The sequence below is a fragment of the Frankia sp. AgPm24 genome, from assembly GCF_023243055.1.
Lineage (GTDB): Bacteria > Actinomycetota > Actinomycetes > Frankiales > Frankiaceae > Frankia > Frankia umida.
Genome location: NZ_JALKFW010000220.1, coordinates 31,054 through 77,281, shown reverse-complemented (window position 1 = coordinate 77,281; position 46,228 = coordinate 31,054). Strand labels below are relative to the sequence as shown.

Genomic DNA, 46,228 nt, shown 5'->3' with positions numbered 1-46,228 from the left:
CACACCTGTTTCCGGGTGTGGATGGGTGGGGTGTGGGCTGTCGGCTTGTCTGCCGCCGGCCCTTTTTCTTTTGTGGGCGGGGTCGGAGGAGTGGGCGCGGAGTGGTAGCGCTGTCCTCTGCGGCCTCCGCGGCGACAGACAGGTGGGTCGGCGGAACGTTCACAGGTCCGCAGGTAGCGGTCCGAGGCGGCCGTGCTCGGGTGCCGAGGGGTAGGCGGTCGGGTGCCGAGGACTGTTCGGTGTGGGAACACCGGCATCCTCGAACAACCCTCGGCATCGGCAGTCGCGAACCTCCGCCGCTTACCGCACGGCGCTGCCGTGGGGAGCGGATCGCAGCGGATCGGAGTCGAGCGGGCGGGCCGGTGTGAGACGCAGTTGCGCTGCGCGGTCGGTTGGATCGCGGGGACGCGGATGGGGATGACGGGGATGACCGTGATGGGGACCGGCTTGACCGTCCCCGTACTGTAGATCCGGTCGTCGTCCGGTGGAAGGAAGCCGTGGGCCTGGTGGGCTCCGCGGCGCGGGTACGACGGGTGCGCGGGTGATCGCGCGGGTAGATGTCTGGGGTGTGCGGTACCTGCGGTGGTGCGGGCGGCAGACCAGTGGTGGCGGGTAAACGAAGGGGAACAACCGTTCATGGCAAGGGACGAAGCAGCTGATGGGGGCGACCGGAGACGGTCCGCCGGGGCCAGCGGGTCCGGGCGACCGGACGGAGGTCAGCGCCGCGGCGGCTGGTCCGGCCGGGACGGTGGGAGTTCCGGGCGGCCTGCGCGCGGCGGCGCCGCGGGCGCATCAGGCCGCGGTGGCGACGCCGTGCGTGGGGCCGGTGCTCGTGGAGCGGGCAGCTGGTCGGGTGCCCCCCGCGCTGGCGGGCGAGCGGATGCGGCGGGCGGGGCTGGTCGGGCACGTCCCGCGCAGGTTCGCCGGTTCGAGTCGACAGCCCGTGGTGGCCCGGCTCGCTCAGGCTCGGGCGGCGCCCCCTCGGGCGCTGGTAACCCGGATCGTCCTGCCTGGACGGACCGCGGTGCCCGAGGTGACCGCGGGGACCGCAGCGGCGGAGGTCGTCCAGAGGCCACCGGTGCGGGTCGTCCGAGCGCAGGCGGAGCTGGGCGCCCACAGACCGATCGGGGCAGATGGCAGGGTCCGCCCAACGGCGGCCAGGCCCGACCCGACCGGCCCGCACGCTTTGACCGGGCCGAGCGGGCCGACCGGCCCGACCGGCCCGAGCGGGCCCGGGGCCCGGTGGATCGCCGTGACCGTGGGGCGGGCGACACGCGCGTCCCGCATGATCGTGCCGCTGGCGTGAGCCCGGGCAGGCCGGCGGCGGCCGGTGGTCGCACCAAGCTGGCCGCGGAGGCGGCGTGGCGCGCGCGTCGCACGGACCGGGTTCAGCCGGCGGCGTCGGCTGGGAGATCGTTCTCGGGGGACGGCGACCGACGCGGTACGCGTGGTGGTCAGGATGGTCGCTTCTCGACGTCCGCACGGGACGAGCGCGGCGCGCGACCGGCCGCGGATCGGCGTCCACCAGGTGCGGATCGTGACCGCTCCGAGTCGACCAACCGGTGGCAGCGGCCATCGGGGCCGTCCGCGGGTGGGAGCCACCGGGCCGAGCAGGCGGAGGTCCGCACATCACGTCCGCCGCGTCGCGACGATGGCGCTCGCTCGGACCGCGGCGAAGGTTCGGCTCGGCCCCCGTGGTCGGTGCGCCCGGAGCGGACCTCGTCTCGGCCCGACCGGTCCACGGACCGGCCGGAGCGCTCAACGGCGCGTCCCGACCGTGGCTATGACCGGCCAGACCGCACGGCGCCTCGCTCGGATCGCCCGGCACGCCCGGAGTGGTCGCCGCGCCCGGAGCGGTCCTCCGGGCCCGCGCGGGAGGCAGCTCCGCGTCGCGACGGATGGTCCGAACGGGCGGGCTCGGGACGTCCCCACGGCGATGCTCGGACGTCTCGCCCCGAGCCCTCGGCCCGGCCTGACAGTTCGTCGCGTCCGGATCGGCCCTTCCGGTCCGACAGGCCGGCTCGTCCGGACAGCGCCGCTCGACCTGATCGGTCGGCGCGTTCGGATCGCCCGTCCCGGCCGGTTCGGCCGGATCGTGGGGATCGCCCGTCCCGGCCGGATCGTGGGGATCGGCCGGGTCGGCCGGAGCGGCCCGAGGGGGGTAGCCGGCGGCCGCGGGTGGTCACGCCGCCGCTGCCGGAGGAGGCCCGTGCGGACCTGCTCGACCAGGACGTCCGACGGTCGTTGCGTGGTCTGCCGTCCAGTCTGGCGGACACGATCGCCCGGCATCTCGTCGCGACGGCTCTGCTGCTCGACGACGATCCGGCCACGGCGCTCAACCATGCCCGGGCAGCGGCCGACCGGGTGCCGCGACTCGCGGCAGTCCGGGAAGCCGTCGGTATCGCGGCCTACCACGCGGGGGAGTACGCCACCGCCCTGCTCGAACTGCGGGCGGCCAGGCGGATCGATGGCTCGGCCCACAACCTGCCGCTCATGGCGGACAGCGAACGAGGTCTTGGCCGGGCTGACCGGGCGATCGCCTATCTTCGCGATCCCCAGGCCGAAAGCCTCGACCCGGCGGCCCGCGCGGAGCTGCTGATCGTGGTTTCCGGCGCCCGTCGTGACCTCGGTCAGCCGGACGCCGCCGTGCTGCTGCTGCGGGATCTGGCCAACGTCAGGGGCACGCCGCCGCCGTGGGCCCCCCGCCTCTGGTACGCCTACGCCGAGGCGCTGCTCGCGGCCGGACGGGACGAGGAGGCGGCCCGCTGGTTCACGTCCACCGCGGCCATCGACGAGGGCGAGACCGACGCGGCCGCCCGGGCGTACTTCATCACCACCGGTGAGCTTTTGCCGCAGGACGAGGACCTCGACGGGGAGCTCGACGCCGAAGACGCGCAGGCGAGCCTGCTCGAGGATCTCGCCGCGTCGGACGACGAAGGCTTCGAGGACGACGACGACGAGGACGGTGAGGACGGCGGGTCGGTAGCGGTCGACGCACCGCAGGCGCCGGCCGCCGGCACGCGGGAGACGCCGCAGGCGGGGACCTCAGGAGACGAGCGGGCGTAGCAGCAGGCCGGTGCGGGGCTTGGGGGTGAACAGGGTCGACTTGCGCGGCATCCGTTCACCCGCCTGCGCCACGGCGGTGACGTCCTCGACCGGGGTCGGGTTGAGCAGCAGGGCGGTGCCGCCGGACGCGGACGCGGCCGCGATCGCCGCGGGCACGTCATGGTGGTAGTCGACGACATCCACCGTGTCGGGCAGACCCCACACGTCCACGATCAGGGCGAGGTGGGCGATGGTCACGTCGAGGCGTCGGAAGGCCTCGGAACGGTCGGCGGGCAGGCTGCGCGCGAGCAGCGCCGGGTCGGGTGCGGTGAGCAGGTGGGACGTGGCGCCGTCGGTGAGCACGAAGGCGGGCCCGTGCCGTCCGGCCGCGGCCAGTTCCGCGAGCAGCCAGTCCCCGTCGGCGGTGGCACCGCTGGCGGCGGGCGGTGCGGTGAGTGGACGGACGGTGAAGGCCGCGCTGGCGCGGCGGACGGCTTCGGCCAGGGGCAGCGCACCGATCGAACGGTGGATCGCGTGTACCCGCGGGCCGGAGACGGTGGCATCCACGAGGAACGCGAGCCCGAAGTCCCAGGGGCCGGGACCGTCGCCGGCGGCGTGCCGCTGCGCCTGGTACTGCCGGTAGGTGGCGTAGCGGTGGTGACCGTCGGCGATGACGGCTCGCCGGGGTAGCAGGTCCGCGGCGACGGCGTCGAGGGTCGCCGGGTCGTCCACCAGCCACAGCCGGTGGGTGACACCGTCGTCGGTGGTGGTCTCGACGGTCGGGGTGGTCGTGACGACCGTGGCCACCAGCCGACTGGTCTGGCCGCCACCCGCGTACAGCAGGAAGATCGGCTCGAGGTTGGCCTCGGTGGCCTGGGTCAGGGCCAGCCGGTCCGCGACCGGGCCGGCCATCGTGTTCTCGTGCGGCAGGATGATCCCGGCCGCCGGATCGGCGAGGGCGACCGCGCCGATCAGACCACGCTGGACATGCCCGTCCTGCTCCTCCTCGCAGATGTACACCGCTGGCCGTTCGTCGCGGCGCAGCACCCCCGAGGCGAGCCAGTCGCGCAGCGTGGCGGCGGCGGCCGGGTAGTCGTCGCCGGGCAGGATCAGCCGTACCACGTTGTGCTCGTCGCTGGCCCAGAGCCGGGCCCGTTCGGCCTCGTCGATGATGTCGTAGGGCGGTGAGGTGCGGGCGGCCAGGGCCGCCCCGTCCACGTCGAACCTGGCCGCCCGGATCGGCGCCAGGACAAGACCCGCCGGCTCCGGGACGGAGGCCGGCCCCGGCGCGGCTGCCGGTGGCACGGCTGCCGGTGGCGCGGGGTCGGATGCGGGTGGCACACCTGGGTTGGGTCCGTGGGCGTCGGCGTTCACCATGAGCCGCATGCTAGAACCGCCGGCGGTCACCGCGGGGCAGACCGCGGTCACGCCACGAAAGTGATCATTATCCGATCCGGGGGTCTGGGGGACGACGTGCGGCGACACTGGGGATCGGGCCCTGGACCACGGGCCGGTGGGGGCGTCCGGGAGTGCCCGTGCGTGCGGCGGTGTTGGTCCGCAGGGACGGGTCTGCCAGCGGATCGCCGGACGGTGAACGCCTACGTCGTGGAGGTGGAAATGGCTGACGACACCAGCCGCCCGACACACGGACCGGACGATCCCCTCGCGGGCGTCGAGCGTGGCCACGCACCCCCCGAGGGGGCCCGTTCGGGCCCCGCCGGCGAGGTCTACGACTGGTACACCCGGGGGATGGCGCTGCTCGGCCACGGCGATGCGAACGCCGCCGTGCAGCTGCTCGCGCACGCGGTCGCGGCGGAGCCGGCGTCCCCGAGTGTGCGGGAGGCGCTTGGCCGGGCCCAGTTCAGCGCCGGGCAGTACGTGGCGGCCCGCGAGACCTTCGCCTGGATCGTCGATCGCCATCCCACCGACGACTACGCCCAGTTCGGCCTGGGCCTGTCGGCCCGCAAGCTTGGCGATCTGCGGGCCGCGGTGGAGCATCTGGCCCTGGCCGTGGCGATGCGTCCGGACATCAGCCACTACGGCGTCGCGCTGCGCGGAGCCCGCGCCGCCCTCGCCCGCGCCTGAGCACCCTCCCACCGGACGACCCCACCGGACGACCCCGCCCGACGATCTTCCCAGCGGACGACCTTCCCGCCGGACCGAACAGAGGAGAGACATTCGTGGCTGTCGGAGCGGACACCGTCATCGCGTCGGACGGCACGTCGGACGGCACGAGGTCGGACGGCATATCGGACGACACGAACACGTCGGACGGCGCGAAGGGGAAGGCCGCGCGGGTGGGGCGCGCCCCGTTGCAGGGCAGCGACCAGGCCCTGGTCGAGCTGTTCGACGTGGCGCTGATGGATCTGGACGGTGTGGTCAACCGTGGTGGCGCCGCCGTGCCCCACGCCGCCGACGTGATCGCCCGGGCCGCCGAGCGGGGACTGCGCACGGTGTACGTCACCAACAACGCGCTGCGCCCACCGGAGGCGGTCGCCGACCGGCTGACCGGGTTCGGCGTGCCGGCACAGGCCTCCGACGTGGTCACCTCCGCCCAGGCCGCCGCGCATGTCCTGGCGGGGCGACTCGCCGCGGGCAGCCGGGTGCTGGTGCTCGGTGGACGTGGGCTGCGCGAGGCGGTCACCGCCGAGGGGCTCACCCCGGTGGAGCGGGCCGACGACGAGCCGGTCGCGGTCGTCCAGGGCTTCGACCCCGAGCTCACCTACGCCCGTATCGCCGAGGCCGCCTACGCCATCCGCGCCGGTGCCTGGTGGGTGGCCAGCAACGCCGACCGGACCGTCCCCACCGAGCGGGGCATCGCGCCGGGCAACGGCTCGATCGCCGCGCTGCTTTCGGCGGCGACCGACCAAATGCCCCTGGTCACCGGCAAACCGGAGGCGGCCATGCACGCCGAGTCGATGCGCCGCAGCGGGGCCCGCACCCCGATCATCGTCGGCGACCGCCTCGACACCGACATCGAGGCCGGTACCCGTTCGGGCACACCGACCCTGCTGGTGTTCACCGGCGTGACCACCCCCGCCGAGCTGTTCGCCGCCCCGCCCGAGCACCGTCCCACCTACATCGCCGACGACCTGCGCGGCCTGCTGCGCCCCGCCGCCGTCGCCGTCCCGACCCGTCCCGCACCGGATGTCCCAGCGTCGGTCTCGGACGGCGCGGCGGACGGGGGGTTCGCCGCCACCTGCGGGCGGTGGACGGCCACTGTCGTGGACGGCACGCTGACCTGGTCGTCCGGGCTGGCTGGGAGTGCGTCCGAGGGGGACGACGGGCTGGACGGGCTGCGGGCCGCGTGCGCCGCGGGGTGGGCGGCGGCCGACGCGGGGGTGCCCGTCCAGCGGGTCGCCGACGAGCGGCCGCCGGGCTGCGAGGGGCTGCGCGCGCCGGGCGGGCGGGGCTGACGGTCACGACGCCGCGGGCATGAGATACGTCGCATGCCATCTGTCGGAGCGGACCGTCGCATCCGCGACCGAAAGTGCGGGAGGCTGACAGAGTGAACACCGACAGTCTGCCCGCCGAGATCCAGGCTGCCCTTGCCCGGCTGGACACCCTCGACGTCGTGGCGACGTCGGCACACGTGGAGGTCTTCGAGGAGATGAACCGTCTGTTGGCCGAGGCCCTCGCCGACCTGGACGGCTCCGGCGGGACGGCGTCCGGCGCGGCCCGTCCGGCGCCCTGAACCGGGTCACGGACATGCCCTCGCGTCGCGTGCGGCTGGACCGGGAGCTCGTCCGGCGTGGGATGGTCCGCAGCCGGGAGCAGGCGGTCGCCGCGATCAGCTCCGGCCGGGTGCTCGTCGGCGGCATCCCGGCGACCAAGGCGGCGACCGTCGTCGATGGCTCCACCTCGATCGCGCTGGCCGTGGGGGACGACCCGGGCTGGGCGTCCCGCGGTGCGCACAAGCTGCTCGGTGCCTTCGCGGCGTTCGGCGTCCCCCCGCTCGCCGACCCCGATCGGCCGGGCGTGGATCCGAGCTCGTCCCAGCCGGTGGAGGTGGACGGCGCCGCCGTGGCAGGTGACGCCGCTAGGGGTGGCGTGGCTGGCGGGGTGGGGGAGTGGCCGGTGCTGGTGGTGGCGGGGCGGCGGTGCATGGATGTGGGGGCGTCCACCGGTGGGTTCACCGATGTGCTGCTGCGCCACGGGGCCGCGTCCGTCGTGGCGGTCGATGTCGGCTACGGGCAGTTGCTGTGGCGGCTCCAGGCCGACCCGCGGGTGCGGGTGCTGGACCGGACCAACGCCCGGGCGCTGACCGCGGCGGCCGTCGGCGAGCCGGTCGAGCTGGTGGTGGGCGACCTGTCGTTCATCTCGCTGACGCTCGTCCTGCCCGCGCTGCGCGCCTGCGCCACCCCGGACGCCGATCTGGTCCTGCTGGTCAAACCACAGTTCGAGGTCGGACGGGACCGGCTGGGCGCCGGCGGCGTGGTGCGCGACCCGGGCCTGCACGCCACCGCCGTGCGTGACGTCGCCACCGCCGCGGGGCAGCTGGGGCTGGGTGTGCGGGGGGTCACGGCCAGTCCGCTGCCGGGGCCCGCGGGCAACGTCGAGTACCTGCTGTGGCTGACCGCCGGCGCCCCACCCCTCGATCTGGACGACCTCACCGCCGCGATCGCCACCGGTCCCGCCGGCTCGGCCGGTCCAGCCGGTCAGGTCGGCCAGGTCGGCTCGAGCGGCTCGAGCGGCCAGGCCGTGCCCGCAGGCCACGCGCGTCCCGGAGCGGCCGAATGACGCGGGAGGTGCTGCTGGTCACCCATCCGCGCCGGTCGGTGGTGCGGGACAGCGCGCAGCAGGTCATCGAGGGGCTCACCGCGGCGGGGATCAGCCCGCGGGTGCTGCGCGGTGAGGCCGAGCAGCTTGACCTCACCGGCGCCGCGGTCGTCCCGCATGACCCGGACGCGGCCGTCGGGGTGGAACTGGTCGTCGTCCTCGGCGGGGACGGGAGTCTGCTGCGCGGCGCCGAGTTCGCCCGCACCGCCGACGTGCCGCTGCTGGGCGTCAACCTCGGGCATGTCGGGTTCCTCGCCGAGGCCGAACCGGAGGCGCTCGCGTCCACCATCGACCATGTCGTGCGCAAGGACTACACGGTCGAGGACCGGATGACCGTCGACGTCACCGTCCGCCGGCAGGGGACGTTGCTCTACACCGGCTGGGCGCTCAACGAGATGTCGCTGGAGAAGGCCGAGCGGGCGCGGATGCTCGAATGCGTCCTGGAGATCGACGGGCGTCCCCTGTCGCGCTGGGGCTGCGACGGGGTGATCTGCGCGACGCCGACCGGGTCGACGGCGTACGCGTTCTCCGTGGGCGGGCCGGTGATGTGGCCCGGGGTCGAGGCGCTGCTGGTCGCGCCGATCAGCGCGCACGCGCTGTTCGCCCGGCCACTGGTGCTCGCGCCCAGTGCCACCGTCGCCGTGGAGGTGCTCGAACCGGTGCCCGGCATCCTGTACTGCGACGGCCGGCGGCTGCTCGAGGTACCGCCGCAGTCGCGGGTCGAGGTGGTCCGCGGCGGACGGCCGGTGCGCCTCGCGGTGGTGCATCCGCGGCCGTTCACCGACCGGCTCGTCGCCAAGTTCGACCTGCCGGTGGCCGGCTGGCGGGGTCGCGCCGAACGCTGACGTCCCGCCGCGTCGAACCCGCCACGTCCGGTGATGCCATGGGCCGCAGGGGGCGGACGGGGGCGCACGACGGCCAAGGATGTGCGGCGTTGCGGGTGTCGGGCAGTGAGGATGTCGGGGAATGCGGTGGTGCGGCTAGAGTTCGGGTCGTGCTCGAGGAGATTCGCATTCGCGGCCTCGGAGTCATCGACGACGCCGCCCTCGGTCTCGCCGCCGGCCTCACCGTGGTAAGTGGCGAGACCGGCGCGGGCAAAACCATGATCGTCCAGGGGTTGGGGCTGCTCACCGGCGGCCGGGCCGACTACGGGCTGATCCGGCCGGGAGTCGAACGGGCCTTCGTCGAGGGGCGCCTGGTCATCCCGGTCGACTCCGGCGTGGCCGCCCGGGTCCGCGAAGCCGGCGGCGACCTGGACGACGACCCCGGCGGCGTCGTGCTCGTCGTCGGGCGGACGTTGACGGCCGAAGGCCGCTCCCGGGCCCAGGTGGCGGGCCGGTCGGTGCCGGCGAGCCTGCTCGGTGAGATCGCCGAGGACCTCATCGCCGTGCACGGGCAGTCCGAGGCACAGCGGTTGCTGCGTCCATCGACCCAGCGGGAGGCGCTCGACCGGTTCGCCGGTGAGACGGTCGCGAAACCCCGCTCCCGCTACGCCACGGTGTACGCCGAGCTCGCCCGGGTCAGCCGCGCCCTCACCGAGATCACCGAACGCTCCCGCGAGCGTGAGCAGGAAGCCGAACTGCTGCGGATCGGCCTCGCCGAGGTGGAGCGGGTGGAGCCCGAACCCGGTGAGGACAGCACCCTCGGCGCCGAACTCAACCGCCTCGAACACGCCGAGACCCTGGTCCGCACCGCCCGCACCGCGCACGCGGCGCTGCTCAGCGACCCGGCGTCCGGCTCCGACGAGCCGGGCGGCGCCGATCTGGTCTCGGTGGCCCGCCGGGTCATCGACGGCGACGCCGACCTCGACCCCGAACTCGCCGCTCTCGGCGCGCGCCTCACCGAGATCGGGATGCTGCTCACCGACGTCGCCGCCGACCTCGCCTCCTACGCCGAGGGCATCGACGCCGACCCGGTCCGTCTCGGCGACGCCCAGGCCCGCAAGGCCGCCCTGACCAGCCTCACCCGCGCCCACGGCACCGACATCGACGGTGTCCTCGCCTGGGCCGACCAGGCCGGGCGTCGCCTGCTGGAACTGGACGGCAGCGCCGAGTCCGCCGAGTCCCTCACCGCCCGCCGTGACGAGCTGACCGCCGAGCTCGCCGGCCTCGCCGGCGAGATCACCGCTGCCCGTCTCGCCGCGGCCACCCGTTTCGGTGCGGCTGTCGCCGCCGAACTCGCCGGCCTCGCCATGCCCCGCGCCCGGGTCCAGGCCGTGGTCTCCCAACGCGACGACCCCGCCGGGCTGCCCATCGCCGAGCGCACCGTCGCCTACGGGCCCTCCGGTGTCGACGACGTGGAACTACGCCTCGTCCCCCATCCCGGGGCGCCGGCCCGCCCGGTGCACAAGGGCGCGTCCGGCGGTGAACTCTCCCGGGTGATGCTCGCGATCGAGGTGGTGCTCGCCGCCGCCGACACCGGCTCCACCATGGTCTTCGACGAGGTCGACGCCGGTGTCGGCGGCCGGGCCGCCGTCGAGATCGGCCGGCGCCTCGCCCGCCTCGCCCGCACCCATCAGGTCATCTGCATCACCCACCTGCCGCAGGTCGCCGCGTTCGCCGACCGCCACCTGGTCGTCCACAAGGCCGACGACGGTTCGGTCACCCGCAGCGGCGTGATCACCCTGGACGATGCCGGCCGGGTCCGCGAACTGTCCCGGATGCTCGCCGGCCAGGAGAACAGCTCGCTGGCCCGCGGCCACGCCGAGGAGCTCCTCGCCGCCGCCGCCGCCGACAAGGCCCGACCCTGACCGCCCGGCGCTGACCGTCCGGCATGGAGCTGCGCCAGCTGCGTTACGTCGTCGCCGTGGCGGAGGAAGGGCATTTCGGCCGGGCCGCCGAGCGGCTGTGCACCGGGCAGCCCGCGGTCAGCCAGCAGGTGCGCCGCCTCGAACGTGAACTCGGCATCGACCTGTTCGACCGCACCCCCCGCGGGGTGCGGCTGACCGCCGCCGGTGAGCTCTTCCTGCCCGAGGCCCGCGCGGTCCTCGCCGCCCAGGACCGGGCGCGGGCGGTGGCGGCCCGGCTCGCCGGCGAGTACACCGGAACACTGCGGCTGGGTACCAGCCGTGGTCTCGGCGAGCGGCTGGCCGCCGTCCTCGAACGGCTGCGGTGGCGTGCCCCGCACCTGGAGGTCGACCTGGTCGCGGCGCCGACCCGGGTGCGCCTCGACCAGGTGGCCGCCGGCACGCTGGACGCCACCTTCCTGCGCGGCACGGATGTGGACGGCGCCTGCCGGGCCATCGAGGTGTGGGAGGACCCGCTGGTCGTCGCCCTACCGGCCCGCCACGAGCTCGGCGCAGGTGCCGGCCTCGGTACCGGTGCCGACGCCGAGGCCGACCCGGGTGTCGCGCTCGCCGACCTGGCCGCTCTGCCGCTGCGCCTGGTGCCCCGCGCACGCAATCCCGTCCTGGTGGACCTGGTCCTGCACGCCTGCCGCGACGCCGGTTTCCAGCCGGTGCCGAGCCCGCTGACCGGCAGCACCCTCGAGGACACCCTGGCCGCGATCGGCGCGGGCACCCCCACCTGGACGGTTCTGTACGCGGCGCACGCTCAGGGACTGCACGCCCCGCGGGTGGCCTTCCGGACGCCGCGTGGCACCCGACTGTCGGTGCCCACCTCCCTGTGCGTGCGCGCCACCGCCCCGACGCCGTACCTGCCGCTGCTGTTGGACGCCTGCGCCGCCGCGGGGCATCACGATTCGTGATGACGGCCAGCTCCGAATGCGTCTTTGTGGACGGCCGCGACCGGGATGAACTGGTGACACCGGCCGCACCTGACCGGTCACCGGTGCTCGGCGCGACCGCGCCCGCCGCCCTGACGCCCCGCCGCTCCGATGGCGAAGCGTCCCAGGACAGGAGAACCCCATGCCGATCGTCACCGTGCAGCAGGGACCGCGCGACATCGAACTCAAGCGCCAGCTCGTCCGGCGCATCACCGATGCCTTCGTCGACACCCTCGCGCTCCCCGCCGAGACCGTCCAGGTGTGGATCCAGGAGGTGCCCACCGACAGCTGGGCGATCGCCGGCACGCTCACCGCCGACGCGTAACCACCCGCCGGGGCCATGACCAGGCCCGGACCTCGACCGCCACCAGCCAGGCCAGGCCAGCGGTGGCGGTCGAGGAACCGATCAGCCGAGCGGCCCGCTGGCCGGTCACGCCGCGCCGCCGCCGGTCAGGAGCAGCGTTGCAGGAACGGGTGCAGCGCCCGCGTGACCAGGTCGGGGGCGGTAGCCGTGACGAAATGGTTCTGCCCGGCCAGAACCACCTGTTCCACCTGCGACAGGGTGCCGACGAGCGCGTCCATCGTCTCCGGAAGGGGCGTCCAGGACTCGGAGCCACCGATCACCAGAGTCGGTGATCCGATGGCTGACCACCGGGTCACATCCTCGCTGTCAGTGGTCATCGCCTCCAGATCATGCAGCGCCGCGCGGGCGATCCGGAGCCGCACCGCCGCACCGGCGGGATCCCGATCGTCCACCGGGACCCGCGTCCCGGTACTGGTTACGTCCGGGTCGCCGTCCGGCGGGTCGTCATCGTCGGAGCCGGCCAGCAGGGTCGCCGGGGCGCGTGCGACCTGCTGGGCGAACAGCCGGGACGCGCCGGTGAGGTCATCGGCGGCGAGCAGGGCCCGGTACTGGCTGAGGACCGGCACCAGCCCCGGCCCCGCGGCGAACAGCGGTGGCTCGAACAGTGCGAGCGCGCCGAGTGCGTGCGGATCGGTAAGCGCGGTGTGCAGCGCGAGCGTCGCCCCGTAGGAGCCGCCGACCAGATGCGGTCGGCGGCCCGTGCCCGCCCGGTCGTGCGCGGCGGCGAGGACCGCCAGCACGTCGTGCACCTCGGCGGCGAACGTGTTCGCCTGGTTCGGCGTGTCACTGGGAGCATGACCGCGCCTGGCCATGAGCCAGCATTCAAAACTGTCGCTGAGGCCCTCGGCGACAGCCTGGAACGAGTCCAGCCCGCCGTATGAGCCATGTACCAGCACCACCGGCTGCCCGGCCCCGACGCGGCGCACCCCGATCCGCGTGCCGTCCGCCGAGACCACCTGCCCGTCCGTGGCCACGTCTCGTCGATCCGTCACCAACCGATCTTCTCACGCCGCCCGGGGCCGATGGGTTCGAGCCGGCCGGGCGGCGGCCGACGAAGATGGTCGCGCCGCGCTAGTCGGCGTTGACGGTGCCCCGCTCGTGCTTCCCGTTGGCCCACACGCACACGCCGTGCGGGGGAAAGTCGACCCAGCCGTCGGTGGTGTTCCGGCCCTGCACCCACTTGGTGTTGACGCCGTTGAGATCAGCCTTGTCGGCGTGGACGACACCCCATTTCTTCGCGCCGGTGCTGACATTGACACCGTCCTCGGGGAAGGTGATGTAGCCGTCGGTCGTCGCCCGGCCCTGCACCCATTTCGCGTTCACGCCGGTGACATCGGCCTTGTCGGCGTGCAGAATGCCCCAGCCGGCTTCGCCGGTTTTGACGTTCACGCCGTCCGCCGCGAAGCTGATGTATCCGTCGGCGCTGGTACGGCCCTGCACCCATTGCGCGTTCACGCTGGTGACGTCGGCCTTGTCGGCGTGCAGGCTGCCCCAGCCGCCGTCGTTGTTGTTGAGGTTCACGCCGGTGTCGACGAAGGTGATCGAACTCTTCTTCCCGTCCGCCGATCCGCGCACCACCGGGGTGTCGACGCCGCCGGTGGCCGCCACCGCGCCGCCCACGGTCACGTCGCCGGTCACGGTGACGGCGTCGAAGGTGGGTGTGCGCAGGTGGACGGTGGTGGTGAGGGAGTAGCTGCGGGTGCCGTCGGTGGCGACCAGGGTGTAGGTGGCGTCCCGCTGCGGGGCGTCGGCCGTGGGGGGCGCCCATCGCCCACCGCTGGCGGGCCGCGGGGTGCCGTCCGGTCCGACGATCGTGTAGGTGAGATCGGCTCGGCCCTCCCACCGCAGCACGACGTCGGATCCCTTTGCCACCAGGGACCGCTCGGGCCGGAAGTCACGCGGTAGATCGGGGATCGGCAGCCGCCGCGGCGCCTTCTTCAACAGTCCCAGCACACTGGTACGCCGGGACGGCTGGGCGGTTCCGTGCGCGGCTTCCTCCTGGATGGTCAGGGCCACCGCTCCCTCGGCGGTACTGACCGGAATGTCCGTCAGCACCAGCACAATGGACGCACCCGGAGCCACCGTGAGCGCGGTCGCGGTGGGGCTGGCCGAAGCCCGGAACGCCTGCGCGGTGCTCTGCCAGCCGAACGTCGCCCCGGCGGCGTTCTCGATCCGGGCCTGGACCGAGCCGGGACTGGTGGTGAGATCACCCGCGCCGGTGCCGACCGGCACGTGGACGTCGATGGTGCGCCACTTCACCGCCCGCGTCTGCGTGTTGGTGGCGAGCACGTGCACCGCGCCCACCGAGGGCGTCGACCCGCCCGCCGGCGATGTCACCAGCGGAACGGGGTCGGTGATGAGCGTGTAGGTCAACAGCGAGGACATGGTCGCGACCCCTTTTACCCGTGTGGACTCGACATACTTGACCGGGACCGTCGGTCACAGATCCGATGGTCCCGGGATTTCGGGACTTTCGGCTCAATGTTCTTCTGGGAGTTCTTTCCATGGCGATCCGACATGCCGGTGCGCCGACGTACTGGCCCACCGGTATGTCGGATCGCCGTTTTGGAGGTTCGTGGTTCGCCGGTGCGAAGGTGCGGGCGAGGTTGCCGCATCATGACGGCCGGTGGAACGTCAAAGAGCCATCTGGCGCATCGCCATGACGAGGCCGCGCGGATTCAAAAAATGTCAGCGGGAGGTGGACCCCAGGCGAACGCCGGGGCTTTCGTGGTTGACACGCTAATCGGTGCGTCGCAGATGCGGTGCCTGTTTCGGCAAGACCGAAAAACTTTGTGCGCCGACCGCCCCAGGCGCCGATTGATGTGTCGACGATCAACCGCTGCCGCCCAGAGCTTCCGTGCGCCCCCCACCGGCCCTGAACGTCCCACGAATCGTCGCGCCGGCACGCCAGGTGCCAAAGGCTACGGAAGGTGACCGAGCCGCGGATCGGGCCGTGGGTGAGACCCGCCCGGGTCGCCGCTGGGTGGTCGCGTCCTTTTTGTCCGCCGCGGCGGCCGGTGTGACCGGATCCTGCTCCGGTGTCCTGTCGCCGGCCGTGATGGTGGGCGGGGGTGGCCGGCGATGGCAGGGCGGCGGAGAGCTGTTACCGTGAAGTCCCGTGGAGACGCCGGGTCCGGACCGGCGGCGTGACCACGGGAGTTTCGTGTGGGCCAGTCGCATGTCACCAAGCACATCTTCGTCACCGGCGGGGTCGCCTCGAGCCTGGGCAAGGGGCTGACGGCTTCGAGCCTGGGCCGGTTGCTGAAGGCTCGTGGCCTGCGCGTCACGATGCAGAAGCTCGACCCCTACCTCAATGTTGACCCGGGCACGATGAACCCGTTCCAGCACGGAGAGGTGTTCGTCACCGACGACGGCGCCGAGACCGACCTGGATATCGGGCACTACGAACGTTTCCTCGACGTCAACCTGGACAGCAGCGCGAACGTCACCACCGGCCAGGTGTACTCGGCGGTGATCGCTCGCGAGCGGCGCGGGGAGTACCTCGGGCAGACGGTGCAGGTCGTCCCGCACATCACCGATGAGATCAAGGACCGGATTCGCCGGCTGGCCGGTGACCACGTCGACGTGGTCATCACCGAGGTCGGTGGGACGGTGGGCGACATCGAGTCGCTGCCGTACCTGGAGGCGATCCGGCAGGTCCGCCATGAGGTGGGCCGGGACAACGCGCTGACCGTGCATGTGAGCCTCGTGCCGTATCTCGCACCGTCCGGTGAGCTCAAGACCAAGCCGACGCAGCACTCGGTGGCGGCGTTGCGCAGCATCGGACTGCAGCCTGACGCGGTGGTGTGCCGGTCGGACCGGCCGCTGCCCGACGGCCTCAAGAAGAAGATCGCGCTGATGTGCGACGTCGACGACGAGGCCGTGGTCGGCGCACCGGACGCGAGTTCGATCTACGACATCCCGCGGGTGCTGCACCGGGAGGGGCTCGACGCCTACGTGGTGCGCCGCCTGGGACTGTCGTTCCGCGACGTCGACTGGACCGAGTGGGACACGCTGCTGCGCCGCGTCCACCAGCCGAAGAACACGGTGACGATCGGCATCGTCGGCAAGTACGTCGACCTGCCGGACGCCTACCTGTCGGTCACCGAGGCGCTGCGGGCCGGTGCGTTCGCCACCGACACCCGGGTGGAACTGCGCTGGATCACCTCGGACGAGTGTGACTCCGCGCAGCAGGCCGCGGCGCAGCTGCACGGCGTCGACGGGATCATCGTGCCCGGCGGATTCGGCATCCGCGGTATCGAGGGCAAGCTGAGCGCGCTGCGCCACGCCCGGGAGAACCGCATCCCGACCCTGGGTATCTGTCTGGGCCTGCAGTGCATGGTGATCGAGGCGGCCCGCAACCTCGCGGGTCTGGCGGGTGCGAACTCCACCGAGTTCGCGCCGGACACCGACAGCCCGGTCATCTCGACGATGGCCGACCAGCACGAGGTCGTCGCCGGCACCAGGGACATGGGCGGGACGATGCGCCTCGGGCTCTACACCTGCGCACTGGAGCCCGCCACCATCGCGCGACGCGAGTACGGCGTCGCCGAGGTGGACGAACGCCACCGGCACCGCTACGAGGTCAACAACGACTACCGCGACCAGCTGGCCGCGGCGGGCCTGGTCTTCTCCGGGACCTCGCCGGACGGTCGCCTGGTGGAGGTCGTCGAACTGCCGGCGGACGTGCATCCCTACTACGTCGGCACGCAGGCCCATCCGGAGTTCCGTTCCCGTCCGACCCGGGCCCATCCGCTGTTCCGTGGCCTGGTCGCGGCGGCCCTGCTGCACGCCGACCGGCGCCGGGGCGTCCTGCCGGTGGACCTGCCCGTCGGACTGCCCGCGGAGCCGGCCATCGAGTCGTTCACCGAGCCCGCGGCGCAGGTGACCGCGAGCTCCGCGTCGCCGTCGCCCTCCGCACCCGTGGCGGCACCGACGGCGGCGGGGACGGCCGCTGGCCGAGGGGCGGGACGGCGTGGGTCGGGCGCGGGACGCTCCGGCGCGACGGCCTCCAACGGTGTGGCGCCGTCCAACGGGGTCGCTCCGTCCAACGGGGTCGCTCCGTCCGGTGGTGTGGCCTCGTCCAACGGGGTGGCCTCGTCCAACGGCGTGGTGGTGGGCGACGGCGGCGCGCTGGTGTCGCCGTGACATCCGCCGAGCATCATTACGAGACCACCGAGAGTTCGGTCGCCTACACCGGGCGGATCATCGCCGTGCGGCGCGACCTCGTCCGGATGCCGGACGGGGATGTCTCCCAGCGTGACGTGATCGTGCATCCCGGTGCGGTGGGGGTCGTGGCGCTCGACGAGGACCAGCGTGTCGTGCTGGTCCACCAGTATCGGCATCCGGTCGGCGGCCCCCTGTGGGAACTGCCCGCCGGCATCCTGGACGTGGCCGGCGAGCCGGCGAGCGTGGCCGCCGCGCGGGAGCTGGCGGAGGAGACGGGGCTGTGGGCCGACCGTTATGACCTGCTGGTCGACGCCTGGTCCTCACCGGGGATGACCGACGAGGCCTACCGGGTGTTCCTGGCCCGTGGCCTGCACGAGATCCCGGCGGAGCAGCGGCACGTGCCCGAACACGAGGAGGTCGACATGGGCGTGGCCCGGATCGACCTCGACGAGGCGGTGCGTCGGGTCCTGCACGGCGAGATCACCAACGGGATGGCGGTCATCGGCCTGTTGGCGGCCGACCGCTGCCGGTCCGCCGGCTTCACCGGGCTGCGCCCGCTCGACGCGCCCTGGCCCGCCCGCCCGGCCCACAGCGGCTGACCGACCGGTCCGGCAGGTCGAGGTCCGGCAGGTCGAGTCCGGCATCGGCGGCCCGTGACGGCGGCGCTGTCCCTGAGCGTTCGGGGGCAGCGCGCTAGTCGTTGTGGACGAGGACGCCGGACGCCTCGTTCACGACCAGAGGTTGCACGGCGGCGAGGACCACGGCGTCGAGCGGAAAGGCCTGCGCGACGCCGGGAACGGTGAAGGTGCCCTGCCAGGTGACGGTCAGCGTCACCTGGTGGTCACCGGCATGGTCGTAGGTGTGGCTGACATAGGCGTCCGGGTGTTCCCGGGGAGAGATCGCCGTGTCGTACGGACGCCCTGGCGCGTCGGGGCCGATGTCACCGTCGCCGAACTCCCACCGGTAATGCGGGACGGCGCTGATGGTGGCGACCACCGGCTCCTCCACGTTGAACGTGTACGTGTTCGGGACGGGCGTGTGGAGAATCGTCGCGAGACCCGCGAAACTGCGGCCGGACGGGGAGATCACGATGGTCGGTTTCGGCAGGATCTTCTCGCGCAGGTAGTCGTTGAGCGCCGCCTGCACGGCCGCGAGCGGGACGGCGTTCGTGGCCGGAATCAGATAGTTGAAGTTGAGGCAGCCCGCTGACTGCTGCTCCCACTGCGCCCGTACCTCGGGGGACATCTGGGTGTTCTTGCCGAGCACCTCGAGCATCTCGCAGATGACAGTCGGATCGTCCTGGCAGAACTCGCCGCAGTGGGCCGCCCACCGCCCGGTGCCGGTGCCGGCGTCGGTGGCGTCCGATATTCGTTCGAGCTTGCCGTCGTGGTAGCGGTACTGGTAACCCTGCGCGGTGGCCCGGGTGTCGCAGGCTCCCCACAGCACGTCACCGCAGGGAACCACGGTGTCGTTGGGAGCGGCGGTGTCGTTGGGAGCGGCGACGGCCCGGCCGGCCCCCAGACCGCCCGACCACCCCGAGCCGCCCGACCCACCCGGCCAGCTCGACCCGCCTGGCCAGGTGGGCATCGCCACGCCGGCGCAGGTCATCACCACGGCCACCACCAGGATCAGCGCCGCCCGCCGCCCGGCGCGCAGGCCGCCGGTGCCGGTGCCGGCGGGGGTCGGCGGGGTCAAGAGGGGCCCGCCGCGTAGCGCAGGGTCTGGATGCGCCAGCCGCCCGCGGTGAGGGTGAGCTGCGCGGTCGCGGCGCGGGCGGGGACGCCGGCGGCGTCCTGGACGTGCCGCCCGGCCGCGTCGAGCAGGCCGACGGTCGCCGTGCGCAGCGTGAAGGAGGCGGTGGCGGCCAGGCCCGCGTACGGCTGGGCCGTGAGGTCACTGAGCTGGTAGGCGGGTGCGTCGGCGTGCAGGCCGCGCTGGGCCAGCGAGCGCGACACCCCGACGTCCAGGGCGCAGGTCTGACAGCCCTCCAGGGCCGTCGCTGTGATCACCGCGAGGCGTCCGGCTCGGGTGGCATCGTTGATCTCCTGGAAGTACGCCGCGACGGTACGCACGGCGGCGGGAGCGCTGACATCCGGCGGCGTGGCGGCGCTGGTGCCGCTCGCCGTCGGGCTCGCACCACCGGCCCCCGAATGGACGGGGAGCGCGGCACCCTGCGGCCCCCCCGACCCGCCGCACGAGGACATCAGCTCCGCTCCCAGCACGAACCCGACCAGCAGGACGAGCCCCCGCCGCCGCAGGTGCACCCGCGCCCGGCGCCGCGACGCCGGCGATACCGCGACCGCCTGAGCCGCAGACGAAGCCGGTGCGACGGCCCCGGAGGGGACCGACGGCGCCGACCGCCGTGGCGATGGCCCCCTCAGCGACCCGGGTGACGCAGGGTGCGGACCGCGGGGCGGCGTGGTGACGTCGATGATGGTGACCCCCAGCCGTGCGGCGCGACGTGATGGTCCGGTGGCCATCCGCACAGATCGCCAGAATAGCCGTCGAATCGCGGCATGTGGACGGGCAGCCGCAGACAACTGCCGGCAGGTCCTACTATCAGGTTGATGATGGCGGCCGACGGCGACGAACCCCTCCGGGAGCGTCCTGACGTGCCCGTCGCCAACGCCGTACACCTCGCCGGCACCGGGTCCCTCGCCGGCACCGGGTCCTTCGCTGAGGTCGGGCCGGCGGATGTGGTCGCCCGTTATCTCCACCACCTCGAAGGCGAGCGTGGCCTCGCCCGTAACTCGGTCCTCGCCTACCGTCGCGATCTGCGGCGGTATCTCGTCCATCTGGCCGCGCGGGGGTTGCCCTCGTTGGACGCGGTGGGCGAGGCGGAGGTTGCCGGTTTCGCCGCGGCGCTGCGCGCGGGGGACGACGAGCATCCGCCGCTGGCCGCCGCGTCCGTGGCGCGGATGCTCGTCGCGGTGCGGTCCCTGCACCGCTTCGCCGCCGAGGAGGGGGACGTGCGTGAGGACGTCTCGAAGCCGGTGCGGCCGCCGGCGCCGCCGCGGCGTCTGCCCAAGGCACTCACCGTCGACCAGGTGAGCGCGGTGCTGGCCGCCGCGGGCGGCCAGCAGGCCACGGCCCCTGCGACGTCCGGTGGCAGCGGTGGTGGCGGTGGCAGCGGTGATGCGCTGGAGGCCGCCCGTCGGCTCCGGGCCACCGCCCTGCTGGAGCTGCTCTACGGGACCGGCGCGCGTATCTCCGAGGCGGTCGGCCTCGACCTCGACGATCTGGACCTCGAAGCCGCGTCCGTGCGCCTGCACGGCAAAGGGGGGCGCGACCGGGTCGTCCCACTGGGGCGCTGCGCGGTGCTGGCGCTGGCGGACTATCTGCGGGCGGCGCGGCCGCGTCTGGCCGCGGCCCGCTCGGGGGCGGCGGTGTTCCTGTCGCGACGCGGCACCCGGCTGTCCCGCCAGAGCGCGTGGACACAGCTACGCACCGCGGCCGCGGCGGCGGGGGTGGACGGCGTGTCACCGCACGTGCTGCGGCACTCCTTCGCCACCCACCTGCTCGACGGGGGCGCGGACGTCCGGGTCGTGCAGGAGCTGCTGGGTCATGCCTCGGTGAGCACGACCCAGATCTACACCCTCGTGACGGTCGACCGGCTCCGTGAGGTGTATGCCACATCACACCCACGTGCGCTCGCCGCCGGCGGCCCGGCCACGCGTGGCCGCCCGGGCGACGAGGGTCCTGCCGTGGATCGTCCCGCCCGGGGATTCAGCGAGCCCACCGCGAGGTTCTGACCCGACGGCGCCTGCCGTGGATCGGCCGCGGTGAGCTGGACGTCAGCCTCCGGCGTGGCGCGCTGCGGTGCGGCCAGCGCCAGGAGGGTCACCCGGGTGCGGGTTCAGGACGGGGTGTACGGCCCAAGGCTCGGCATGCCGTTCGAGGGTGCCGAGGTGGGAACCCCGCCGACGCCGCCCACCGCCTGGGTGCTGCGCTCCGCGAGCGTCTCGCCCACCTTGCGCGCGATCGCCTCCATCAGGCGCAGCGCCTGCGGCAGCGACAGGTTCAGTACCACTTCGCTGTCGTTCGTCATCGCGAAGCGAACCGATACGTCCGCCATTGCTCGACCTCTCTCGCCTGTTTCGTTAGATCTACCCGTTGCGTGTGAAACCGAACGGTACGGCCCATCCCCGGCCAACGCACGCCCGGGGTTACCGGACCCGCCCGGAGCATCGCCATGGGTACCGTTCCGCTCGCTGACGGTGGTGATCCACGAGCTGTAACTCTCTGTCACGTGCGCTGCTCCTCTGCCGGTAGCGACGTGTGTGGGAACCCGTCTGCCCGGTCGAAGGTCCCGGCCGGCGAGCGCGGGATGATCGGACACGTAGCTGTCCCGTTGTTCATGCATAGTCCCTCATTGCCCCCGGCTGTCCGTCGGCGGGTGGGGGGTGCCATGAGTCGGTGCGCCGGAGGGTGAACGATCTGGTTCCGGCCGTCCAGACCGCCGGCCTGCGGGTTCACTCCCGGTCGCCGAAACGCGCGGCGGACGGACGACTCGGGCAGGATGGCAGGGTGACCTCGCCCAAGCATGTTCCCGCGGACGTACCCGGCCTCTCCATCGGCATTCTCGGCGGTTCCGGACCGCAGGGCGGCGGCCTCGGGCTGCGTTTCGCCCAGGCCGGGCACCTCGTGCTCATCGGTTCGCGTTCCACCGAGCGTGGCGAGGAAGCCGCCGCCAAGCTCGCCGGACCGGGCCTGCGCATCGAGGGCGCCGACAACGCCACCGTCGCCGCGCGGGCCGACGTCGTCATCGTCGCCGTCCCCTGGGACGGGCACCGCGAGACGCTCGAGTCGCTGCGCGGCCCGCTGACCGGGAAGATCGTCATCGACTGCGTCAACCCGATGGGCTTCGACAAGGGCGGCGCCTTCGCCCTGCCCGTGCCGGAGGGCAGCGCCGCCCAGCAGGCTGCCGCCGTCCTGCCCGAGAGCACGGTCGTCGGTGCCTTCCATCACGTCTCCGCCGTCCTGCTCGCCGACGAGACGGTCGAGTCGATCGACACCGACATCCTCGTGCTCGGCGACGACCGCGCCGCCACCGACCTGGTCGCCGCGCTCGCGGAGCGCATCCCCGGGATGCGCGGCATCTACGCCGGCAAGCTGCGCAACGCCGGTCAGGTGGAGGCGCTCACCGCCAACCTGATCTCGATCAACCGCCGGTACAAGGCCCACGCCGGCCTGCGCGTCACCGACGTCTGACCGGACTGGACGAGCCGGGATCGGACTGATCGTGACGCGGGGAGCGCCGGACCGTCGGGCCACGTCGACGCACCTCGATGACCTCGGGCTCGCCGTGGCCGTTCCCGACCGGATCGAGCGGGTGGTCTCGCTGGTGCCGAGCCTCACCGAATCGGTCGCCCGCAGCACCCCCGGGCTGCTCGTCGGGGCGACCGACTGGTGCGGCGAACCACCCGGGCTCGAGGTCACCCGCATCCGCGGCACGAAGAACCCCGATCTGGCGGCGATCGTCGCCCTCGCCCCGGACCTCGTGCTCGCCAACGCCGAGGAGAACCGGGCCCCCGACCTCACCGCCCTGCGGGACGCCGGACTCGCGGTCTGGGTGACCGCGCCCACCACCGTCGACGGCGCACTGCACAGCCTCGACCGGATGCTGCGGCTGGCCTGCCACCTGCAGCGTCCCCCCTGGTGGGAGCAGGCCCGGGCCCTCTGGTCGGCGCCCCCACCGCCGGGACCGCGCCGCCGGGCCCTGGTACCCATCTGGCGCCGGCCGTGGATGGCGGTGGGCCACGACACCTTCACCGGGGACGTGCTGCGCCGGCTCGGCGTCGACAACGTGCTGGCCGACGCCGACCAGCGCTATCCCCGGTTCGACCCGGCCACGGTGCCCCCGCACGACCTGGTGGTCCTGCCGGACGAGCCGTACGCGTTCAGCCCCACCGACGGCCCCGAGGCGTTCACCGCGCCGGCGGTGTGCGTCTCGGGGCGCCTGCTGACCTGGTACGGCCCGTCCCTGGTGGCGGCGCGCACGGAACTCGCCGCCGCGCTCGCCCGCTAGCCGCTGGCGCGCTGCCCGCGGACGCCCAGGGACGGCGCCGCCGGCACGGGACGTTGCGGTCAGTAGCTGTGTTCGACGGTGGGGTAGTGGCCGTCCCGGACCTCGTCGCGGTAGGTGCGCGCGGCCGTGCCGAGGGCGGTGCGCAGATCGGCGTACCGCTTGACGAAACGAGGGGCTCGTCCGGCGCCGAGACCGGCCATGTCCTGCCAGACCAGCACCTGGGCGTCGCAGTCCGCGCCGGCGCCGATCCCGACGGTGGCGATCCGCAGCTCCTTGGTGACCCGGGCGGCGAGCTCCGCGGGCACCACCTCCAGGACGACGGCGAACGCGCCGGCCGCCTCGATCGCCAACGCCTCGGTCAGCAGCACGTCACCGGCCGCGTCCCGTCCCTGCACCCGGTAACCCCCGAAGGCATGCACGCTCTGCGGGGTCAGCCCCAGATGCCCGACGACCGGGATGCCGGCGGCCGTGAGCGTCCGCACCGCCGGAGCGACCCGCTGGCCGCCCTCGAGCTTCACCGCCTGCGCCCCACCTTCCTTGAGGAAACGGGTGGCCGTCTCCAGCGCCTGCGCCGGCCCCGCCTGGTAGGACCCGAAGGGCAGATCGGCGACGACCATCGCGTGCGGCGCCCCGCGCACCACAGCGCGGACCAGCGGAATCAGCTCGTCCACCGTGACGGGGATCGTCGTGTCGTAGCCGTAGACGACGTTGGCGGCCGAGTCGCCGACCAGCAGGACGGGGATCTCGGCCTCGTCGAAGACGCCCGCGGTGGTGAAGTCGTAGGCGGTCAGCATCGCCCACTTCTGCCCGCGGGCCTTGGCCGCCGCCACATCGCGCACGGTGAAGCGGGTCCGGCCACGGGACTGGCTGGTCGTGGTGGCACCCTCCTCGGGAGCCACGTAGGAGCCTGTGCCAGGGGAACCTGCGGTGGGGGAGTCGGCGCTGTGGGAACCAGTGTCTGACGACGTCATGAGCACTCCTGATCCGTCCGTCCGGGCGACGGGGCGTCCCGGCGTGCCATCCATGCTGCCACCGCTGACGGCCTCCTGCCGGCCCTCGTGGCAGCCCCCCGCCGACCTTCGTGGGCGGGCCCCGGTGGATGCCCCGGCCAGGCCCGCCGTGCCCGGGCGTCCGACGTCGGACGTGGAGCACCACGCCGCTGCCATGGCAAACGGATGCGTCTGGCGCCCGGGCCACGTATGCTGATCTTGAAATGACACCGGACAATCGACAGCAACGCGCGGCTCGACCAGGTGGCGGGTGGCCTATCCATGCGGACGCACAGGTACGGCGACCAGATCGCCGCGGTGAGCGGAAGGCACGTCCGATGACAACGTCGGACGCCCGTCCGCCGCAGCCTCGTCGGCCAGCGGACCGGGCCCCCTCCGGGGTACGGATCCCGCGTGCCCCCGGCCGTCCCCGCGACCCTCGGACCGACGAGGCGATCATCGCCGCGGCACTGCACGAGTTGGCCACCGTCGGGTTCGCCGGGCTGTCCATGGAGGCCGTCGCCGCGAGCGCCGGCGTCGGCAAGGCCACCGTCTACCGGCGCTGGCCGACCAAGGACGCCCTGATCAGCGACGCTCTCGACACCCTCGCCGACGAGGTCGACACGGTCGAGACCGGCTCCCTGCGCGACGATCTGGTCGCCTGGCTCAACGCCCTGCGCCGACGCAACATGCACTCCCTGGCCGGGCGGATCATGCCCAAGCTCGCCGCGGAGCGCACCACCCACCCCGACCTGTTCGCCACCTACTCACACCGGGTGCTGGAACCATCCCGCCGGTGGGCGGCGGACCTGCTGCGCCGTGGCATCGACTCGGGTGAACTCGCGGCGGACGTCGACGTTGACCTGATCGTCGACATGCTCATCGGCCCGGTCTCCTACCGTCAGTACCTCAGCGGCGACCGTGAGGTCAGTGGCGGCCGCATCGCTCGCATCGTCGACGTCATCCTCGTCGGCATCCGCACCCCGGCACCGGACACCGACCCGATCACCACTGCCACCACTGCCACCACTGTCGCTGCTGCTGCCGGCGGCACGGTCCAGCTCCCGGCCACGCCCGCTGTAGCCGCCGCACCCAACGGCACCCCGGCGTCGGGCACTGTGCCGCCGTCGGGCGGTGTCGCCACGTTCAGCGGCGCGGTCGTGGCCGGTCCGCAGCCGGCGGGTGGGCAGTTGGCGACGCCTCGCCTGGTGGCCTATCCGGTGGGCGCTCCCTTCGCGCTGGGCCAGACCTATCCGGTCCTCGGCCTCGGCGCCCGGCACGGGTACGCCCGCCTCCGGGACACCCGACGCCAGCTCGTCCACCGCGGTCCCGTCCCACGCGGTCCCGTCCCACGCCAGCCCGTCCGAGGTCGGGACGCCGCTGGCTGGTGCGTCCGTCAGCGGGGTGGACCCGGCGGACCGCGGCCATGGCGACGCGGATGGCGTCCCGTCGGACGAGCCGCGGGTGGTGGACGTGCGCGCGCCAGAGTCGTCACCGTGAGTGTGTGTGTTCGGGGGGTTCGGCCGGGACGCGGGTAGCATCGCGAGCGGGTCAGGAAAACCTGCCGTGGGCCGCCCTCGGGGCGGTTGCCCGCCGGCCGCGGGATGATTGCCCGCGCTCAGCGTCCCAGCGCACACAGGAGAGTCTCGGTGTCCGACGTCCGCGTGACCGTCCAGCATGACCAGCGCAGCGAGCCGCGGGTGGTGCCGACCGGTACGACGGCCGCCAGCCTGTTCGCCGACGACCGTTCGGTCATCGCCGCGGTGGTCGACGGCCAGCAGCGCGACCTCGCTCATGTCCTCACCGACGGGGCCGTCGTCGAGGCGATCGCGCTGGACTCGCCGGCCGGGCGGGCGATCGTGCGGCATTCGGCGGCGCACGTGGTCGCCCAGGCCGTGCAGGACCTGTTCCCGAAGGCGCGCCTGGGCATCGGCCCGCCCATCGAGAACGGGTTCTACTACGACTTCGATGTCGAGACCCCGTTCACCGCGGACGATCTGAAGGCCATCGAGAAGAAGGCCCAGGCGATCATCAAGTCCGGTCAGCGGTTCGCCCGCCGGGTCGTCAGCGACGACCAGGCCCGCGCCGAACTCGCCGACGAGCCGTACAAGCTGGAACTGATCGGCCTGAAATCGAGCGCCGGTGACGACGCCGAGGCGAGCGTCGAGGTCGGCGGCGGCGAGCTGACCATCTACGACAACCTGGACGCGAAGACCGGCGACCTGTGCTGGAAGGACCTCTGCCGCGGGCCGCACGTGCCGAGCACCCGGTCGATTCCCGCGTTCGCGATTCTGCGTTCGGCGGCCGCCTACTGGCGGGGCAGTGAGAAGAACCCGCAGCTACAGCGGATCTACGGCACCGCCTGGGAGTCCCGTGAGGCGCTGAAGGACTACCAGACCCGCCTCGCCGAGGCCGAGCGGCGCGACCACCGTCGCCTCGGTGCCGAACTCGACCTGTTCTCCTTCCCGACCGAGATCGGCCCCGGCCTGTCGGTGTTCCACCCCAAGGGTGGCGCGGTGCGCACCGCGATGGAGGACTACTCGCGGCGTCGGCACACCGAGGCGGGCTATTCGTTCGTCAACACCCCGCACATCACCAAGTCCGAGCTGTACGAGATCTCCGGGCACCTCGACTGGTTCGCCGACGGCATGTACCCGCCCATGCAGCTCGACGGCGGCACCGACTACTACCTCAAGCCGATGAACTGCCCGATGCACATCCTGATCTACCGGTCGCGCGGCCGGTCGTACCGGGAGCTGCCGCTGCGGCTGTTCGAGTTCGGCACCGTCTACCGGTACGAGAAGTCGGGTGTGGTGCACGGCCTGACCCGGGTGCGTGGCCTCACCCAGGACGACGCCCATCTGTTCTGCGCCCGCGAACAACTGCCCACCGAACTCGACGGCACCCTGAGCTTCGTGCTCGGCCTGCTGCGCGACTACGGCCTCGACGACTTCTACCTGGAGCTGTCGACCCGCCCCGAGGGCAAGGCCGTCGGCACCGACGAGGAATGGGCCGAGGCCACCGACCTGCTGCGCGAGGCCGCCCAGAAGCAGGACCTCGAACTCGTCATGGACCCGGGCGGCGGCGCCTTCTACGGCCCGAAGATCTCCGTGCAGGCGCGCGACGCGATCGGCCGCACCTGGCAGCTGTCCACCATCCAGGTCGACTTCCAGCTGCCGCAGCGGTTCGACCTCGAATACCAGGCCGCGGACGGCACCCGCAAACGCCCGTTCATGATCCACCGGGCCCTGTTCGGCACGATCGAACGGTTCCTCGCCATCCTGCTGGAGCACTACGCCGGTGCCCTGCCGCCGTGGCTCGCCCCCGTGCAGGTCGTCGGCATCCCGATCACCGACGAGCATGTGCCCTACCTCGACGAGATCGCCCGGCGCCTGTCCACCCAGGGCATTCGCGTCGAGGTCGACGCCTCGGACGAGCGGATGCAGAAGAAGATCCGCACCGCGCAGAAGCAGAAGGTTCCCTTCATGCTCCTCGCCGGCAACGACGACGTCGCGGCCGGTGCCGTCTCCTTCCGTTTCCGCGACGGAACCCAGCGCAACGGCGTCCCCGTCGACGACGCGATCGCCGAGATCCTCGACGCCGTCACCCGCCGCATCCAGGTCTGACGCGGACCCGGCTGTCCGACGGCCGCGTAGGACGGGATCTCCGTCTCGTCCTACGCGGCCGTTCGTTTCACCGTCATCCGCCTGTTGTCCGCAGATGGTCCGCTCGCAGCTGTAGCGTGCTGGTTGTTAGAGTGGTATCGGAGGCCATCGTGTAGGCGGGTGGGTGCGCTGAATCCAGATAGAAAAAGAGAGGCTGATCGCTGGGTCGAGGTTGCCCGTGAGCGCGGCAAGGATGCTGATGCGCTGCATGAGAAGGCCCGGCAGCTCGGGGCTCTTTACCTCACTGGATACGTGGTTGAGGCCTACGCCAAGGCGCTTGGAATCGCCCTCAACGGGCTGCGGTTCAGAAAGGATCACCGTTTGGTTCTTCTGCTGGAGGACTGCGGAATCCGGCGGGCGGACCTGCCGCATGATCTACGGGTGTACGCGGACCGACGTACCGTTGAGATGCGCTACGACCCGGTGCTCTCGCCGACCATCGACTACGAGACGGAACTCGCCAGCGCACAGGAGTTGGCCAGGTTCCTGGCCCACCGCCTGCGACGGCTACGCTGACTGTCCGGGCAGCGGGCAGGTGGGAGGGGACATGCCGGACAGGACGCAGGTCGAGGCCGATGCTGTTCGCGAGCGCATCCTCGACCGCCTGGGCAGAGGAGACCCGTGGGACGAGGTGCAGGTCGTCCCCGACCCTTTTCGGGGCTACCGCATCCAGGTGGTGAGTGGCAGCTTCAGGGGTCAGACGCCGGGCGAACGCCGCGGCCGTTCGCTGGGTTTGATCGTCGCCGACGATGATATCGCTTTCATGGATTTTCTCAGTCCAGAGGAGTCGGCCACTGCGGCGGCCGAGGGCGCAGGTGATCCTCTGCGGCCCGAGGTTTCCCAGCTCCCGCTCTGGCCGGATTCACTGGCTCGCGGTGAACAGCGCGACAGAATTGAAGTGCGACTGCCGTCGCGCTCAGACGACTTTCTTTCCGCACCGTTGGTGGCAACTTTTTATTCGTTGCGCGGGGGTGTGGGTCGGTCCACCGCGCTGGCCCACACGGCCCTGCTGCTGGCGCAGGACCATCGGGTTCTGTGCATCGACATGGACCTGGAGGCTCCTGGGCTCGCCGCGTTGTTCGATGTGGAGCGCCAGGTAGGTCCCGATCAGGGTGTCGTGTCGCTGTTGCTCGGCGCGGAGATCGCTGGTGAGCTTCCGGACGTCACACCGCACCTCCTGCGGGCGCATCCCGACCGTGAGCTCTATCTGCTTCCAGCGGGTCATCCGGACGCCAACTATGCCCGCAGACTCGCGCAGCTGGATCCTGCGTCCTGGTACCGGGAGGAAAGTAATCCGCTACGGATGTTGCTCTCCGCTGTGGGTGGGCTACGAATTGCTCCGCAGGTCGTGCTCATCGATGCCCGGACCGGCATCAGCCCGCTGTCCGCACCGCTTCTGTTCGATCTCGCCGATCTGGCTGTCGTCACGTTCTTCCCGCACCCGCAGTCCAGAGTGGGCACGGGTGCGCTAACGCGTGCCCTGCTCGCCGCCCGCTCCGAGCGTGCGTACACCCCGGAGCCACGGTTCCTGGTCAGCCCGGTACCTGGCGCCGGCTCTCCGGAAACCCGTCGTCGTTACGAGGACCGGGCCGCGACCTGGATCAGCGAGTGGCTCGCCCCGGCTGTTCTCACGGATGGCCAACCGGCGTTTCCCGACGTGGATGAGCTTCTGCATGTCGTGGGGTACAGCGAGGACATGGCCAGCACGGATGCGGCGACCGCCGAGGCCGGCGGCAGTGCTTATGCGCCGGTCAGTGAATGGATCAAGGGGTTCGTCCCACGCTCTGCTTCGATCATGGCGAACAACGTCGGCGGCTCCGTCGTAGTATCCGGGTCGCCGTCGCTGGTGACGACCACAAAGGCGGAGGCGCTCGCCGGGCTGCGGATGTCCGCGGGTATAGCGGAGGCACAGTCCGACGACGAGTTCGAGCAGACCTACCTGCGTACCGGGACTGTTCAACAGGCTCTACGGGCTGACCGACCGCTGATCCGTGGCCGCAAGGGCACCGGCAAGACGGCGCTGTTCCGCCGGCTCGCCATGGCGGGCGGTATCGCTGTGACCAGCCCATCCAGTCTGCAGACGCGCCGGACGTGGACACCGTCCAGCGACACGTTCAAGGCGGTTGGTTCCCTCATCGCAGAGACCTCAACCGACTGGAGAGTCGCCTGGGCCGCGCTGATCGGTGTGACGGTGCGGCTGTACGGCGAGCCGCGGCTGCCCGAGTTCGCGATTCCTGGCGGCCTTGTCTGTGTCCACAAGCCTGAGCCGCGGTACACCGAGATCGACCTCGTCCGGGACCTTCGGTCGGTCTTGTCCGTCCCGGACGCGGGGTTGCTGGTGTGGCAGTGGATCAGGGAGCTGGACACGGCCATCGATGAGCAGACGTTCCTGTTGTTCGATGGCCTGGATGCCGGTTTCGGCCCGACGGCCGCCGATCTGACGCGGCGTCGAGAGGGCGTCGCGGGGCTGCTGGCTCTGCTCGGCGAGCGCGGTGACGAGCTGTCCCGTCTGCGGATGAAGGTTCTGATCCGTGAGGACATCTACCGAAGCGTTCCGGTGCCGAACCAGTCCCACTTCTATGGGCGTGAGGTGCGGCTGTCCTGGGCGGATCAGACCGACTACCTGAAGGTAGTGATCAAGCAGGCGCTGCGGGCAGCAGCGGTGGCCGACCTTGTCCGACACGAGGTTCCGGACGCCCTGCCGAGCACCGGCGCGGAGGACCTGGTCGAGTCCTGGTCGCAGGCCCAGGTGCTCGATGTCTGGCGGGTCCTGGTGGGTGAGCGGGTTTCCGGCGGCAAGACCGCCTTCACCCACAACTGGGTCTGGAACCGGCTCGCGGACAGTAACGGTGACCACTCTCCGCGCTCGCTGATCCGGCTGTTTGACCGTGCGGCCGAGCGGGAGCGCGGCTGGTACGAGTCGGCTCCCTACGAACGGAGCCTGATCCGGCCCCGCGCGTTGGTCGAGTCCCTGGAGGACATCAGCGACCAGGAGGTGCTGTCCGTAGAGGAGGAGTACCCGGAGCTTGGGCCTCTGTTCGAGGCTTTGCGGGCAGTCGGGCGTACGCCCTTTCCCGCGGGCGAGCTGGCCGGGGTCGAGGTCGACGTGGTGAACCTGGGCCTGGAGGTAGGGCTCCTGGGAGTCGACCTCGGTTCTCGTGACGACGCCGAGCGTTACCGCGTCCCCGAGCTGTATCGCAAGGCATTGGGCATGGGCCGCAAGGGCCAAGCCTGACGGCGGTCAGGGCCGGGGTTCGAAGACCTCGGTGAACAGGGCGATCATGGCGGTCCAGGCGCGGTCGGCGGTGCGCTGGTCGTAGCGGACGCCGGGGATGATGCCATCGGTGATCGGGTCGGTGAATCCGTGCTCGGCGCCGCCGTACAGGCGTAGCTCCCAGTCGGCTCCGGCGGCGCGCATCTCCTGCTCGAAGGCGAGGCGCTGCTCCGCCGGGACGATGGGGTCCTCCGCGCCGAGGCAGAGCAGGACCCGGCCGGTGATCGCCCCCGGCTGTGCCGGCTGCTGGGTGGCCAGGCCCGCGTGGAAGCCGACGACCGCGCGCAGGTCGGCGCCGGCACGGGCCAGCTCCAGTGCGATCGTCCCCCCGAAGCAGAACCCGATCGCGGCAGTCTGCCCGGCCGCGACCTCCGGCCGGGCCAGCAGCACGTCCAGACCGGCCCGGGCCAACGCCCGCTGCCGCTCGGGCCTGGCCAGCAGCCCGGCGTAGCGGTCGCCGGAGCGTTCGGTGTCCGAACGACCCCCGCCGCCGTAGTAGTCCAGGGCGAAGGCCGCGTAGCCGGCCGCGGCCAGGCGGCGGGTCCAGTCGCGGGTGTGGTCGGTCAGGCCGCCACCGCCATGGCAGACCAGCACCCCTGGCCGCGGCCCGTCGTCCTGTGCGTCGTCGACGGCGAACTCGCCGATCAGGCGCAGATCCTCGTAGCTGTACTCGATCTCCTGCGTGCGCATGGCACCTCCGCCGCTCACGATGCCCGTCCGGACTTTGCCGCGTCCAGCGACTATGCCTCGGTGGACAGTCGGTCAAGGACGCCGCCAAGATCATCTGTGGTGACGCCGGCGATGAGGCGGGCGGCGATCCGGCCGCGGGAGTCGAGCACGTAGGTCATGGGCAGACCGGCGACGCCGGGCCAGCGTGCGGCCAGGGTGCCGGGCTTGTCGACGATCGTGGGGTAGGGCACGGCGAAGGTACGCAGGAAGGCCGCGGCGGTGTCTGCGCCCTCCTGATGGGCGACACCCAGAAAGGCAACGCTCGGACGCTGGTGGGCCAGTGTCACCAGAGCGGGTGTCTCCGCCCGGCAGGGTGGGCACCAGGAGGCCCAGAAGTTGACCACGGTGACACGTCCCCGCAGCGCCGCGAGATCGACCCGTTGCCCCGAGGGCGTCAGGCCGCTGGTCGGTGGCGCGGACCTGCGCTCGCTCGGCGCGGTGAAGGTAAGCCGTACCCGCGACCGCCCGGCGCCCGCGTCCCCGTCCCCGCCCCCGTCCGCTGCCGTGGCCCCCGTGCTTCAGCTGGCCAGGCACAGACAGACCGCCACCGGAAGCATCGGGACGACATGTCGCCCCACCCCACGCCGGACCGCACCCGCCATCGGTCGCACGACATCTCCCTCGCCAGCACTTCTTCTACAACTTGTAGAAGAAGTGTAGGACGGTAGATGTGCCGTGTGCGTCGCGGTTGTCGGCGGGGCTCCTGCGGGCCGTCCTGTCGCCGGATCGGAGGGCCCCCGCTGGCCCGTTCATGCGACGCGGTGCCATCGTTCATCGGCCACGACCACGCCCTGTGGCGCTGCTTCCGGGGGCTGCGGGTGTGCAGGGTGCACACGGGTCGTCGTGGGGGTGTTCGTGTCCGTTTTGCCCCCCATGGCGACCCGTGTAGGAGGATCTTGCTGGGTGTCGGTTGCGGGGAGTGGTGGGGGCGGGAGGTGGGTTGCTGTCTGTGCGGATGAGGGGCAGTTTGGTCGCCGAGGGTAGTCGTGCTGGCGGGTGGGCCGCTCGCTATGGTCGGTTCAGGTCGGACGGGCCCGTATCGTCGAGTCCTCACCTCAGTGCGGAGGCGTCATGGACAAACAACAGGAGTTCGTGCTGCGAACTCTCGAGGAGCGGGACATCCGCTTTGTGCGGCTCTGGTTCACCGACGTCCTCGGGTACCTGAAATCCGTGGAGATCTCCCCGGCCGAACTTGAGGGGGCACTGTCCGAGGGCATCGGGTTCGACGGTTCGGCGATCGAGGGTTTCGCCCGGGTGCACGAGGCGGACATGCTCGCCCGGCCCGACCCGTCCACGTTCCAGGTGCTGCCCTGGCGGGGCGAGCATCCGCTGACCGCCCGGATGTTCTGCGACCTGGTCATGCCGGACGGGGGGCCGGCGGCCACCGACTCACGCTGGGTGCTGCGGCGCACGCTGGCGCGGGCAGCCGATGCCGGGTTCACCTTCTACACCCATCCGGAGATCGAGTTCTTCCTGCTCAAGGAGCCGCCCAGGCGCGGCGGGCCGATGCCCCCGCCGGTCGACGAGTCGGGATATTTCGACCTGACCCCGAACGACATCAGCCACGACTTCCGCCAGCAGGCGATCAGCATGCTGGAACGGCTCGGTATCTCGGTGGAGTTCAGCCACCACGAGGTCGCGCCGGGGCAGCAGGAGATCGACCTGCGATACGCGGACGCGCTCACCATCGCGGACAACATCATGACGTTCCGGCAGGTGGTGAAGGAGGTCGCGCTGCGCCAGGGCATCTACGCCACGTTCATGCCCAAGCCGTTCGGCGACCAGGCGGGCTCCGGGATGCACACGCATCTGAGCCTGTTCGAAGGTGACCGCAACGCCTTTCACGACCCGACGGACGAATACCAGCTGTCCAAGGTGGCGAAGTCGTTCATCGCCGGGCTGCTCACCCACGCCGCGGAGATCACCGCGGTCACCAACCAGTGGGTGAACTCCTACAAGCGGCTGATCGGCGACCAGCAGGCCGGTGAGGTGCTGGAGGCGCCCGCGTACGTGTGCTGGGGGCACAACAACCGTTCCGCGCTGGTCCGCGTCCCGCTGTACAAGCTGCACAAGACGCAGGCGACCCGGGTCGAGTTCCGGCTGCCGGACAGCGCCTGCAACCCGTACCTGACCTTCGCCCTGGTGCTGGCCGCCGGGCTGCGTGGCATCCAGGGTGGGTATGACCTGCCCGCACCGGCCGCGGACGACGTCTGGATGCTCACCGACGAGGAGCGCCGCGAGCGGGGGATCGCCGCCCTGCCCGGATCGCTTTCGGACGCCATCACGGTGATGGAGGGTTCGGCGCTGGTGCGAGAGACCCTCGGCGACGAACTGTTCGCGTTCTTCCTGCGCAACAAGCGGGCCGAATGGCAGGACTACCGGCGGCAGGTCACACCGTTCGAGATCGACCGGTACCTGCCCGTGCTGTGACCTCGCAACGGCACGGCGCCGCGGCCGGTGGGATCGACCATCCACGGGGAAGTTCGGTCGGCGCGCGGCTCGCCCGCCTCGGCTTCACCGACGTCGACCGGGTGGCCGCCGCCATGCGACGGCTGGCGCTGCTGCCCGCGGACGGAACCGGAACCGGAGCTGGAGCCGGCGGCGGAACCGGAGCTGGCGGCGGCGGAACTGACGCCGGAGCCGGCGGGTTCAGCCACCCGGTGGTCGCCGCCCTCGCGGCCTCGGCCGATCCTGATCTGGCGCTCGGTGGGCTGGAACGGCTGATCGACGCGCTGGGTCCGGTGGACGGAGCGGGGCTGCTCGCCGGGCTCGCGGCGCGGCGGGGTCTGCGGGAACGGCTGTGCGCGGTGCTCGGCGCCAGCCGGGCCCTGGGTGATCATCTGGCGCGCCGTCCGGGGGACTGGCAGGTACTGGACGCGGACGACCTGGCGACCGGACGGCCCGACGCGGCCCGGACCCGCGCCATGCTGCTGCGGGCGGTCGGCGCCGACCCGGACGCGCCGACTCCTCGGGCCGCGGCCGACACCACCGAGATCCTCGACGAGCTACGGCTGGCCTACCGCCGTGAACTGCTGACCGTCGCCGCCCGGGACCTGACCGGCGCGGTCGCCCTGGACGACGCGACCGCCGAACTCGCCGATCTCGCCGGCGCGGCCGTCGACGCGGCCCTGGCCATCGCCCGGGCGGGTCTGCCGGCCGAGTCCGCGCCGGTGCGCCTGGCCGTGATCGGGATGGGCAAGTGCGGCGGCCGCGAGCTCAACTACGTCAGCGACGTGGACGTCGTGTTCGTCGCCGAGCCGCCGAACGTCGAGGCTGACACCGGGGCTGGCCCCGATGCCGATGCCGATGCCGACGCCGACGCCAAAACCGATGCCGGGGCCGGGGATGGTCTCGAGGCGACGTTGCGGACGGCGGCGCGGCTGGCCGAGGGGTTGGTGCGGGCGGCGGGGCTGGTGACGTCGGTGGGGGCGCTGTTCCAGGTCGACACCAACCTGCGCCCGGAGGGACGCGACGGAGCCCTGGTACGCACGCTCGAGAGCCATCTGACCTACTACCGCCGCTGGGCGCGGACCTGGGAGTTCCAGGCGCTGCTGAAGGCCAGGCCGATCGCCGGCGACCGCGACCTCGGCGACCAGTTCTGCGCGCGGGTCGCCCCGCTGGTCTGGACCGCGTCCGCCCGGCCGAACTTCGTCGCCGACGTCCAGGCGATGCGCCGTCGGGTCGAGTCCACGCTGTCCCGGGCGGAGGCCGACCGTAACCTCAAGCTCGGCCCCGGGGGGCTGCGTGATGTCGAGTTCGCGGTGCAGCTGCTGCAACTCGTCCATGGCCGGGCGGACCCGAAGCTGCGGGAGAACGCCACGCTGGCCGCGCTCGACGGCCTCGTCCGCGGGGGGTATGTCGGGCGCCGCGACGCCGCCGCGCTCGCCGACGCCTATCGTTTCCTGCGCACCGCCGAACACCGGTTGCAGCTGCGCAACCTGCGCCGCGTCCACACCCTGCCCAGGGGCGAGCCCGAGCTGCGCTGGCTCGCCCGGTCGATGGGGATGCGCACGGCGGCGGAGTTCGAGGCCACCCGGACCAGAATCGCGCACACGGTCCGCTCGATGCACGAGCGGTTGTTCTACCAGCCGCTGCTGGAGGCGGTGGCCCGGCTGTCCACCGAGGAGATCCGGCTTTCCCACGCCGAGGCGGCGCAGTGGCTGACCGCGCTGGGATTCGTCACACCGCAACGGTCGCTGCGCCACATCGAGGCGCTGACCAGCGGGGTCAGCCGGACCGCGGCGATCCAACGGCATCTGCTCCCCACCCTGCTGCCGACCTTCGCGGACGGACCGGCCCCGGACGCGGGGCTGCTGGCCTACCGTCAGGTCAGCGAGGCACTTGGCCGGGTGCCGTGGTACCTGCGGTTGCTGCGCGACTCGGTCGGCGCCGCCGACCGGCTGGCCAGGGTCCTCGCGACCAGTCCGTACGTCGCCGATCTGATGGCGCAGGCCCCGGAGTCGGTGCGGCTGCTGCGGACCGAGGCCGATCTGGTGCCGGTGTCCCGCGAGGCGCTGTCGCGCACGCTGCTGGCCATCGTGCACCGCAACCCGGATTCGGCGGACGCGGTCGGACGCGGACGGGCGGTGCGTCGGGTGGAGCTGGTCCGGGTCGCCTGCGCCGATCTGCTGGGCCTGCTCGACGTCGTCGCGGTCGGCCGGGCGCTCAGCGACGCCGCGGCGGCCACCATCACGGCCAGCCTGCTCATCGCGCAGCGCCGGGTCGCCGGGGGCGACCCCGATCGGCTGCCCGCGCGGATGGCCGTCATCGCGATGGGACGCCTCGGCGGGGACGAGATGTCCTATGTCAGCGACGCCGATGTGGTCTTCGTCCACGCGCCCCGGGACGGACACGGCGAGCAGGAGGCGGGACGGGCCGCCGCCGCGGTCGTCGGCGAGCTGCACCGGCTGCTGTCGCTGCCCGGACCGGATCCGGCGCTGCGTCTGGACACGGCGCTGCGTCCGGAGGGCCGCAGCGGTCCGCTCACACGCACACTCGAGGCCTACGAGGCCTACTACCGGCGATGGTCACGGGACTGGGAGTCGCAGGCCCTGCTGCGGGCCAGGCCGCTGGCCGGCGATCCGGAGCTGGCCTACGGGTTCTGCCGCCTCATCGACGCGGTGCGCTACCCGCAGGCACTGCCGGCGACGGCGCTCGCCGAGATCGTCCGGCTGCGTGGTCGGATGCGACGTGAACGGGTGCCCCGTGGCGTCGACCCGCGGCGGCACCTGAAGTTCGGGCCCGGCGGCCTCACCGACGTGGAGTGGGCCGTCCAGGTCCTGCAGCTGCGGTATGCCCGCGCGCTGCCGTCGCTGCGGACCACCTCGACCCTGGACGGGCTGCGCGCGGCGGTCCGTACCGGTCTGCTCGGCGAGGGGGACGCCGGTGATCTGCAGGCGGCCTGGCTCTCGGCCGCACGCATCCGCGGTGCGGGCACCCTGGCCGGGCGACGCGACCCCGATCTCGTCCCGACCGACCCGCGGGAAGCCGAACGCACGGCCCGGGCCGCCGGGTGGCCCGCAGGGGGAGGCGCGGACCTGTTCGCCGAACACCAGCGGCTTACCGGGCGTGCCGACCGGGTGGTGCAGGCCATCTTCGCCCGCGAGCAGACCGCGGGTTTCGGCTGAGCCGACGCCGTCCAGGGTCAGTGCCGTCCAGGGTCAGTGCCGTCCAGGATCGCCGAAGGCCGGCTGTCCGAGGGCAGGAGTCCCGGACGGCCGGCCTTCGGCTGTCGCCTCACGTCGCGGTACACACCGTCGCGGCGCCGCGGAGTACATCGAGAAGCCGGGGCGACGTGCTCCCCCGCACGAGCGCCCCGGTTTGAGTCCGGCTGGCCAGATCAGATCAGATCGCAGATCAGGTCCGGATCAGGCCGGGTGGAGCGGAGAGGAAGGTCAGACGCTCGCGCCGGCGGTGACGCCCACGACGATCGGGGTGCCCTGCTCCGGCACGAACAGGGTCGGCTTGTCGCCGGCCAGCGCGCTGCAGCAGGTGTCGACCATCAGGGCGGAGACCAGGTACGGGTCCATGTTGGCGTTCGGACGACGGTCCTCCAGCCAGCCCTTCTTCGCCTTCTCGACCGCCCACGGAATACGGACGGACGCGCCGCGGTCCGAGGCGCCCCAGGAGAACTTGTTCCAGGGGGCGGTCTCGTGCTTGCCGGTCAGCCGGTCCTGGATGCCCGTCCCGTAGTGGGTGACATGCTCCAGAACGCGGGTGCCCAGCGCCTCGCAGCAGGTGACGATGGCGTCCCAGCCGGCCATCGTCTGCTTGGTGGAGAAGTTGGTGTGCGCGCCGGCACCGTTCCAGTCGCCGAGGATCGGCTTGGCGGCGAAGGACACCTCGACGCCGTAGTCCTCGGAGATGCGGTGCAGCAGCCACCGGCCCAGCCAGATCTGGTCGCCGATCTCGGGCGTCGGAAGCACGCCGATCTGGAACTCCCACTGGCCCATCATGACCTCGGCGTTGGTGCCCTCGATGGCGAGGCCGGCGTCGAGGCACGCCTGGGTGTGACGCTCCACGATCTCGCGGCCCGGCATCTTCGAGCCGCCGACGCCGCAGTAGTACGGGCCCTGCGGCGCGGGGAAGCCGACCTCGGGCCAGCCGTAGGGACGGCCGTCCTTGAAGAAGGTGTACTCCTGCTCGATACCGAACATCGGCGACATGTCGGCGTACTTCTCGGCGACACTGCGGCTGAACGCCCGGGTGTTGGTCGGGTGGGGCGTGAAGTCGGTCAGTTCGACCTCACACAGCACCAGCCGGTTGTCGCCGCCCCGCAGGGGGTCGGGCGTCACGAAGACGGGACGCAGCACGCAGTCCGAGTTCGATCCCGGCGCCTGGTTGGTGCTCGAGCCGTCGAAGCCCCAGATGTCCGGCTCCTGGCCGTCCTTGATGATGCGCGTCTTGCTGCGCATCAGGGGGTCGGGCTCGGTGCCGTCGATCCAGATGTACTCGGCCTGATAACTCACTCAACTACTCCCCGCTGTTGATCCTGCACCTGACGGAGCGACTTTGTGATCGGCCTGGGGGAGGCCGACCCAGGCCGCCGTGACGGAGGGTTCGGTCGGAGCTTCGTCGGGCCTGGTTACCGAACCGTTCCGTAATTGTTAATTCTTTGTCTCTCGTGGGTGACTGTCGGCATTGCTGTCGGCAGCGTGACGGGACCTCGTGCCGGCCCGGCGCCGGATGTACCGGGCCGGTGTCCGGCATTTTTCGGAACCTGGTCGGCACGGCCCGCCCGAAACATTCCGCCGACGGACTGCCCGGCTCAGATGTCGTAGTAGAGCGTGAACTCGTAAGGATGCGGACGAAGCCTGATCGCGTCGACCTCGTTACGTCGCTTGTAGTCCAGCCAGGTCTCGATCAGGTCGGGTGTGAAGACGTCGCCCTCGCGTAGGAACTCGTTGTCCGCCTCGAGCGCGTCGAGCACCTTCTCCAGGGAGCCGGGCACCTGGGGAACGGCGGCCAGTTCGTCCGGGGGAAGCTCGTAGAGGTCCTTGTCGATCGGGTCCGGCGGGTCGATCTTGTTGCGGATTCCGTCGAGGCCGGCCATGAGCATCGCGGCGAAGGCGAGATACGGATTGCAGCTCGGGTCCGGCACGCGGAACTCGACACGCTTCGCCTTCGGCGAGTCACCGCCCAGCGGAATGCGGCAACAGGCGGAGCGGTTACGCGCGGAGTAGACGAGGTTCACCGGGGCCTCGTAGCCGGGCACCAGTCGCCGGTAGGAGTTCGTCGTCGGGTTGGTGAAGGCGAGCAGCGCCGGAGCGTGGTGCAGCAGCCCGCCGATGTAGTAGCGGGCGGTGTCCGACAGGCCGCCGTAGCCGTTGGCGCTGTAGAACAGCGGCTCGCCGTCCTTCCAGAGGCTGGAGTGCACGTGCATGCCGGAACCGTTGTCCTCGAACAGCGGCTTGGGCATGAACGTGACGGTCTTGCCCCGGCTACGGGCCACGTTGCGGATGACGTACTTGTAGAGCATCAGGTTGTCAGCGGTCTTCAGCAACGTGTCGAACCGGATGTCGATCTCGGCCTGGCCCGCGGTGCCGACCTCGTGGTGCTGCATCTCGACGGTGATACCGGTCTCGTAGAGCACCCGGGTCATCTCGGAACGCAGGTCGGTGAAGTGGTCGGTGGGTGGGACGGGAAAGTAGCCGCCCTTGAAGCGGGGCTTGTAACCGAGGTTGCCCCCCTCCTCCTTGCGGGCGGTGTTCCACGCCGCCTCGACCGAGTCGACCTGGTGCATGGAGCCATACGGGTTGTAGTCGTACCGGACGTCGTCGAAGATGTAGAACTCCGCCTCCGGGCCGAAGTACGCGGTGTCGGCGATGCCGGTGCCGCGCAGGTAGGTCTCGGCCTTCTTGGCGATGTTGCGCGGGTCGCGCGAGTACTGCTCCTTCGTGATCGGGTCGTGGATGAAGAACGTCATGGCGAGTGTCTTGTGTTCACGGAACGGGTCGACAAAAGCCGTCTGCGGGTCCGGGAGCAGCAGCATGTCGGACTCGTGGATGGCCTGGAAGCCCCGAATGGACGAGCCGTCGAACATGAGCCCGTCGGTGAACACCGACTCCTCGAATACCTGGGTCGGGATCGTGAAGTGCTGCATGATCCCGGGTAGGTCGCAGAATCGGACGTCGATGAACTGAACCTTCTCGTCGCGGATATAGCGGAGCACGTCCTCGGCCTTGGTGAACATTCGTCCTCCAGCCTCCTGTCACGCTTCCCGGTCCGTGGACCACGGCATGTCGAGATGTCTTTGGTCATGTCCCGGTAGGCGGATGACATCACAAAGTCGTTTCGATTACGTTACGGCAACCGACTTTATCACTCTTGGTGATCTCCTGGGCGCAGCTTGGTGTGACGGATAAGCTTGCGTCGTGGGACGAGCGCTTGGAGGCTGGCTCGAGGGGCCAGGCCTGCCGCATGACGAGCCGCCTGGCGTGCGGTTGGGGCTGCCGGAGCATGGCCGCGGCTCGGTGGTGGGTTTCGGCCCACGCCTGGCCGCCTACCTCATCGACGCCGTCGTCGCGAACCTCATGGTCGGGGTGCTGTTCCTGCTCGGCGTGCGGTACTCGACCAACGTCCGCGGCCTGGCGATCTATCTGATCTTCCTGTTGGAGGAGTTCATCCTGATCAGCGCCTCCGGGCAGACGATCGGGATGCGCCTGATGGGCATCCGGGTGATCCGGCTGCGGGACCGCGCGCTGCAGTCCTGGCCGTGGATCGCCCTGCGCACCCTGCTGCTCGCGCTGCTGGTCCCGGTCTTCATCTGGGACCGTGACCAGCGCGGCACGCACGACCGGGCCGCCGGCACCGTGGTGGTGCGCGACCCGGCCCGGCCCGACGCCACCACCTGAGCCCCGTTCGCCGGCTCGTCTGGTTCGTCGCTGGACGGTGGCGGCCGGTGTGCGGGCGCGTCCTGCCCTCTCCGCACGTACCTGGAGACCTGGATACAGCTGTCCGCGCCGCGGGGCTACGCATGCGGTGCGCCCCCACGGCGGACTCCGGCCGGGCAACCCGGACTCCGGCAGGCCAACCCGGACTCCGCCGGACAGGTCGGACTCTGACCGGTCAGGTCGGTGGCGACACGGCAGCGGCATGATCCCGCTGCCGTGAGCCCGGTCTACCCGCGCGCACGGCGACCCAGCCCGCGCCACCGCCACGCCATGCGATCACCCCTGAAGCAGGATCCGCCGACACGGGTCGCGGTGGCGGCGGCCGGACGCCGGGATGCGCACCGACCAGTGGGGACCACCGTGATCAGCGGGGGCGGCCACCGCGAGGGATGTTGCGGGGGATGGGACCTTTGGGGATCGGTAGCGCCGCGCCCCCCAGCGCCCGAAGGCGACGGTCGAGGGTGTCGACCTCGCCGCGGGGGAGCGTGCGGCGCATCCGCATGAGGGTGCTCTGCAGCTTCGGAAGAGGTACTTCGCCCTCACCGCTGCCGATGATGATGTCGGTGACGGGGGTGTCTCCGACGGCCTTGCGGATGCGGCGCTTCTCGGCGGCCAGCAGTTCGCGGGGACCGCGGCCTCGACCCTCGGCGATGATGATCACGCCGGCTCGGGAGACGACGCGGTGCACCACGTCCTGGTTGCGGTTGATGCCGACGGCGGGAGTGATTCTCCAGTCACCGCGCATGCGCTCGATGACGCCGGCCGCGGCGCCGGGTTTGCCTTCCATCTCGGCATAGGCGGTGCGCTGGACCCGTCGGCTGAACAGGTTCAGGGCGAGCACCGCACCGAGCAGGATGCCGATCGGGAGCCAGATGTAAAGCGGGCCGACGAACAGACCGAGGAGGATGCCGAGGGCGAGGGGGCCGAGGAGCCCGGCGAGGGTGATCCAGAGGACCTGCGGGTCCCGCTCCCGGGTCAGCTTGAAGACAAGGCGCAGCTGGGCGAAGCGGGCCCGGAAACCCTTGCCCTGAGCCGCCGCGGCTTCCGCTGGCCCGCCGCGGCCGTTCGCGCTGGCGGCCCCGCGCCCCGCCGTGCCGGCGCTGCCGCCCCGCCCGGTGGCACCGCCCCGGCTGGATCCGTTCTTCTGCGGTGCCGCGGGGGCGGTGTCCCGTGGCTGCTTCCTCAGTGCCATGTCCGCGAGCCTACGGCCTACGACCGCGTCACAGCAGGCCCGCTGCCACGACGGCGATCACGCAGCGGTGCTGATGATGCGGGGGAGGGGTCGGACGGTCAGCTGGGTGCGGCCGCGGCCGACGGCACCAACCGCATGCCGGCACGACGAGAGCGGTCGCGTCGAGGAAGGTCGGCCCGCGGGAGATCGGCGAGCCCGAGTGCCGGCTCGGGTCGGCGCAGGTCGGCGAGGAGGGGGCCTGGCACGGGGCGCACCGGGGTGATGGGGATGGGTTCGAGCCAGCTGCTGCCTCGGGAACCCTGCAGATCAGCGGCGGCCCGCCAGGCATTACGCCGGGCGGTCTTCTGGCCACCTTGGGGCAGGACGAGCAGAGTGGCCTCTTCGAGAACACTGAGCAGTGAACGGATCACGATGGGAACGACCTCCCGGGCGCGATCATAGGCACGGGTGGAAAAGGGATGTGCGCGCGAAGCATTCAGCCGCGACGAAAGCCCCATCGCGACCTGGAGCGAGCTCGGTGGTGACCTGCGGTGAAGCTGTAGCGCCACCCTAACGCCCCGGCGTGGGTCCCCACCAGGCTCACCGTCACTGCGTGTGAGAAGTCACGGGTGTGCTTGGGGGAAATCCGGGCAAGAGAGTGTGATCTTCGCCACGTGCGGTGATGGCCTGCTGGTAGAGCCGGCCCGCCCGGTAGGACGAGCGGACCAGCGGGCCGGACATCACCCCGGCGAAGCCCAGCTCGGCGCCGACCCGCTCCCAGTCGAGGAACTCCTCGGGGCGCACCCAGCGCTCCACCGGATGATGGCGCGGGGTGGGCCGCAGATACTGGGTGACGGTGAGCAGCTCGCAGCCGGCCGCGTGCAGGTCGCGCATCGCCTCGTGGACCTCGTCCGGGGTCTCGCCGAGGCCCAGGATGAGGTTCGACTTGGTCACCAGGCCGGCGGACCGGGCCTGCCGCAGCACGTCGAGCGAGCGTTCGTAGCGGAAGGCGGGGCGGATGCGCCGGAAGATCCGCGGCACGGTCTCGAGGTTGTGTGCGAGCACTTCGGGCGCGGCGGCGAAGACCTCGCCGAGCTGGTCGGGCTGGGCGCCGAAGTCGGGGATCAGTACTTCGACCCCGGTGCCGGGCGACAGCGCGTGGATCTGGCGAACCGTTTCGGCGTACAGCCAGGAGCCGCCGTCGGCCAGATCGTCGCGGGCGACGCCGGTGACGGTCGCGTACCGCAGGCCCATGGTGCGCACGGACTCCGCGACCCGCCGCGGCTCGTCCCGGTCGAGCGCGGTGGGACGGCCCGAGTCGATCTGGCAGAAGTCACACCGGCGGGTGCAGACGTCCCCACCCACGAGGAAGGTGGCCTCCCGGTCCTCCCAGCACTCGTAGATGTTCGGGCAGCCGGCCTCCTCGCACACGGTGTGCAGCCCGGCGCCGCGCACGAGGCCCTTGAGGTCCTGGTACTCGGGGCCGGTGCGTAGCCGGGTGCGAATCCACGGTGGCTTGCGTTCGATGGGGGTCTGCGCGTTGCGGGCCTCCAGGCGCAGCAGCGGGCGGCCCTCCGGGGCGACGGTCATCCCACCAGCTCCTCGCGACGAACGGCGGCCTGCGACTCACGGCCGGCGGCCTCGGACGGTGATATCTCGGACGGTGCTGCGGTGGATGGTGTCGGGGTGGACGTGGCCACGGGTTCGACGCGGGCGGTGATCCGGTCGCCCAGGTGGCGGCCACCGAGATAGCGAGCGAGGACGGCCAGGGTGTGCCGTTCGACGACCGGGCGGGCATCGGGGACGGTCACCGGCCGGCCGAGCTCCGCGGACAGGCTCGTCACCCCGGCATCGGAGATGCCGCATGGCACGATCTGACCGAAGTCGCTCGGATCGGTCAGACAGTTCAGCGCGAAGCCATGGGTCGTGACGGCCCGGCGCACCCGCACACCGATCGCGGCGATCTTGCGCTGGCCGTCCGCCGTCCAGACGCCGGTGCGGCCCTCGACCAGGCGGGTCTCGAGGCCGAACTCGGCGCAACTGTCGATCAGGGCCTGCTCCAGGGCCCGGACGTAGGCCACCACGTCGAGCGGACGGGGCAGCTTCAGCACCGGATAGCCGACGAGCTGCCCGGGACCGTGCCAGGTGATGCGCCCGCCGCGGTCGACGTCGATCACCTCGGTACCGTTCAGGGGGCGCTCGAAGGGCTGGGTGCGCCGGCCCGCGGTGTAGACGCTGGGATGTTCGACCAGGATGAGGGTGTCGTCCGCCGCATCGGCCACCCGGGCCTCGGCGAGCGATCGCTGCAGGTCCCACGCCTCGCGGTAGGGGACGACGGCAAGCCTGAGAACGTCCACTCCGAAAGCGTACGCCGGAGCACCGACAGCCCCGGCCGGTACGAACCAGCCACGACCGTCAGCGGTACGGCGGGGACGGTCGCGGCGCGGCGCGGACCGTCCAGCGCGGGGCGGACGTCAGCGGGTGGTGTCGGGCAGGGCGCCGGGGAGCAGTCTGGGCTCGACCGGGGTCTCCACCGCGGTGCCGTTCGGTCCGGGTTCGACCCGCCAGGCGCGGGCGCCTGGGCGGTCGGCGACGGCCTCCACCAGGGCCGTGCCCCGAAAGTGCAGGCCGACCCCGTCGTCGGTGGCCCAGCCGGCGGGGAGGGTGCCGTTGGCCACGAGACGCTGGTAGAGGGGACGGCGTCCGGGCTCGGAATCGTAGTGTGGGGTGTTGCTGAACGGCAGCAGGGCCAGACCGTTCGTCACCGGGCGCAGTTGCGGCCCGAACGAGTCGGTGGTGCCGCCGACATGCCAGCACAGTGACCCGGCGGACACCCCGCCCAGGACGACACCGGCCTCCCACGCCGCCCGGAGGATCTCACCGAGCCCGTGCGTCGCCCATACCGCGAGCAGGTTCGCCACGCTGCCACCGCCGACCCAGATGACGTCCTGGGCCAGCAGGTGGGCCCGGATGTCGACGATGTTGGGCATCGGGAACAACGCCAGGTGGGACAGCACCACGTCCGGCCGATCCCGGTTGAAGGCCGCGTAGCCACGGGCGTAGGCGCTCTGGTCGTCGCCGAGGGCGGTCTGCAACAGGCACAGCCGCGGCCGTGGGCCGGCGCCGGCGAGTTCCAGGGCGTGGTGCAGGACGGGACCGACCCGCGCTCCGTAGCGGCCGTCGGGGAGGAAACCGGCGCTGGTGGCGAGGATCTGCACGGCACATCGCTTTCTGCTGGACGGACCCGGGCGTCGGAAAAAGTTATCCACAGCTGGCCAGGAAGTCTGCTGTATCGCCGGTTTTGAGCCTAGCGTCGCTACTTGTGACCTTCTCGGACGATCCCCCTGGCCGGCCGGCCCGGCGGGCTGGTGGCGCACCCGACGTGCCGGGCGTGAGCGTACGCTCACGGCTGCGGGGTGCGGGCGCTGGCGAGCTGTGGGCCGGGCAGATCGAGCAGTCCGGCGCGGAATGCGTGGTGCGGCGGGTTCGCCTGGCACCCGATCCTGTGCTGCGTTCCGCCGCGCTGGCCGCGGCGGAGCTGAGCGCCGAGCTCAGCCATCCCCATCTGGTGCCCGTGATCGCGGTGCTGCCGACCTCCGATGGCCTGGCGCTGATCACCGAACCGGTGGGTGGGGCGATCAGCCTCGCCCGGCTGCTGTCGGCTCGCGGCACGCTCGATCCCGGTGAGGTCGTCACCGTGGGCCTGCCGATCGCGCAGGCTCTGGGGGCCGCGCACGCCCTCGGCATCGTCCATGGCCGGCTCGGGCCGGAGGACGTCCTGCTGGAGCCGACCGGTCGACCGGTCCTGGTCGGCCTGGGCGTGGCCGCCCTGGCCGCCGCGCCCCCGGCGGCGGGGGAGGGGCCCCGGGGCGCCGCCGGGGGTGGGCCCCCGCAGGGCCC

Annotated in this window: 37 protein-coding genes and 2 pseudogenes; 23 read left to right on the top strand and 16 right to left on the bottom strand. The window is 71.9% G+C overall.

All coding sequences use genetic code 11. The features are described from left to right. Positions 1-658: 658 nt before the first annotated feature. Both MXD61_RS25890 and MXD61_RS25885 read left to right on the top strand, forming a co-directional pair. Positions 659-1,306 carry a hypothetical protein gene (locus MXD61_RS25890; RefSeq protein ID WP_248816024.1) on the top strand — a complete coding sequence of 216 codons (648 nt, stop codon included), beginning with the start codon at positions 659-661 and terminating at the stop codon, positions 1,304-1,306. Positions 1,307-2,178: 872 nt separating this feature from the next. Then, positions 2,179-3,066: a hypothetical protein gene (locus MXD61_RS25885; RefSeq protein WP_248816023.1), complete on the top strand. Its 888-nt coding sequence runs from the start codon at positions 2,179-2,181 to the stop codon at positions 3,064-3,066. Here the strand turns inward: MXD61_RS25885 and MXD61_RS25880 are convergent. Next, positions 3,046-4,431 (bottom strand): DUF1015 family protein, encoded by a 1,386-nt coding sequence (locus tag MXD61_RS25880; RefSeq protein WP_374629578.1) that lies wholly within the window; start codon positions 4,429-4,431, stop codon positions 3,046-3,048. The genes MXD61_RS25885 and MXD61_RS25880 overlap by 21 nt on opposite strands. A 231-nt stretch (positions 4,432-4,662) precedes the next feature. On the opposite strand from MXD61_RS25880, the gene MXD61_RS25875 reads away from it, so the two are divergent. From MXD61_RS25875 to dmpI, 8 genes are all read left to right on the top strand, one after another. Then, positions 4,663-5,130: a lipopolysaccharide assembly protein LapB gene (locus MXD61_RS25875; protein ID WP_163548378.1), complete on the top strand. Its 468-nt coding sequence runs from the start codon at positions 4,663-4,665 to the stop codon at positions 5,128-5,130. Between the two features lie 212 nt (positions 5,131-5,342). After that, positions 5,343-6,461 carry an HAD-IIA family hydrolase gene (locus tag MXD61_RS25870; RefSeq protein ID WP_248816027.1) on the top strand — a complete coding sequence of 373 codons (1,119 nt, stop codon included), beginning with the start codon at positions 5,343-5,345 and terminating at the stop codon, positions 6,459-6,461. 92 nt (positions 6,462-6,553) lie between these two features. Continuing rightward, positions 6,554-6,739, top strand: a complete 186-nt coding sequence (locus MXD61_RS25865) for a hypothetical protein (protein WP_163548379.1) — start codon at positions 6,554-6,556, stop codon at positions 6,737-6,739. 14 nt (positions 6,740-6,753) lie between these two features. Then, positions 6,754-7,785, top strand: coding sequence for a TlyA family RNA methyltransferase (locus tag MXD61_RS25860; protein ID WP_248816021.1), 1,032 nt, complete (start codon positions 6,754-6,756; stop codon positions 7,783-7,785). Continuing rightward, positions 7,782-8,669, top strand: a complete 888-nt coding sequence (locus tag MXD61_RS25855; protein WP_248816020.1) for an NAD kinase — start codon at positions 7,782-7,784, stop codon at positions 8,667-8,669. Before MXD61_RS25860 ends, MXD61_RS25855 begins: the two co-directional genes overlap by 4 nt. Positions 8,670-8,818: 149 nt before the next feature. After that, on the top strand, positions 8,819-10,573 hold the full coding sequence (recN, locus tag MXD61_RS25850) for a DNA repair protein RecN (protein WP_248816019.1): 1,755 nt from the start codon (positions 8,819-8,821) through the stop codon (positions 10,571-10,573). Between the two features lie 23 nt (positions 10,574-10,596). Continuing rightward, positions 10,597-11,529: a LysR family transcriptional regulator gene (locus MXD61_RS25845; protein WP_248816018.1), complete on the top strand. Its 933-nt coding sequence runs from the start codon at positions 10,597-10,599 to the stop codon at positions 11,527-11,529. 160 nt (positions 11,530-11,689) lie between these two features. Next, positions 11,690-11,872 (top strand): 4-oxalocrotonate tautomerase DmpI, encoded by a 183-nt coding sequence (dmpI, locus tag MXD61_RS25840; protein ID WP_163548383.1) that lies wholly within the window; start codon positions 11,690-11,692, stop codon positions 11,870-11,872. 125 nt (positions 11,873-11,997) lie between these two features. Here dmpI and MXD61_RS25835 read toward each other — a convergent pair whose 3' ends face one another. Then, the gene (locus tag MXD61_RS25835; RefSeq protein ID WP_248816017.1) at positions 11,998-12,903 is read right to left on the bottom strand and encodes an alpha/beta fold hydrolase; all 906 of its coding nucleotides are present in this window, start codon (positions 12,901-12,903) and stop codon (positions 11,998-12,000) included. 79 nt (positions 12,904-12,982) lie between these two features. Beyond that, positions 12,983-14,296 (bottom strand): hypothetical protein, encoded by a 1,314-nt coding sequence (locus MXD61_RS25830; protein WP_248816016.1) that lies wholly within the window; start codon positions 14,294-14,296, stop codon positions 12,983-12,985. 780 nt (positions 14,297-15,076) lie between these two features. On the opposite strand from MXD61_RS25830, the gene MXD61_RS25825 reads away from it, so the two are divergent. Further along, complete coding sequence (locus MXD61_RS25825; RefSeq protein WP_248816015.1) at positions 15,077-17,059, top strand: CTP synthase; 1,983 nt, start codon at positions 15,077-15,079, stop codon at positions 17,057-17,059. Further along, positions 17,056-17,679, top strand: a complete 624-nt coding sequence (locus MXD61_RS25820) for an NUDIX hydrolase (RefSeq protein ID WP_163548387.1) — start codon at positions 17,056-17,058, stop codon at positions 17,677-17,679. Before MXD61_RS25825 ends, MXD61_RS25820 begins: the two co-directional genes overlap by 4 nt. Positions 17,680-17,773: 94 nt before the next feature. Here MXD61_RS25820 and MXD61_RS25815 read toward each other — a convergent pair whose 3' ends face one another. Then, on the bottom strand, positions 17,774-18,775 hold the full coding sequence (locus tag MXD61_RS25815; RefSeq protein WP_248816014.1) for a PKD domain-containing protein: 1,002 nt from the start codon (positions 18,773-18,775) through the stop codon (positions 17,774-17,776). Beyond that, on the bottom strand, positions 18,772-19,344 hold the full coding sequence (locus MXD61_RS25810) for a hypothetical protein (protein WP_248816013.1): 573 nt from the start codon (positions 19,342-19,344) through the stop codon (positions 18,772-18,774). Before MXD61_RS25810 ends, MXD61_RS25815 begins: the two co-directional genes overlap by 4 nt. 348 nt (positions 19,345-19,692) lie before the next feature. Between MXD61_RS25810 and MXD61_RS25805 the strand changes: the two genes are divergently transcribed. Then, positions 19,693-20,832 (top strand): tyrosine recombinase, encoded by a 1,140-nt coding sequence (locus MXD61_RS25805; protein ID WP_248816012.1) that lies wholly within the window; start codon positions 19,693-19,695, stop codon positions 20,830-20,832. 104 nt (positions 20,833-20,936) lie between these two features. On the opposite strand, the gene MXD61_RS25800 is transcribed toward MXD61_RS25805, so the two are convergent. Beyond that, positions 20,937-21,155, bottom strand: a complete 219-nt coding sequence (locus tag MXD61_RS25800; RefSeq protein WP_009742848.1) for a hypothetical protein — start codon at positions 21,153-21,155, stop codon at positions 20,937-20,939. 452 nt (positions 21,156-21,607) lie between these two features. Here MXD61_RS25800 and npdG point away from each other — a divergent pair, with 452 nt between their 5' ends. Continuing rightward, complete coding sequence (npdG, locus tag MXD61_RS25795) at positions 21,608-22,291, top strand: NADPH-dependent F420 reductase (RefSeq protein ID WP_248816011.1); 684 nt, start codon at positions 21,608-21,610, stop codon at positions 22,289-22,291. Positions 22,292-22,322: 31 nt separating this feature from the next. Then, positions 22,323-23,108 carry a helical backbone metal receptor gene (locus MXD61_RS25790; protein ID WP_248816010.1) on the top strand — a complete coding sequence of 262 codons (786 nt, stop codon included), beginning with the start codon at positions 22,323-22,325 and terminating at the stop codon, positions 23,106-23,108. 59 nt (positions 23,109-23,167) lie between these two features. Here MXD61_RS25790 and panB read toward each other — a convergent pair whose 3' ends face one another. After that, the gene (panB, locus tag MXD61_RS25785) at positions 23,168-24,079 is read right to left on the bottom strand and encodes a 3-methyl-2-oxobutanoate hydroxymethyltransferase (protein ID WP_248816009.1); all 912 of its coding nucleotides are present in this window, start codon (positions 24,077-24,079) and stop codon (positions 23,168-23,170) included. 356 nt (positions 24,080-24,435) lie between these two features. Here panB and MXD61_RS25780 point away from each other — a divergent pair, with 356 nt between their 5' ends. The 4 genes from MXD61_RS25780 (at position 24,436) to MXD61_RS25765 (ending at position 30,997) form a co-directional block, all read left to right on the top strand. Further along, positions 24,436-25,635, top strand: a complete 1,200-nt coding sequence (locus tag MXD61_RS25780) for a TetR/AcrR family transcriptional regulator (protein ID WP_248816008.1) — start codon at positions 24,436-24,438, stop codon at positions 25,633-25,635. A 111-nt stretch (positions 25,636-25,746) separates the two neighbouring features. After that, positions 25,747-27,723 (top strand): threonine--tRNA ligase, encoded by a 1,977-nt coding sequence (gene thrS / locus MXD61_RS25775; protein ID WP_163550370.1) that lies wholly within the window; start codon positions 25,747-25,749, stop codon positions 27,721-27,723. Positions 27,724-28,083: 360 nt separating this feature from the next. After that, complete coding sequence (locus MXD61_RS25770; protein ID WP_248816007.1) at positions 28,084-28,278, top strand: hypothetical protein; 195 nt, start codon at positions 28,084-28,086, stop codon at positions 28,276-28,278. A 382-nt stretch (positions 28,279-28,660) separates the two neighbouring features. Beyond that, the gene (locus tag MXD61_RS25765; protein WP_248816006.1) at positions 28,661-30,997 is read left to right on the top strand and encodes a KGGVGR-motif variant AAA ATPase; all 2,337 of its coding nucleotides are present in this window, start codon (positions 28,661-28,663) and stop codon (positions 30,995-30,997) included. Between the two features lie 6 nt (positions 30,998-31,003). Here MXD61_RS25765 and MXD61_RS25760 read toward each other — a convergent pair whose 3' ends face one another. Both MXD61_RS25760 and MXD61_RS25755 read right to left on the bottom strand, forming a co-directional pair. Beyond that, on the bottom strand, positions 31,004-31,726 hold the full coding sequence (locus MXD61_RS25760) for a dienelactone hydrolase family protein (RefSeq protein WP_248816005.1): 723 nt from the start codon (positions 31,724-31,726) through the stop codon (positions 31,004-31,006). Between the two features lie 50 nt (positions 31,727-31,776). Beyond that, a pseudogene (locus tag MXD61_RS25755) lies at positions 31,777-32,169 on the bottom strand (TlpA family protein disulfide reductase); the annotation flags it as partial. Between the two features lie 667 nt (positions 32,170-32,836). Here MXD61_RS25755 and MXD61_RS25750 point away from each other — a divergent pair. Next, positions 32,837-34,195 carry a glutamine synthetase family protein gene (locus MXD61_RS25750; RefSeq protein ID WP_248816004.1) on the top strand — a complete coding sequence of 453 codons (1,359 nt, stop codon included), beginning with the start codon at positions 32,837-32,839 and terminating at the stop codon, positions 34,193-34,195. Beyond that, entirely contained in the window at positions 34,192-37,392 is a 3,201-nt protein-coding gene (locus MXD61_RS25745) for a bifunctional [glutamine synthetase] adenylyltransferase/[glutamine synthetase]-adenylyl-L-tyrosine phosphorylase (protein ID WP_248816003.1), read from the top strand. The genes MXD61_RS25750 and MXD61_RS25745 overlap by 4 nt, the downstream gene beginning before the upstream one ends. Positions 37,393-37,659: 267 nt before the next feature. On the opposite strand, the gene glnII is transcribed toward MXD61_RS25745, so the two are convergent. Both glnII and glnA read right to left on the bottom strand, forming a co-directional pair. Continuing rightward, positions 37,660-38,733, bottom strand: coding sequence for a glutamine synthetase GlnII (gene glnII / locus MXD61_RS25740; protein ID WP_248816002.1), 1,074 nt, complete (start codon positions 38,731-38,733; stop codon positions 37,660-37,662). A 299-nt stretch (positions 38,734-39,032) separates the two neighbouring features. After that, positions 39,033-40,457: a type I glutamate--ammonia ligase gene (gene glnA, locus MXD61_RS25735; RefSeq protein WP_163547366.1), complete on the bottom strand. Its 1,425-nt coding sequence runs from the start codon at positions 40,455-40,457 to the stop codon at positions 39,033-39,035. Between the two features lie 181 nt (positions 40,458-40,638). Here glnA and MXD61_RS25730 point away from each other — a divergent pair, with 181 nt between their 5' ends. Beyond that, positions 40,639-41,118 (top strand): RDD family protein, encoded by a 480-nt coding sequence (locus MXD61_RS25730; RefSeq protein ID WP_248816001.1) that lies wholly within the window; start codon positions 40,639-40,641, stop codon positions 41,116-41,118. Between the two features lie 403 nt (positions 41,119-41,521). Here the strand turns inward: MXD61_RS25730 and MXD61_RS25725 are convergent, their stop codons facing one another. From MXD61_RS25725 to MXD61_RS25705, 5 genes and pseudogenes are all read right to left on the bottom strand, one after another. Next, positions 41,522-42,349, bottom strand: coding sequence for a DUF4191 domain-containing protein (locus tag MXD61_RS25725; RefSeq protein WP_248816000.1), 828 nt, complete (start codon positions 42,347-42,349; stop codon positions 41,522-41,524). A gap of 98 nt (positions 42,350-42,447) precedes the next feature. After that, positions 42,448-42,759 carry a hypothetical protein gene (locus MXD61_RS25720; RefSeq protein ID WP_248815999.1) on the bottom strand — a complete coding sequence of 104 codons (312 nt, stop codon included), beginning with the start codon at positions 42,757-42,759 and terminating at the stop codon, positions 42,448-42,450. 175 nt (positions 42,760-42,934) lie between these two features. Beyond that, complete coding sequence (gene lipA / locus MXD61_RS25715; protein WP_248815998.1) at positions 42,935-43,918, bottom strand: lipoyl synthase; 984 nt, start codon at positions 43,916-43,918, stop codon at positions 42,935-42,937. A gap of 161 nt (positions 43,919-44,079) precedes the next feature. Next, positions 44,080-44,685, bottom strand: a pseudogene (gene lipB / locus MXD61_RS25710) (lipoyl(octanoyl) transferase LipB); the annotation flags it as partial. A 117-nt stretch (positions 44,686-44,802) separates the two neighbouring features. Continuing rightward, the gene (locus MXD61_RS25705) at positions 44,803-45,546 is read right to left on the bottom strand and encodes a peptidase E (RefSeq protein WP_248815996.1); all 744 of its coding nucleotides are present in this window, start codon (positions 45,544-45,546) and stop codon (positions 44,803-44,805) included. Positions 45,547-45,719: 173 nt separating this feature from the next. Between MXD61_RS25705 and MXD61_RS25700 the strand changes: the two genes are divergently transcribed. Continuing rightward, positions 45,720-46,228 (top strand): protein kinase (locus tag MXD61_RS25700; protein WP_374629569.1); only part of this gene is annotated, 509 nt, incomplete at its 3' end.

Excerpts from the sequence above, each read along its gene's own strand:
- MXD61_RS25725 (WP_248816000.1), bottom strand. The coding sequence starts at position 42,349 with ATGGCACTGAGGAAGCAGCCACGGGACACCGCCCCCGCGGCACCGCAG.
- MXD61_RS25750 (WP_248816004.1), top strand. The coding sequence starts at position 32,837 with ATGGACAAACAACAGGAGTTCGTGCTGCGAACTCTCGAGGAGCGGGAC.
- dmpI (WP_163548383.1), top strand. The coding sequence starts at position 11,690 with ATGCCGATCGTCACCGTGCAGCAGGGACCGCGCGACATCGAACTCAAG.
- glnA (WP_163547366.1), bottom strand. The coding sequence starts at position 40,457 with ATGTTCACCAAGGCCGAGGACGTGCTCCGCTATATCCGCGACGAGAAG.
- lipA (WP_248815998.1), bottom strand. The coding sequence starts at position 43,918 with ATGACCGTCGCCCCGGAGGGCCGCCCGCTGCTGCGCCTGGAGGCCCGC.
- MXD61_RS25780 (WP_248816008.1), top strand. The coding sequence starts at position 24,436 with ATGACAACGTCGGACGCCCGTCCGCCGCAGCCTCGTCGGCCAGCGGAC.
- MXD61_RS25830 (WP_248816016.1), bottom strand. The coding sequence starts at position 14,296 with ATGTCCTCGCTGTTGACCTACACGCTCATCACCGACCCCGTTCCGCTG.
- MXD61_RS25890 (WP_248816024.1), top strand. The coding sequence starts at position 659 with ATGGGGGCGACCGGAGACGGTCCGCCGGGGCCAGCGGGTCCGGGCGAC.
- panB (WP_248816009.1), bottom strand. The coding sequence starts at position 24,079 with ATGACGTCGTCAGACACTGGTTCCCACAGCGCCGACTCCCCCACCGCA.
- MXD61_RS25760 (WP_248816005.1), bottom strand. The coding sequence starts at position 31,726 with ATGCGCACGCAGGAGATCGAGTACAGCTACGAGGATCTGCGCCTGATC.
- MXD61_RS25845 (WP_248816018.1), top strand. The coding sequence starts at position 10,597 with ATGGAGCTGCGCCAGCTGCGTTACGTCGTCGCCGTGGCGGAGGAAGGG.
- MXD61_RS25800 (WP_009742848.1), bottom strand. The coding sequence starts at position 21,155 with ATGGCGGACGTATCGGTTCGCTTCGCGATGACGAACGACAGCGAAGTG.
- MXD61_RS25860 (WP_248816021.1), top strand. The coding sequence starts at position 6,754 with ATGCCCTCGCGTCGCGTGCGGCTGGACCGGGAGCTCGTCCGGCGTGGG.
- MXD61_RS25855 (WP_248816020.1), top strand. The coding sequence starts at position 7,782 with ATGACGCGGGAGGTGCTGCTGGTCACCCATCCGCGCCGGTCGGTGGTG.
- MXD61_RS25875 (WP_163548378.1), top strand. The coding sequence starts at position 4,663 with ATGGCTGACGACACCAGCCGCCCGACACACGGACCGGACGATCCCCTC.
- MXD61_RS25880 (WP_374629578.1), bottom strand. The coding sequence starts at position 4,431 with ATGCGGCTCATGGTGAACGCCGACGCCCACGGACCCAACCCAGGTGTG.